Annotated in this window: 49 protein-coding genes and 1 riboswitch (2 of these 50 running past the window's edge); of the genes, 40 read left to right on the top strand and 9 right to left on the bottom strand. The window is 37.0% G+C overall.

Translation table 11 applies throughout. The annotated features are described in order from the left end of the window. Positions 1-490, bottom strand: partial view of an alpha-galactosidase gene (locus GXK58_RS01830; protein WP_160719302.1) — the start only. The gene continues 1508 nt to the left of window position 1, outside the view; the window shows 490 of its 1998 coding nt (coding positions 1-490); it begins with the start codon at positions 488-490; its stop codon lies beyond the left edge, outside the window. A 190-nt stretch (positions 491-680) separates the two neighbouring features. Between GXK58_RS01830 and GXK58_RS01825 the strand changes: the two genes are divergently transcribed. From GXK58_RS01825 to GXK58_RS01735, 19 genes are all read left to right on the top strand, one after another. Further along, positions 681-932 (top strand): hypothetical protein, encoded by a 252-nt coding sequence (locus GXK58_RS01825; protein ID WP_160719300.1) that lies wholly within the window; start codon positions 681-683, stop codon positions 930-932. Positions 933-1070: 138 nt separating this feature from the next. Continuing rightward, positions 1071-1217: a hypothetical protein gene (locus GXK58_RS01820; RefSeq protein ID WP_160719298.1), complete on the top strand. Its 147-nt coding sequence runs from the start codon at positions 1071-1073 to the stop codon at positions 1215-1217. Between the two features lie 5 nt (positions 1218-1222). Beyond that, positions 1223-1882: a molybdate ABC transporter permease subunit gene (modB, locus tag GXK58_RS01815; protein WP_160719296.1), complete on the top strand. Its 660-nt coding sequence runs from the start codon at positions 1223-1225 to the stop codon at positions 1880-1882. Between the two features lie 173 nt (positions 1883-2055). Further along, entirely contained in the window at positions 2056-4596 is a 2541-nt protein-coding gene (locus GXK58_RS01810; protein WP_160719294.1) for a GH39 family glycosyl hydrolase, read from the top strand. A 223-nt stretch (positions 4597-4819) separates the two neighbouring features. Then, positions 4820-5608 carry a sugar phosphate isomerase/epimerase family protein gene (locus GXK58_RS01805; protein ID WP_160719292.1) on the top strand — a complete coding sequence of 263 codons (789 nt, stop codon included), beginning with the start codon at positions 4820-4822 and terminating at the stop codon, positions 5606-5608. A 19-nt stretch (positions 5609-5627) separates the two neighbouring features. Beyond that, complete coding sequence (locus GXK58_RS01800; protein ID WP_160719290.1) at positions 5628-6722, top strand: Gfo/Idh/MocA family protein; 1095 nt, start codon at positions 5628-5630, stop codon at positions 6720-6722. A 55-nt stretch (positions 6723-6777) separates the two neighbouring features. Then, on the top strand, positions 6778-7758 hold the full coding sequence (locus GXK58_RS01795; RefSeq protein WP_160719288.1) for a substrate-binding domain-containing protein: 981 nt from the start codon (positions 6778-6780) through the stop codon (positions 7756-7758). A gap of 67 nt (positions 7759-7825) precedes the next feature. After that, entirely contained in the window at positions 7826-9334 is a 1509-nt protein-coding gene (locus tag GXK58_RS01790) for a sugar ABC transporter ATP-binding protein (protein WP_160719287.1), read from the top strand. Next, positions 9331-10278, top strand: a complete 948-nt coding sequence (locus GXK58_RS01785) for an ABC transporter permease (RefSeq protein ID WP_160719285.1) — start codon at positions 9331-9333, stop codon at positions 10276-10278. Before GXK58_RS01790 ends, GXK58_RS01785 begins: the two co-directional genes overlap by 4 nt. A 71-nt stretch (positions 10279-10349) precedes the next feature. Beyond that, on the top strand, positions 10350-10739 hold the full coding sequence (locus GXK58_RS01780) for a fibronectin type III-like domain-contianing protein (protein WP_202171263.1): 390 nt from the start codon (positions 10350-10352) through the stop codon (positions 10737-10739). A 366-nt stretch (positions 10740-11105) separates the two neighbouring features. Beyond that, positions 11106-12512 carry an MFS transporter gene (locus tag GXK58_RS01775; protein WP_160719284.1) on the top strand — a complete coding sequence of 469 codons (1407 nt, stop codon included), beginning with the start codon at positions 11106-11108 and terminating at the stop codon, positions 12510-12512. Positions 12513-12580: 68 nt separating this feature from the next. After that, a complete protein-coding gene (locus GXK58_RS01770) occupies positions 12581-15262 on the top strand; it encodes a glycosyl hydrolase (protein ID WP_160719282.1) in 2682 nt (893 codons plus the stop codon). A gap of 81 nt (positions 15263-15343) precedes the next feature. After that, the gene (locus GXK58_RS01765; RefSeq protein ID WP_160719281.1) at positions 15344-16285 is read left to right on the top strand and encodes an AraC family transcriptional regulator; all 942 of its coding nucleotides are present in this window, start codon (positions 15344-15346) and stop codon (positions 16283-16285) included. Between the two features lie 303 nt (positions 16286-16588). Continuing rightward, positions 16589-18085 carry an ABC transporter substrate-binding protein gene (locus GXK58_RS01760; RefSeq protein WP_160719279.1) on the top strand — a complete coding sequence of 499 codons (1497 nt, stop codon included), beginning with the start codon at positions 16589-16591 and terminating at the stop codon, positions 18083-18085. A gap of 255 nt (positions 18086-18340) precedes the next feature. Continuing rightward, positions 18341-19246 (top strand): sugar phosphate isomerase/epimerase family protein, encoded by a 906-nt coding sequence (locus GXK58_RS01755; protein ID WP_160719278.1) that lies wholly within the window; start codon positions 18341-18343, stop codon positions 19244-19246. Positions 19247-19305: 59 nt separating this feature from the next. Continuing rightward, the gene (locus GXK58_RS01750) at positions 19306-20433 is read left to right on the top strand and encodes a Gfo/Idh/MocA family protein (protein ID WP_160719276.1); all 1128 of its coding nucleotides are present in this window, start codon (positions 19306-19308) and stop codon (positions 20431-20433) included. A 13-nt stretch (positions 20434-20446) separates the two neighbouring features. Beyond that, positions 20447-20887: a C-glycoside deglycosidase beta subunit domain-containing protein gene (locus tag GXK58_RS01745; RefSeq protein ID WP_160719275.1), complete on the top strand. Its 441-nt coding sequence runs from the start codon at positions 20447-20449 to the stop codon at positions 20885-20887. Between the two features lie 20 nt (positions 20888-20907). Next, positions 20908-21879, top strand: a complete 972-nt coding sequence (locus tag GXK58_RS01740) for a sugar phosphate isomerase/epimerase family protein (RefSeq protein WP_160719273.1) — start codon at positions 20908-20910, stop codon at positions 21877-21879. Between the two features lie 56 nt (positions 21880-21935). Then, the gene (locus tag GXK58_RS01735; RefSeq protein WP_160719272.1) at positions 21936-22886 is read left to right on the top strand and encodes an ROK family glucokinase; all 951 of its coding nucleotides are present in this window, start codon (positions 21936-21938) and stop codon (positions 22884-22886) included. A gap of 69 nt (positions 22887-22955) precedes the next feature. Here the strand turns inward: GXK58_RS01735 and GXK58_RS01730 are convergent, their stop codons facing one another. After that, positions 22956-24497: a DUF5597 domain-containing protein gene (locus GXK58_RS01730; protein ID WP_160719268.1), complete on the bottom strand. Its 1542-nt coding sequence runs from the start codon at positions 24495-24497 to the stop codon at positions 22956-22958. A 123-nt stretch (positions 24498-24620) separates the two neighbouring features. Here GXK58_RS01730 and GXK58_RS01725 point away from each other — a divergent pair, with 123 nt between their 5' ends. From GXK58_RS01725 to GXK58_RS01675, 11 genes are all read left to right on the top strand, one after another. Next, a complete protein-coding gene (locus GXK58_RS01725; protein WP_160719266.1) occupies positions 24621-25442 on the top strand; it encodes an AraC family transcriptional regulator in 822 nt (273 codons plus the stop codon). Positions 25443-25622: 180 nt separating this feature from the next. Beyond that, positions 25623-28085, top strand: coding sequence for a GH39 family glycosyl hydrolase (locus GXK58_RS01720; RefSeq protein WP_237389547.1), 2463 nt, complete (start codon positions 25623-25625; stop codon positions 28083-28085). A gap of 104 nt (positions 28086-28189) precedes the next feature. Next, on the top strand, positions 28190-29296 hold the full coding sequence (locus GXK58_RS01715) for a glycosyl hydrolase family 18 protein (RefSeq protein ID WP_160719263.1): 1107 nt from the start codon (positions 28190-28192) through the stop codon (positions 29294-29296). Between the two features lie 345 nt (positions 29297-29641). Continuing rightward, positions 29642-30775, top strand: a complete 1134-nt coding sequence (locus GXK58_RS01710) for a Gfo/Idh/MocA family protein (protein ID WP_160719262.1) — start codon at positions 29642-29644, stop codon at positions 30773-30775. A gap of 91 nt (positions 30776-30866) precedes the next feature. Next, positions 30867-31319 carry a C-glycoside deglycosidase beta subunit domain-containing protein gene (locus GXK58_RS01705; RefSeq protein ID WP_160719261.1) on the top strand — a complete coding sequence of 151 codons (453 nt, stop codon included), beginning with the start codon at positions 30867-30869 and terminating at the stop codon, positions 31317-31319. Next, complete coding sequence (locus GXK58_RS01700; RefSeq protein ID WP_160719259.1) at positions 31319-32302, top strand: sugar phosphate isomerase/epimerase family protein; 984 nt, start codon at positions 31319-31321, stop codon at positions 32300-32302. Before GXK58_RS01705 ends, GXK58_RS01700 begins: the two co-directional genes overlap by 1 nt. A gap of 231 nt (positions 32303-32533) precedes the next feature. Continuing rightward, entirely contained in the window at positions 32534-33835 is a 1302-nt protein-coding gene (locus GXK58_RS01695) for an FAD-dependent oxidoreductase (protein WP_160719257.1), read from the top strand. A gap of 276 nt (positions 33836-34111) precedes the next feature. Next, entirely contained in the window at positions 34112-35005 is an 894-nt protein-coding gene (locus tag GXK58_RS01690) for a sugar phosphate isomerase/epimerase family protein (RefSeq protein WP_160719255.1), read from the top strand. 18 nt (positions 35006-35023) lie between these two features. After that, positions 35024-35425: a C-glycoside deglycosidase beta subunit domain-containing protein gene (locus GXK58_RS01685; protein ID WP_160719253.1), complete on the top strand. Its 402-nt coding sequence runs from the start codon at positions 35024-35026 to the stop codon at positions 35423-35425. Between the two features lie 39 nt (positions 35426-35464). Beyond that, positions 35465-37132: a glycoside hydrolase family 43 protein gene (locus tag GXK58_RS01680; protein WP_160719251.1), complete on the top strand. Its 1668-nt coding sequence runs from the start codon at positions 35465-35467 to the stop codon at positions 37130-37132. 205 nt (positions 37133-37337) lie between these two features. Further along, on the top strand, positions 37338-38579 hold the full coding sequence (locus GXK58_RS01675; RefSeq protein ID WP_237389528.1) for an MFS transporter: 1242 nt from the start codon (positions 37338-37340) through the stop codon (positions 38577-38579). 61 nt (positions 38580-38640) lie between these two features. Here GXK58_RS01675 and GXK58_RS01670 read toward each other — a convergent pair whose 3' ends face one another. Both GXK58_RS01670 and GXK58_RS01665 read right to left on the bottom strand, forming a co-directional pair. Further along, a complete protein-coding gene (locus GXK58_RS01670) occupies positions 38641-39033 on the bottom strand; it encodes a C-glycoside deglycosidase beta subunit domain-containing protein (protein ID WP_160719250.1) in 393 nt (130 codons plus the stop codon). A gap of 1 nt (position 39034) precedes the next feature. Then, positions 39035-40054: a sugar phosphate isomerase/epimerase family protein gene (locus GXK58_RS01665; RefSeq protein WP_160719248.1), complete on the bottom strand. Its 1020-nt coding sequence runs from the start codon at positions 40052-40054 to the stop codon at positions 39035-39037. Between the two features lie 333 nt (positions 40055-40387). Here GXK58_RS01665 and GXK58_RS01660 point away from each other — a divergent pair, with 333 nt between their 5' ends. The 5 genes from GXK58_RS01660 (at position 40388) to GXK58_RS01640 (ending at position 45051) form a co-directional block, all read left to right on the top strand. Continuing rightward, the gene (locus tag GXK58_RS01660) at positions 40388-41266 is read left to right on the top strand and encodes a carbon-nitrogen hydrolase family protein (RefSeq protein ID WP_160719247.1); all 879 of its coding nucleotides are present in this window, start codon (positions 40388-40390) and stop codon (positions 41264-41266) included. A 15-nt stretch (positions 41267-41281) separates the two neighbouring features. Then, positions 41282-41947: a GNAT family N-acetyltransferase gene (locus GXK58_RS01655; RefSeq protein ID WP_160719245.1), complete on the top strand. Its 666-nt coding sequence runs from the start codon at positions 41282-41284 to the stop codon at positions 41945-41947. Between the two features lie 19 nt (positions 41948-41966). Further along, positions 41967-42638 carry a GNAT family N-acetyltransferase gene (locus GXK58_RS01650; protein WP_160719244.1) on the top strand — a complete coding sequence of 224 codons (672 nt, stop codon included), beginning with the start codon at positions 41967-41969 and terminating at the stop codon, positions 42636-42638. Between the two features lie 173 nt (positions 42639-42811). Beyond that, positions 42812-43102: a hypothetical protein gene (locus tag GXK58_RS01645; protein ID WP_160719242.1), complete on the top strand. Its 291-nt coding sequence runs from the start codon at positions 42812-42814 to the stop codon at positions 43100-43102. Between the two features lie 248 nt (positions 43103-43350). Next, on the top strand, positions 43351-45051 hold the full coding sequence (locus tag GXK58_RS01640; protein WP_160719241.1) for an AAA family ATPase: 1701 nt from the start codon (positions 43351-43353) through the stop codon (positions 45049-45051). 69 nt (positions 45052-45120) lie between these two features. Here GXK58_RS01640 and GXK58_RS01635 read toward each other — a convergent pair whose 3' ends face one another. After that, positions 45121-46482: a metallophosphoesterase gene (locus GXK58_RS01635; RefSeq protein WP_160719239.1), complete on the bottom strand. Its 1362-nt coding sequence runs from the start codon at positions 46480-46482 to the stop codon at positions 45121-45123. A gap of 312 nt (positions 46483-46794) precedes the next feature. Then, positions 46795-46874, top strand: a riboswitch (glycine riboswitch). Positions 46875-47038: 164 nt separating this feature from the next. On the opposite strand from GXK58_RS01635, the gene GXK58_RS01630 reads away from it, so the two are divergent. Further along, positions 47039-48403 (top strand): amino acid permease, encoded by a 1365-nt coding sequence (locus tag GXK58_RS01630; RefSeq protein WP_160719238.1) that lies wholly within the window; start codon positions 47039-47041, stop codon positions 48401-48403. A gap of 53 nt (positions 48404-48456) precedes the next feature. On the opposite strand, the gene GXK58_RS01625 is transcribed toward GXK58_RS01630, so the two are convergent. Next, positions 48457-48753: a DUF3243 domain-containing protein gene (locus tag GXK58_RS01625; protein WP_160719236.1), complete on the bottom strand. Its 297-nt coding sequence runs from the start codon at positions 48751-48753 to the stop codon at positions 48457-48459. 306 nt (positions 48754-49059) lie between these two features. Here GXK58_RS01625 and GXK58_RS27460 point away from each other — a divergent pair, with 306 nt between their 5' ends. Beyond that, positions 49060-49821, top strand: a complete 762-nt coding sequence (locus GXK58_RS27460; protein ID WP_202171262.1) for a L,D-transpeptidase family protein — start codon at positions 49060-49062, stop codon at positions 49819-49821. A gap of 98 nt (positions 49822-49919) precedes the next feature. Here the strand turns inward: GXK58_RS27460 and GXK58_RS01615 are convergent, their stop codons facing one another. The 3 genes from GXK58_RS01615 to GXK58_RS01605 form a co-directional block, all read right to left on the bottom strand. Continuing rightward, entirely contained in the window at positions 49920-51401 is a 1482-nt protein-coding gene (locus tag GXK58_RS01615) for a DHA2 family efflux MFS transporter permease subunit (RefSeq protein ID WP_442862449.1), read from the bottom strand. Between the two features lie 344 nt (positions 51402-51745). Next, complete coding sequence (locus GXK58_RS01610; protein ID WP_160719233.1) at positions 51746-52399, bottom strand: HlyD family secretion protein; 654 nt, start codon at positions 52397-52399, stop codon at positions 51746-51748. Between the two features lie 13 nt (positions 52400-52412). Further along, a complete protein-coding gene (locus tag GXK58_RS01605; RefSeq protein ID WP_160719232.1) occupies positions 52413-52850 on the bottom strand; it encodes a MarR family winged helix-turn-helix transcriptional regulator in 438 nt (145 codons plus the stop codon). Positions 52851-53009: 159 nt separating this feature from the next. Here GXK58_RS01605 and GXK58_RS01600 point away from each other — a divergent pair, with 159 nt between their 5' ends. From GXK58_RS01600 to GXK58_RS01590, 3 genes are all read left to right on the top strand, one after another. Next, a complete protein-coding gene (locus tag GXK58_RS01600; RefSeq protein WP_160719231.1) occupies positions 53010-53372 on the top strand; it encodes a hypothetical protein in 363 nt (120 codons plus the stop codon). Between the two features lie 241 nt (positions 53373-53613). Continuing rightward, positions 53614-55995 (top strand): polyprenyl synthetase family protein, encoded by a 2382-nt coding sequence (locus GXK58_RS01595; RefSeq protein WP_202171261.1) that lies wholly within the window; start codon positions 53614-53616, stop codon positions 55993-55995. Positions 55996-56170: 175 nt separating this feature from the next. Beyond that, on the top strand, positions 56171-57671 hold the 5' portion of the coding sequence (locus GXK58_RS01590) for a sensor histidine kinase (protein ID WP_337248154.1). The gene runs 53 nt beyond the window's last position; only the first 1501 of its 1554 coding nucleotides appear in the window; its start codon is at positions 56171-56173; its stop codon lies beyond the right edge, outside the window.

Raw genomic sequence — 57671 nt, 5'->3', positions numbered from 1 at the left:
TTACTTTTTGCTTTTTGCTAAAATCGACGATATCTTTTGCATGGTAGGGTGTTCCTTCGATAGGTGTATTTTGGTCGATTGCTCCTTTAGGAATGCCGAGGGTGACATACAGTCCAAACTTAAAGCCTTTTTGATGGATGTAGTCCCCAAGTGCTTTCATCCCATGTGGGAATTTCTCAGGGTCGACCACCCATCTGCCAAATTTGTCCACGTTCGTAGTCCAATCAAGCTGATAATAATCATCGAGATTGACATATTCATAGCCATGCGACTGGAATTTCTCTGCCATAATGTCTGCTGCAGCCATAATGTTTTGTTCAGTTGGCTTTTTTCGTATCGAACTCCAGCTGCTCCAGCCCATAAAGGGACGTTGTGCCAAATTATTGTAAGAGGAAGCTTTTGTCTCTTCCGGGTCAATAAATGTAATGGAAAAAATTCCAGAGAGTACAATTGAAAAGGAGCACATAGTTGAGATTATTTTTTTAAGCATAAGGACCTCCTCTTATAGATTAGGTGAAATGTAGAATATAGAATAGCTAACTTTAATTCTATTTTAATATAGTAAGCCCTTTATTTTAATGAACAATATGTTCCAATAAATTTACAGCTCAGTTTATTTAAAGAACATTGTACTCCACTATTTCATAAAATAATGATATCAATAAGTGAGGGAATAAAAGATGAGACATCTAAGGGAAACACAAATTGAACCAATCATTGGTCAAGCTTGGACCGGTAAACATGTCGTTATGCTGCACTGTTCAAATGATAATCAGTTGCTGCATTTATATAAAAGTTTTCATGCACCTATTGAACCTCCTCGTCAAAATTGTGCAGAAACGCTATCACAGTTACTTAGTATCGGCTACCAAATCATCGCCATCACGCCGATAACTCCCGTCCATATTCAATATTTGCTGGTACTTAAATGAATATAGACTTTTAATGGAAGGCTGATCATTATCAGACCTTCTTTATTATGTGTTTAATGATATTCTTCTTTAGTTTTTGTACATAAATTATTACAATAAAGTATAACTATGATTAATCGACAGAATGGGAGTAAGGGAATGAAAAAGCGTAACATCTTATTTTTCTCGCTAATTATGTTACTAATATTTGTATCTGGTTTTTTAAATAATGGACAAACTAGTGGTTCTAATGAGAAGGTAGAATTGACAATCTCTGCTGCATCTGGATTCAAAGGACTAGAGTAAAAACGATGGCAGCGGACTTTTGGTCACCGGTTAAATTGTCTATTGAAGTAGCATTTGTTGCAGGAATTTGGGTATTAATCCTAGGTTTATTTTTTGGAAAGTTGATGGCTAATACTAAATTCAAAGGGAAACCACTCGTTGAGACTGTGTTCCTTTTACCGTTGGTGCTGCCGCCATCTGTAGTAGGTTTCTTGTTAATTGTTCTATTTGGCAGAAACAGTATCATTGGACAAACAATAGAATGGATCTTTAGACAACCTGTAATGTTTTCTTGGTGGGCTGCAGTCATTGCTTCAATAGTTGTTGCTTTTCCTTTGATGTATCAGTCAGTCAAGACAGGGTTTGAGGCAATAGATGAGGACATCGAGAATGCAGCTCGTGTAGATGGAGCAAATGAAATCCAATTATTTATGTCCATATCCGTCCCATTGGCACTTAGAGCGATAATTTCAGGTATCATTTTAAGTTTCGCCAGAGCATTAGGGGAGTTTGGAGCGACATTAATGTTTGCTGGTAATATTCCCGGGAAAACTCAAACCATCTCAACGGCTATATACGTAGCGTTTGATACAGGTAATATGGAGATGGCTTGGTTATGGGTATTAAGTTTAATCATCATCTCATTTTTTATGTTGATCTGTTTACAGTTTATGAAATCAAAGTAATCTAAGAGCTTAGTTCAAGCAGTGCGAAATCATTTTCGCACTGTTTTTATAAAAAAATGATTAAAAATATGCACTATTTTTTTAATCAAAAAATGTCGAATTGTCTACTTTCTGTGCTATATTTAGAAATAAAAGACTTTTTAAAAGTTTTTGCGGTTAAAGAGGTGATTGAAATGAGTGGTACACACATTTTCCAATCTTCAATAGATTCTAAATTGATAACGGTTTCGGTAATGAACCGTAAGAGTAATCTAGAGCATGCTCATCGAGACATTGAATTGATCTACATGATAAAGGGTCAGCTTCAAGTGAAAATCACGAATAATACTTATCACTTGAACAAATCCGATTTTATCTTGATCAATTCAAATGAATTTCACTCTTTTCAATCTGAAAAGGATAATTTATTCATTGTTTTTCATATTAATTATTTAGAATTAAGTTCATTAATCGGTCAAAAAAATTTATTATTTACTTGTAATTCAAACGAGCAAAGCCATTCTTCCGATCAGGAATTGAGAAATGTCATTGAAGAATTATTATCAGTATATATGCAGCAGAGAAATGATTCTGAAGTGGAAGCATTAGAAAAAACGTTTAAATTAATCTCATTATTAAAATTACATTATTTAAAGAGTACAAATCAGCTAGAATTACAAAACCACTCAACCAACAAAGGTCAAAATGAAAGATTATCTGAAATCATGGAGTATATCCAAAGTAATTATCGGGAGGCCTTAACGTTAGAGGAAGTTGCCGGTCTCCATTTCATCTCTGTTCCTTATTTGTCTAAATTTTTTAAAAAACAAACTGGGAAAACTTTTTCTCAATATATAAATGAAATTCGCCTCGCCCATGCTGTTAACGAATTAGTTAACACTGGTAAGCCAATTACCCGTATCGCATTAGACAATGGATTTCCAAATTTAGCAGCATTTAACAGGGTCTTTAATGAAAGTTATCAGTTAAAGCCTGTGGAATACCGTAAACAAATGTCAGATACAACTGAAAAGGAGGAAAGGATTACTGAAGAAATTAGTAATCCTGATAGTGATGAAGCCTTTACTGAGCTGCAGCAATATCTTAAAAGTTCAGTAGAGCAAAAGGTCCAAACACTTCCTGCGACGACAGAAATAATCGAAACAGAGACAATAAAAATAGGCAAATTGGATGCGTTTACGAAGTATTGGAATAAGCTCTTAAATATTGGATATGCAAAAGATATTTTAAATTCGGATATGCAAGAGCAAATCACTCTTCTACAAGATGAAATCGGCTTTACCTATGCCAGATTTTGGGGATTGTTTGGCGATGATATGCTTGTGGAAGACCGCTCGGGTGGAAAAATCACTTACAATTTTTCAAATACAAACAAATTATTGGATTTTCTAATCAAAAATAAATTAAAACCTTTTATTGAGATTGGTCCAAAGCCTAAAATTATCCAAAAAGCCATTGGAGAGACCATTGCGGTTCAAACCATTAGTGAAAGGTCACAAGAAGAATGGAAACATTTATTTAGGGCTTTTTTATTGCAATGCATTCAGCGTTATGGAATCGATGAAGTCGAGACATGGTATTTTGAATTGTGGAAACCGCACACAGATGTATTTAACGCCGGTTTACAAGATGAAAAAGATTTCTTAGACCAAGTCAAGAATAACAATCAGGATGTTGGTCTGAGCCAATTTAAAGAGTATTTTAAGATATTCAGTGAATTTAAAAAGCATACAAAAGAACTTATTCCTTCCGCAAAGGTTGGCGGATGTGGATTAAGTATGGATTTAGAAGGAGACAAATTGGATTTGCTGCTTGAACAATGGAAGCAGGAGGAATACCAGCCTGATTTTCTTTCCATATACCTTTATCCGATCGAAATCCATCGTGAGAAGTACCGGGTACCAATTAAAAACTTACATTCAAACAATCCTGATTATGTCATTAATAAACTAAATGAAGTTAGAAAGGCTTTAAAAAAGGCTGGGTTTGATAGTTTAGAATTAAATGTGACAGAATGGAATATATCTATTTCTAATCGTAACTTTCTAAATGATAGCAGTTTTAAAGCTTCCTATATGATTAAGAATATCATCGAAAATTTGAATCAGAATCATGTGAATATGATGGGCTATTGGTTGTTCTCAGATATTTTTAGTGACTTTTGGGATTCTAAAACACTTTTGCATGGCGGGGCAGGATTGGTAACGAAAACTGGAATAAAGAAACCGAGTTACCATGCATACATGCTGCTAAAACAATTGGGTGAAATTCTTGTGGCCAAGGGTGATCATTACATTGTGACAAAGCGGTCTGGTCATCGCTATCAGGTGATCTGTTTTAACTACAAACATTTTAACTACTCCTATTATTTACATCCTGAAGGAAGTATGGGAATCCACGAGCAATACGAAATTTTTGAGAACAATGAGAAGTTAAACCTATCATTAGAAATCCAAGGACTTGCCAATGGGAAGTATCGTATTAAAGAGCTTAAGTTGAACCGCGACCATGGGAGTGTTCTTGATGAATGGCTGAAATTTGGTGCCGTGGATGATATGAAACTTGATGAAGTAGATTATTTAAAGCAAATTTGTGTTCCAGATATGAAAGTAGAACATCATGTTGTCGAAAATGAATCGATGGTTTTAAAAGGAGAACTACAACCGCACGAGGTCAGATTATTTGAATTTAATTTGTTAATAAGTGATCTATAAGTATTTGAAAACTAAAGAGATTAAAAATCTAGTGTAGATTCTTAATCTCTTTTTTTATTCAAAAAAATTTCATTTAAAAAAAGAATGAAAATTAATATTTAATTGGTTAATTGCAAGAAAGATATAAACTTGTTTTTTGATTAAAATAAAAATGTAAGCGATACTCAAAAATATTTTAAGTTAAATAGATTATGTTCCAAAAATAAGGGAAGAAGGTTTTTTTATGATGAAGCTTGGAATCATTGCCGCGCCAACAGAAGAAAGTTTTCAAAAGGCGAAGCAAAAAGGATTAGATTTTATAGAAGTTTGTGTAAATGAGGGCCAAAACGTGGATGCGTTTTATCGTAACCGTGAGAACCTGCTAAATTGGAAAAATGAATATGGTATTAGCATTGGTTCAATTGGAAGATGGAAATCACTGCGTATCGATGAAAAAGGCAGTGTCATTGAGGAAGAATTAGAAAGATGCTGCAGATTGATTGATGTGGCCAGTGAATTAGGATGTACCAACTTTGTAAGTGGCTGTAACTATGTGGAAGAATTATCCTTCTATGAAAACTGTACAGCAGCCATTCAGTTTTTCTCACTATTGATTGATTATGCCAAACCAAAAGGAGTAAAGGTATCTACCTACAACTGCCGAAAGGTGAATTTTGTCAATACTCCAGACGTTTGGAAAATTGTTCATGGTCATTTGAAGGAATTAGGAATCAAATTCGATCCTTCGCACAGTCGATATTTTGGCGGCGATTACCTCCAGGAAACACTTGATTGGGGTGACCGCTTCAACCATGTCCATTTAAAAGGTTCAATGATCATAAATGGTGTTAGAGTAGATGACCCGCCGGCAGGCTTGGACCAAACAGATTGGAAAACATTCATTTCATTGTTAAGAGTAAAGGGTTATACAGGTGGATTAAGTATTGAACCGCATTCTCCTGTATGGACTGGAGAATTAGGGGAAAAGGGAATCGATTACACGATTGAGTATATGAGGAAACTAGCATTCTAAATAGGGGAGAAGTGGTCAAATGAATGACAAGAAACTATTGTATGGATTAATCGGAGCGGGAAGTAATGCGGAGAGAAAGCATCTAAATAATTATATGACACTAGCTAATGTCGAATTAGCTGCCATTTGTGATGTGAATATTGAAAATGCAGAAAGACTAGCCCGAAAATATAATATCCCAAACGTCTACAGTAATTATGAGGAGATGCTAAACAAGGAAGAGTTAGATTTAGTAAGTGTTTGTACCCCAAATTACCTGCACGCAGAGATATCTATATATGCACTTGAAAAAGGGGTCAATGTGCATTGTGAAAAACCTCTTGCCATAAATGCAAAAGAAGCGCAAAAAATAGTCGAAGCTAAGAATAAATCGGGTAAACAGGTAATGGTTGGCTTAAATAACCGGTTTACAAATGAGGCGGTTTATTTAAAAAAATATATTGATGCGGGATACTTAGGAGATATCTATCAAGTAAAAGCTGGCTGGATTAGACGAAGTGGTATACCAGGAAGAGGCACATGGTTTACAAATAAGGATTGTGCTGGCGGCGGAGTGATGATTGATTTAGGTGTTCATTATCTTGATTTAGCACTATATCTTATCGGGATGCCGGAACCATCGTACGTTACTGGAGCCATCCACCAAAATTTCAGTCATACCACCACACGTAACCGCAACGGTTATAAAGGTAATCCAAATGGCATCTTTAATGTTGAAGATACAGCTATAGGTTTCATCGGACTTCAAAATGGTGCAACCGTGAATTTTGAATTTAGCTGGGCTTCTAATATTGCACAAGACAAAACGTTTGTGGAAATATTAGGGACAAAAGGTGGAGTCAGCCTTATTAATGGGGAGTTAAAGTTACACTCTGAATTATTGGATACTTGCGTGGATATATCGCCAATTCTGAATCCTAATATTAAATTAAAGAATGAGTTTGAACATTTTACAAATTGTATTTTATCTGGTGAAGAATTGATCGCACCTGCTGAACATGGTGTTTACATGATGAATATTATCGACCATTTTTATAAAGCAGCCCATAATCAAAAACCAGTAATCTTTGAAAATAGTAAAGACAATATTCTTTTGTTCTCTTCTTCATTTTGAAAAATAAAATAGGTAGAAACTAGTCTTAATTTCTATTAAAAAGGGGTCTAAGAAAATGAAACCATTTAAGGTATTATCCTCCTTCGTAATTACGGGAATATTAACGATATCACTAGCAGCGTGTGGCAGCAGCAGTACGGATAAAGCTTCTACCACTACAAAAGATGACACTGATAAAATAACGATTGGCATGTCATTTCCGGCAGCAGACCATGGCTGGATGGGCGCTGTCATTCAAAATGCAAAGGATGAGGCCAAAAAGTTAGGTGTGGAGATGGTCGTTTCACAGGCAGACAATCCGAACAAACAAACGAATGATGTAGAGGACTTAATTACAAAAAAGGTAGATGCGATTGTTCTTTTGCCAATTGAAACAGACTCCATGACACCTGTTGCAAAAGAAGTGAAAGATGCGAATATTCCATTATTTGTTTTCGACCGTGAATTAAACGATAAGAATTATACAGGTTTAGTAAAAGGGGACAATTCTGGAATTGGTAAAAACGCCGCAGATTTTATCGGGGAAGAACTAAAGGGAAAAGGAAAAGTAGCCATTATTTCATCTGATCCAAGTTCTGTTAATTCGCTGCGTGTTGGCGGTTTTGAGGATGAAATAAAAGCAAAATATCCTGATCTTAAAGTGGTAGCGAATCAAAGCGGAAGCTTCCAAAAAGAAAAAGCTTATCAAGTAATGCAAAACGTCCTACAAGCTAATTCTCATATTGATGCCGTATATACGATTGATGACGAAATGGCGATCGGTGTATTGCAAGCGATTAAAGAAGCTAAACGGGACGATATAAAAATTGTTACAGGTGCCGGCGGATTTAAGGATTTCTATCAAGCTATTAAAGATTCAAGTGATCTCGAACTGGCAACCTTCACCTACTCACCGCTTATGATTAAAACAGCAGTTGATCAAGCCGTTGACATGGCGAAAGGAAAAGAACCTGAAAAACAGGATACAGTGCTGCCAGCTGAAAAAGTGACAAAGGACAATGTAGATAAGTATCTCGATCCGAATGCAAACTATTAAAATGTGAAGTACAGAAATGGCTGTCCTCATTATTTGGGGCAGCCTAGTCGTGCATGGAGGGATTTTAATGGAGATTGCGCTAAAAATGTCAGATATTAGAAAATCTTTTAATGGAGTACCAGTATTAAAAGGAATCGATTTAGAAATTGGGAAGGGCGAAATTCATGCACTATTAGGGGAAAATGGGGCAGGAAAAAGTACGCTTATGAATATTTTAGGGGGAATACATCAAGCCGATCAGGGAACGATCGAGCTATTTGGAAACAAAGTATCCATTCCTAATCCTCATACCTCTAAAAAATTAGGAATCGGTTTTATTCATCAAGAACTAAATCTGGTAAGTGATTTAACCATCTATGAAAATCTTTTTTTGGGAAAAGAATGGACCAATGCACTGGGGTTTCTGGAAAAAAGGAAAATGGTTAAAGAAACGAGCAGGGTCTTGGAACTTCTTGATGTTCATTTAAATCCAAGAACGCTTATTTCTGAACTTGATGTTTCGATGAAGCAAATTATAGAAATTGCCCGAGCCCTCCTTCAAGACAGCAAAATCATTATCATGGACGAGCCAACCACATCTTTAACAGATAAGGAAATCACAAAACTATTTACTATGATGAGGAGTTTAAAAGAGTCTGGCTATTCAATTATTTTTATCTCTCATAAATTAAAAGAAGTTTTATCCATTTGTGATCGTTATACGGTCCTCCGTGATGGTGAACTTGCGTCTTCTGGTGATATTAAGGATGTTTCGGAAGAGGTTTTAGCTAAATATATGATTGGGAAGGACGTTAGCAGTACGGAGCAATATGTATCTAGAGAAAAAGGTGACATATTGTTAGAAGTGAAAAATCTATCTGCTCAACCTTCATTTCATAACATTCACTTCTCCTTAAGAAAAGGAGAAATCCTTGGATTTACGGGTCTATCCGGCGATGGACGGACAGAACTGTTTGAAACGATTTTTGGGTTTAGGACTAGATATTCTGGAGACATCTTGGTAAAAGGTGAAAAAGTAAAGATAAATCACCCGAAAGAAGCTGTTTCAAAGGGAATTGGATTTGTTCCGAAAAATAGAAAAGAAAATGGAATTGTTAAAGATCTAAGTGTACTGCAAAATATGACACTATCTTCTCTAAAAAAATTTACTAACCCCCTTTTTGTCAATCAAAAAAAGGAGGAGCAAACCTATCGGGTCTATCAGAAGCAGCTTAATATTAAAGCTTCAGATATTCATTCATCCATTGCTAACCTGAGTGGTGGAAACCAGCAAAAGGTGATCTTAGCCAAATGGCTCGAAGCGGACACGGAAGCTATTATTTTAGACAATCCTACCCAAGGTGTCGATATTGGAGCGAGGAATGATATTTATCAATTAATTGTTGAATATGCGAAGAAAGGTAAATCATTTATTATCTTGACTAATGATTTCAGTGAAATTAGGAGAGTTTGTGACCGGGTATTCGTCATGTATCAAGGAGAAATCACGGCAGAATTAGCAAGAGAGGAAGCATCCGATGAAACACTTATGATTTATGCGACGGGAGCCAAAATGAAGGAGGTTATCACTAAATGAGATACGTTCAAAGGTTCTCTTCCATTTGGGGCAAATATAGTTATTTAATCGCTTTTTTAATTATTTTTATCATCTCAAGCATTGTGAATGAAAATTTTTTAGAGACTAATAACTTAATAAATATTCTAAGGCAATCGGCAATAATTGGGATTATTGCACTCGGTCAGACGATTGTCATCTTGTCCGGTGGATTTGACTTATCCGTCGGTGCCACCCTTGCATTGTCCGGATTTTGCGGTCTAACAGTTTTAAATTCCACCCATAGCCTTTTTATTGGTATTATTGCGACGATTCTTTGTGCGCTCCTGATTGGACTAGTAAACGGTTTATTGGTGACAAAGGGGAAAATTGCTCCGTTTATTGTCACACTTGGTGTCATGGCAATGGCCCGCTCCCTGACTCTTTATCTTGGAAATGGAGGGAGTATAAGCGGGACGATATCGAGTTTTACAAACATTGCGAATGGAACCATATTCGGAATTACCTATCCTATCTACCTGTTTATTTTGTTAACCATTTTTGTTTACGTTCTCTTAAATAACCTGAGATTTGGAAGGTATTTATATTCGATTGGAAGTAACGAAAAGGCGTCTATTTTGTCAGCCATTCGCGTGGATCGGATTAAATTAATGGCCTATATGCTTTGTTCTGGTTTGGTTGCTGTTGCCGCCATTATTGAATCTTCGCGTTTAAATTCTATATCATCTTCAAGCTCGGGATTAAACTATGAATTGGATTCCATTGCAGCGGTTGTCATTGGTGGGACGAGACTTTCAGGGGGAAAGGGAAGTATTGTAGGGACCTTCTTTGGTGTATTAATTTTAGGCGTGTTAAATAATGCGATTAACTTAATGAATGTTTCACCGTATCTGCAAGGCCTTGTTAAAGGAATGATTATTATTATTGCCGTATTGCTGCAGAAAAAGGAAAAAGTAAATGGATAAAGCAGAAAAGAGGAATCTATAAATGGTAAACGTAAGTAATCAGGAAAAATATTGATGGACCACATCAGCCCTTGTATCCTTTTGGCTTTGGTCTAATTTACACGAGTTTTAATTATGAAAACCTTGTTGTAAATTCTAAAGAGATTACCAAAGATAGTCTCGTAACGATTAGTATAGATATATCTAATACAGGGCAGCGTGCCGGTGACGAAGTTGTCCAGCTATATATTTCTGATGTAGTTGCCAGCAGGGTAAGACCGGTAAAGGAATTGAAAGGCTTTAAAAAGATCAATTTGCAGCCAAAAGAACGACAAACGGTTACTTTTGAAATAGATATCAATAGTCTTGGCTTTTATAATGAGGTGATGGAGTATATAGTTGAACCTGGCTTATTTAAAGTATTTATCGGATCAAACTCTCAAGAAGGACTAGAAGGTGAATTTAGAGTTTTAGAAAAATAAATTTGAATCGATCGACAACCTATGACTTGTTATAGGTTGTTTTTTTATCCTCTCATAAAAAAATGGGTAACCTGTCCTAGGAAATTATTAATAAAAGTATGATAAAATGGCTAGAAAAAACTCTAATTAATGACTTAAGATAAAATAAATGTCGGATTTTAATGAAAAAAGGTTAAGAATTATACCTACTTATTTAATCTTTTCTTAGGAACTTATAAAAGCTCACTATAAAGGATAAAAAATTGTACTTATGTGTTTAAATAATTGAAGGCGGTTACATATGCGTTGCGGTACGATAATTGTAACAGTAGCTACTGGATGTTTCACAATTTGTACTTGAGGTATTTTGAACTAGGAGGATATGAGATGGCAAATGGAGCAGTTCCACAAACAAAAGAAAGTTTGGTAGTGCCTCAAATTAATGGTAATCTTAGTTTTCTTACAAAGTTAAGTTATGGTTTTGGTGAGTTCTCTGCAAGTGTCGTTTGGAGTTTAGCGTCTTCCTATCTATTGTTTTTTTATACAGATGTTTTTGGCATCGCTGGCGGTGCAGCAGCTGTAATCTTGCTTGTAGCAAGGGTATGGGATTGCTTTGTCGACCCGATTCTCGGTTTAATCATGGAACGGACAAAGAGCAAACATGGGCGGTTTAGACCTTATATTCTATACGGTGCATTAGCACTTGCTGCGCTAAATATATTAACCTTTTACACCCCAGATCTTTCTGGAACCGGTAAGGTTATTTACGCTGGTGTAACCTATCTATTATTAGGTACGGTCCACTCGGTAGTAAACGTACCATATGGTGCTCTTGCAACAGTTATGACCCGGGATACTCACGAAAGAACCAATTTAAATGCTTATAGAGGAGTTTTTGGACAAGTTGCTGGGATTCTTACAGGTGCTGCGGTAATGCCTTTAATCACTCTATTAGGACATGGTAACCAGCAACATGGATTCTTCTATGCAGCCATTGTATTATCGGTCGTATCTGCTCCACTATTATTCTTAACCTATAAGAATTGTAAAGAAGTAATTGAGCCTGCAATAGATGAAAGGCCCTCAATAAAAGAATCTTTAGTTGCTGTAGGTGCAAATAAACCATTACTATTAATCATAGTAAGTCTATTTGTAGTATTATTAGGTGTGTTTGGAAGAATTGGTACTGTGACTTATTACTGCATTTATGTGTTAAATCGTCCGGATTTAATCGCGGTTTCTTTTACGATTCTTTCAGTATGTGGAGCCATCGGTTCTTTCATCCTGCCGTTTATTGCCAAGTTTTTTGAAAAGAAAACACTTTTAATCGTTGGATCTACGATTACGGGGATTGCATTTATTGCCATGTATTTTACACCTGTAACTAATATTAATATGATTATTGTATGGACGATCATAGCAAGTTTACCAACTGGTTTTGCCAGCCCAATGGTTTTCAGTATGGTGGCCGACAGTATCGACGATTATCAAGTAAAAACAGGTGTACGGGCTGACGGTGCGATTTATTCTTTTACAAGTCTTTCAACCAAAATTGCAAGCGCTTTAGTAGGAGCAGTCAGTGCAACCATCCTGGGGGCAATTGGTTATGTTGCTAATCAACAGCAGACTCCTGAAGTCATTCATGGTATCAACATGTTAGTAAATTTAGGACCAGGTGTTGTTTATATCTTAGCAACCATTCCATTGTATTTTTATAAAATCTCCAAAGCAAAAGCGATGGAGAATACAGATGAACTTTTAAGAAGACGTTCCGGAGCTGACTTTGTAAAATAGTATGTTATGAGCTTATAAGTTGCACTGGATGTGCAGCTTATAAGCTATTTTAATAGGAGGTTTTCATCATGGATAAGACTGTACAAGATCTAGTGAATCATCAAACCGAAAATTATATCCTGCCTTTTCTATGGATGAGAGGGGAAGAAGAACAAGTTATCCGAGAAGAAATTGCTAGAATTTATGAATGCGGAATAAGAGGGATCTGTGTTGAAGCGCGGCCGCATCCAGATTTTGCAGGTCCTGGCTGGTGGCATGACCTTGATATTGTTATGGAAGAAGCGAAGCAGCGGGGAATGCGTGTTTGGGTATTAGATGATGCCCACTTTCCAACGGGCTATGCCAATGGGTTGATCGAAAAGAAATATCCAAACCGGAAGAAAACATATATTAATTACAATACAGTCGATGTATTAGGTGCACAAAATGAAGTAACGATACATATTTCCCCTATGTTAAAACCGAAGACCTCTTGGTTAGATATTGGTAAACCAATAGATAAAAAGGAACAGAAGAATAATAAATTAATGAGTGTTGTAGCAGGCAAACTAGTAACAGATGGAATGATTAAGGAAGATATCATCGATTTAACTGACCGTGTGGAAGGTGGTTTTTTAACCTGCGCCTTACCAGAAGGGCCTTGGCGGATTTATGTGGTTTATGAGACGAAAACGGACGGCGGCAACCCGAAATATATAAATATGATTGATGAAGACTCTGTCAGCACGCAGCTTGAAGCTGTCTATCAACCACATTTTGAACGTTATAAAGACGAGTTTGGGAAGACATTTGCCGGGTTCTTCTCAGATGAACCAGCATTCGGTAATGTAAATGGGTTTGATTTTAACGAATCGATTGGTAGAAAAGATATGCCATTACCTTGGAGTGAAGAGGCAAAAGCTATGCTATCAGAAGCTCTAGGGGATCAGTGGAGAGTGTTTTTACCTTATTTATGGAACAGTTCTGAAGAAATGAATCAATGTGTCCTTACCCGCTATACCTACATGGACATTGTTACCCGCTTATATGAAAAGAACTTTAGTAATCAATTAGGGAAATGGTGTGAAGCACACAATGTTGAGTATATCGGACATGTGATTGAGGATAATGACCAGCATAGCAGATTAGGCAGCGGTGCAGGTCATTTCTTTAGAGCATTGTCAGGCCAGCATATGTCTGGAATTGATGTGATTGGCGGACAAGTGATTTTTGGAGGTGCGGGGTTAGAACGCCGCGGCATTTTTAAGGGGGATGGTGAATTCTATCACTATACTCTCGGAAAACTCGGCTCGTCCTATGGTCATCTTGATCCGAAGAAAAAAGGGCGAACTATGTGCGAATTATTTGGGGCTTATGGATGGAGGCTTGGAGTTCGCGATATGAAGTATATTTTAGACCATCTAGTTGTTCGCGGCATTAATCACCTGGTTCCACATGCATTTTCGATGCGTGAATATCCTGACTTCGATTGTCCACCGCACTTCTATGCTCGTGGACATAATCCACAATATAAACATTTTGCCCATCTCATGCACTATGCCAACCGCTTATGTCATATTTTTAATGGCGGCAGGCATATAGCCCCTGTAGCTGTTTTGTATCACGGTGAGAGTGAGTGGACGGGCGAATATTTGAAAATGCAAAAACCAGCTAGAGCCCTTACCGAAAATCAAATTGATTTTGACTTTGTTTCAATTGATATGCTGAATAATTTAGAATCCTATAATGGAAAGTTAGAGAATAATCGTTTATTTATTAATGGCGAAGAATTTAAATGTTTAGTCATTCCTTATAGTCAATATATAACGAAAGAGCTGGCTGCTTTTATTAAAAATGCAGATGGTTTGGAAATTATTTTTGTAGACGGTAAACCAGAAGGCATTTCTAATGTAGTAGATAAACAGGAAGTTTCATATCTATTAAAGTCTATTGAAACATGTAAAGTAGTGTCATTAAGTGAGTTGGCTTCTGACCTCCGGATTAACGGAATTTATGATATTAAGTTAACGAACACATTTAAGGATTTAACCTATTATCATTATGTAAAAGAAAATCATATTTACATGTTTCAGAATGAATCCGCACATGAGACCTTTAATGGGGATATTGAATTATCAGGTGGAGAATTTGCTATAGTCTATAATGGGCTAGAAAATAAATTCGAAAAGTTAGCAGTTAAGAAAGAAAACGGCAAAAGTATTATTAATCTGGAGTTAAAACCTTCTGAATCTTGTGTTCTATTTGTGGGTGACGAAACCCTAGGCGGCGAGTATGAAAACTATCGTCCTTACTCACTAAGGCTTAATGAATGCGAAGTAACAAGAGATATCTCTAAAGATTGGAATTATTCTTTGGTGAAAAACATTGAATATCCGAATTTTGGCGATGTACATCATCTGAAAGAGTTAGTAGCTATTTCCAAAGAACACCCAGCCTTTACAGGAATCATTAAATACGAAAAGGAAATTGAACTAGAAGAAGTACCGAACCAAGGAATATTATCTTTTGAGTATCTATATGAGGCAGTAGAACTATGGATTAATGGTGAATACGTGGGAATGAAGGTTTGTCCGCCATATGATTACGATTTGGCAGACTATTTACGGAAGGGCATCAATACGATCCGTGTAGAAGTAGCAACTACATTGGACAGGGATCGTTTCAATCATCCAGAACCTCCATTTATAGTCTGGCATGATCCTATCGATCCAACTGGTATGTTTGGGCATATTACGTTGTCCTATTCATGATTCTTCTAAAAAGGTGTGTTACCTATGAGAGGCCACACCTTTTTTAATCGTTTTATTTATTAATTGCCGGGGAGGAGTCTAATGAAATATCCATATGAAAGTGTAATCATCAACGAAGAGGTTCCTATGTTAATGTTAATGACAAGTGTGAGATATGTTGCCATGCATTGGCATGACCGGATTGAATTTTTATTTGTTCTTAGAGGCAAGATCCAAGTTTTTGTTGGAACTGAGGAGTATGCCTTGAAAGAGAATGACTTGCTCCTGATTAACAGCAATGAGGTCCATGGAGTGGAAGCAAGTGAAGATAATCGTGTGCTGCTGCTTCAAATTCCCTTATCATTTGTTGAAAAATGGTATCAAAATATTGAAGTGGAGTTATTTCACTGTCAGTCCTTTCTTGAAAAGGAACAAGGAAGGTATAACCATATTCGTTTCTTGATGGTCCTTTTAATGCTGACTTTAAGGAAAAAGGAATTAGGTTATGAGATTAAAATTCATTCACTGCTATTAGACATCGTTTACCATCTTATTAGCAAATTTAGAGTAACTAATCATAAACAGATCACCAGAAATAGCATTAAGGATATCGAACGTCTTACAAGAATCACAAACTTTATTCAAATGAATTATATGCATCCAATTACCCTCAATGAGATTGCGGAAAATGAGGGATTGACCGTTCCTTATTTATCACGATATTTTCAGCAGCACATAGGACAGCCCTTTGTAAAATATTTAAACGGCATTCGGCTAGAACAGGCGGTAAAGTATTTACTTGAGAACAATTGGCCAGTTATTCAGATTGCCATGGAATCTGGTTTTTCCAGTTTGAATACCTTTCACAAACTTTTTAAAGAAACCTTTCATACAACCCCCTACCAGTTTAGAAAAAATCAGCAGAAAACCTTTAGTCACTCTCTTAAAAATGAGGTGAAAGGAATTGAGAGTTATGAATATACCGAAGAAGATGATCTCAATGAGTTGGAAAAGTATATTCAGAGTTTAGAAATAATAAATTAGACCAAGAGTTAGTAATAGTTCAATGGAATAAGGCCGATTAACCGCAAAGTTGATGAAACTTCGCGGTTTTATTTTTGATAATTGTTTTTTTTTAGAAAATATTAAAAATTAATATGATTTTTCTTAATAAACTGAACGTTTTCTAGTACAATCTTCCTTATAATTAGCGGTAGATGAACCAATGGTTAAAAGAATAACCATTTGAACAGAGGGGGGAAATCTACAGAGTTTATATTGAAATTGGACGTGGATGCTATTTAAAAATGACAGCGGTTTCAAAAATAAAAACATGGGGGTTCTTGAATGAAGAAACATAAAAAATTAATGAGTATAATGCTTGCTTGTTTTTTACTAATTCTTTCAGCTTGCAGTTCGAATAAAGAGAGTACTACAACTGAAAGCTCAGGTTCGGGGGAAAAAATATCTGAGGTGAATATGGTCTTTTTTACAACTGAAGTACCCAAAGATCTCAAACTAGTACAGGATGAAATTAACAAGATATCAGAAGAACAGATCAAGGTTAGGGTAAAATTAACACCCATTAATATAGGTAATTACGTTCAACAAATGAATTTAATGTTATCTAGTAATGAAAAAGCAGATTTAATGCTTGTTACTTCCTTTTTTGGTTACACATCACAAGTAGCGAAAGGACAATTATTACCTTTAGATGATTTGGTAGACAAATATGGCCCAGATATTAAAAAGGTAATGGATCCGGATTATTTAAATGCTGCCAAGGTTTCAGGAAAAATGTATGCAGTTCCAACTCTTAGGGATATGGCAGGAGCACCTGGTATTAATATGCGCAAGGATTTGGTAGATAAATATAACATTGATATGAATAAAGTGAAAACACTGGATGATGTAGAGTCTGTTCTGAAAACAATCAAGGAAAATGAGAAAGGGATTACACCATTAGTTCCTTTTCAGCCTGGAGCACAGGCAACTGTCGTTTATAACTGGTTCGATCCACTTGGTGACACGATGGGAGTTCTGCCTAACTACGACAATAATATGAAAGTAGTAGACTTATATGAAACAGATGAATATGCGCAGTTTGTTAAGAAAATGAGAAGATGGAATCAGGAAGGACTTACATTAAAAAATGCAACAACGAATCCAGATCCTGGAACAACGTTAGTGAAGTCAAATGCAGGTTTTAGTTATTTCAGTCCTCAAAAACCGGGTATTGCTTTACAAGAATCACAAATTACTACAAAGCCAATGGTGACTACTTCACTTTTAAAACCAGTTACGACCACATCTGCGGTAACTACAATGATGTGGGGAATCCCACAGAGCTCCCAGGTTCCGGAAGCAGCAATGAAATTTCTTAATTTAATGTATGGAAACAAAGATATCGTGAATTTGCTAGACTGGGGGATTGAAGGAAAGCATTATGTAAAAGTATCGGATAATGTGATCAAATATCCTGACGGTGTAAATGCAGGAAACAATGGTTACAACTTAAATATGAGTTTTGCAATGGGGAATTCCTTTCTATCTTATGTATTCGAAGGGAATGATCCAGACCTATGGAGCAAAACGGAGGAGTTTAATAAAAGCGCGATTAAATCTAAAGCGCTTGGATTTAACTTTGATAGTTCATCCGTTAAAACGGAAGTTACAGCCGTTACCAATGTCGTTGCTAAATACGCGATTGGACTTGAATCAGGATCTTTAGATCCTAATAAGAGTCTGCCTGATTTTATTAAAGGTTTAAAGGCAGCTGGCATTGATAAGATCATTGCAGAAAAACAGAAACAATTAGATGAATGGGCAAAAAACCAAAAATAAGCCTGTCTTTCAAACCTAAAAGGCGCAGTTTAACATGCGCCTTTTAGGTTTTTTTTGATATTTAGATAAGGTTAAAAATTACATTATCATTTTTAATCTGTTATTCATAGAAAAATAAAGAATCTAGGAAAAAGGACGAAAATCTATACCGGAGATGGTTAATTAAAGTAAGGGAACCTTTCCAAAAAGAGGTTATGATATATATGTAAGCGGAATCAGTAAATATTTAATAGAAACATAGGAGGACCGGACACAATGAAACTTGGATTTAACAGCGCCATATTAAATGAATGCACCTTTGAAGAAGTAATTGACTATGCAGCTGAGAACGGTTTTTCATGTGTGGAGCTTTGTGCATGGCCGAAAGGGAAAGCGGCCCGTAAATATGCAGGTGTTACCCATCTTGATGTCGATCACTTAGATGTGGATTATGTCAAGAATTATACCGAAGCAAAGGGAATCAAGATTTCTGCTATTGCATATTATCCAAATGCTTTAGATGAAGATCCAGAGAAAAGCGAATACTACGTTGCCCACATTAAAAAATGTATTGAAGCAGCACGCAAATTGGATGTTAACATGGTTACTACATTTATTGGCCGAAACCAAAAGCAAACAGTGGAAGAAAATTTGGAAACGATGGCAACGGTTTGGAAGCCTGTCGTAGAGTTTGCAGAAGAGCTTGGAGTCAAGATTGCAATTGAAAACTGCCCGATGTTATTCACTACAGACGAGTGGCCAGGCGGAAAAAATCTTATGACAACACCAGCCATCTTCCGTCGTGTGTTTGGAATAATCCCAAATAATAATTTTGGATTGAATTTTGACCCATCACATTTTGTTTGGCAGCAAATGGATTATATCAAGCCTTTATATGAATTCCAAGAGCGGATCTTCCACATCCACTTCAAGGATATCAAAGTGTACAAAGATCGCTTAAATGATGTGGGAATCATGGCGACACCTCTTGGGTATATCTCTCCTAAATTGCCAGGTCTTGGGGATGTAAATTGGGGCCAATATGTATCCGCTTTAACGGATATTGGCTACCGTGGATATGCCGTGATTGAAGTAGAGGACAAGGCATTCGAAGATTCACTCAAATCAAAAAAAGATTCGATTAATATTAGTAAAAACTATTTGAGTCAGTTTTTTGCTTAAATAGATTAACTTATAAATCTAATAAAATAATTTTATAACAAAAAAGGAGAATGAAAATTATGGGTAAATTAAAGATTGGTATTATTGGCTGCGGTGGTATTGCAAATCAAAAGCATTTTCCAGCATTAGCACAATTTAAAGAGATTGCTGAAATGGTTGCATTCTGTGATATTCAAATTGACCGTGCTGAAAAAGCCGCTAAAGAATATGGAACTGAAGATGCAAAAATTTATGTTGATTATAAAGAACTATTAAAAGATGAATCCATTGATCTTGTGCATGTACTAACTCCTAACGTTAGCCATAGCCCAATTACAGTTGCTGCATTTGAAGCAGGCAAGCATGTTATGTGTGAAAAGCCAATGGCACACAATACAGAAGCGGCTCAAAAAATGATGGATGCTTGGAAAAAATCCGGCAAGAAATTCACAATTGGATATCAAAACCGCTTCCGTCCAGAGGTTCAATCTCTTTATAAAGCTTGTGAAAAAGACGAGCTTGGAGATGTTTATTTTGCAAAAGCACATGCACTTCGCCGCCGCGCAGTTCCAACATGGGGAGTATTTCCTGATAAATCACAACAAGGTGGCGGTCCGTTAATCGATATCGGTACACATGCACTTGATATCACTTTATGGATGATGGATAATTACAAACCAGTTTCAGTAACAGGTTCTGTTTTCAATAAATTAGGTAATCTGCCAGAAGCAGTTGAAGGAAATATGTTTGGCCCTTGGGATCCAGAAACATTTGAAGTGGAAGATTCAGCATTTGGTTACATTAAGATGGAAAATGGAGCAACGGTTTTCCTTGAATCTTCTTGGGCACTTAATGTACTAGAATCAAGAGAAGCGGCTACAACTCTATGTGGAACAAAGGCAGGAGCACAAATCAATTCCGGTATGAGCTTCCGCAACAATGAGTTAATTTATAACTCTGCACGCAATGGTATGTTAACAGAAGAGAAAAACTCTGCAGGTGGAGCGATTGCATTCTTTGAAGGTGGTTCCAATAAACCAGAAGTGCTTGAAGCAAAACAATGGTTAGAAGCGGTTAAATATGATAAAGAACCATTAGTAAAACCAGAACAGGCATTTGTTGTAACAAAAATTTTAGATGCTGTCTATCGTTCTGCCGAAACTGGAAAAGAAGTTGTTTTTGAACAGGAAACAGTGGCAAGCAAATAGGAGGTGGACCTAAGTGGCATTTAGTATGAAATTACCTTTCGTCGATGTTGTTTGCGATGAAAGTTTAAAAAATACCTATGTGAATGGGGAAAAGTTGGGGTATGAATTCCAAATTCGCTTAAGTAACTATCGCGGACATTACTTATCCTGTATTGAAGAATTTGTGGTTACCGTTGATGGAAATGAAGTGAATTCTGATGATATCACCTTTGGACTTAATGAGAAAGAGTTTACCTTAAGACAGCTGCCAAGTCTTATTTCAGAGTTTTGGAATTTGATAGATCCAGCTACGATCTATGTATTTGCTCCTGGAGGTTTAACAGAAGGCGAACATCATGTTGATGTGAAAATGATGTTACGTATTCCATATATGGCCGTTCCTGGAAGAAAGACCGAACGTGAATACGCGGTATTAGATTCTTGCGGAAGCAAAACATTACAGGTGAGAGATTAGCAGAAAGGAGGTAACAACAAGTGAGTAATATTAAATTAGGTGTGTCTCTTTATAGCTTTACTGATGAATATGTGAAAGGCATATTTACCTTAGAGGATTGTATTCGTACCGCAGCTGAATTTGGTGCGGAAGGATTTGAGTTGGTAGGTACGCAAATGCTGCCATCATACCCATATGTAAATGACAAAGTTTTAAATGAATTTAAGAGCATGACGAATCACTATGGGATCGAATTTGTTTCTTACGGAGCTAATGCAGACCGTGGGTTAAGATCTGATCGTGATTTAACAGAAGAAGAACTGCTTCAGTCATCTATTATTGATTTGAAAACAGCGAATAAATTGGGTTGTAAAATCATGCGTGCTCAATATCTTATTGGACCGTCAGTTTTTGCCAAATTAGCGCCATATGCAGAGGCTTATGGTATCAAGGTTGGAATTGAAATCCATAATCCTGAAACGCCAACATCACCAAATATCCAGAAATTCACCGAGGTAATTGAAAAAACAGGATCTCAATATCTTGGATTTGTCACTGATTTTGGTACTTTTGCGACTAAACCAAATAAACCGCATTGGGATGAAGCCTTAGCGAATGGAGCACCATTAGAATTATTAGAAATGGCAGCTCAATTACGCTATGACGGTGTACCGATGATGGAAGCGAGGCAACGACTGCTTGAGAGTGGCGCAAATGGTGCTGTCATGGGTGCCTTCCAAGGCATGTATGGGTTTGTAACCTTCTACAATGAACCGGATTATGAAGGGTTAAAACAAACTATGAAACATACTATTCACTTCCATGGTAAATTCCATTATATTGATGAGAATTTGGATGAAGCAAGCATTCCATATGATAAGATCTTGCCGATTATTCAAAACTCTGATTTTGATGGTTATATTGTATCAGAATATGAAGATCACATATCTGGAAGAGCCGTAGAAATGACCAAACGTCATTTACAAATGGAGCGGAAAATATTAAATAAATAGATTATAATAATACAGGTGGGTATTTCACCTGTATTATTTTATAAGGCGGGGAAAAGATGAAAAAACTAATTGGTATTGATTTAGGCGGAACAACTGTAAAATTTGCGATCTTGACTGAAGAAGGCGAGATTCAACAAAAGTGGAGTATTGAAACAGATATCCAAAATGAAGGAAAGAATATCGTTCCAAACATTATTGAATCGATTAAACATCGTCTTGATTTGTATGGGCTTTCAGCGGATGATATTTTAGGAATCGGAATGGGTTCTCCAGGGACAGTTGATCGTGAACAAGGGACAGTCATTGGAGCCTTTAATTTGAACTGGAGTACTTTGCAGCAAGTAAAACAACAGATTGAAGAAGGAACTGGCATTTCTTTTTGTATTGATAATGATGCCAATGTGGCAGCATTAGGTGAGCGCTGGAAGGGTGCCGGTGAAGATGGTGCTGATGTGGTCTTTGTTACACTTGGAACAGGTGTAGGAGGCGGTATTATCGCAGAAGGCAATCTTATTCACGGTAAGGTTGGTGCAGGTGGAGAAATTGGCCATATCATCGTAGAACCAGATGGATATCAGTGTACTTGCGGAAATCAAGGCTGTTTGGAAACAGTTGCTAGTGCAACAGGTGTTGTTCGATTAGCCAGAGATTTTTCAGAAAGATATGCTGGGGAATCTGAATTAAAGTGGTTAATTGATGATGGACAAGAAGTGACGGCAAAGACTATTTTTGATCAGGCTAAAAAAGGCGATCAATTGGCTTTAATCGTTGTTGATAAGTTTTATTATTATTTGGGACTAGCTTGCGGCAATATTGGAAATATCTTAAACCCTGAAACAATTGTTATTGGCGGAGGAGTGTCTGCTGCAGGTGACATGCTTTTAAATGGGGTAGAAGAATATTTCCAAAAGTTTGCTTTCCCGACAGTTAAAACTAGTACGAAACTAAAGCTTGCTCAGTTAGGGAATGATGCTGGGGTAATTGGGGCAGCATCGTTAGTGAAATAATTTAATTAAAAATAAAGCCAATACATACAAGTGATTATCTCTAGTATGTATTGGCTTTTATATTAAATATCAATATTCATATACTTGAATTCTATAAGCTGAAGGCATGTCTTTTAATTGGACCATCATTTTTTCATCACCGTTTAAAACCCGTCCTGCCTTCCATTCTCCATTCACAAATTCGCCTTCTTCGAATCGTAACAATTCCACATGTGTATTTTTTTCTGGTTTTGAAAAGAATTGAACCTTCATCATTATTCCAATAACGATGAACTCATTTTCCGAAAGCTCAAAAATCATACCTCCTGAAGTTGGCTTATAAGGTGCTTTAGGAGAATAAGATACAAGAATATCATAATTGTCAAAATGCAGCAGTTTACCAAAGTCATGTTCATTTCTCTTTACGAAACTTTGTAAATGACTGGTTCCTCTATATTTAAAATAAAGCGGTTTAATATTCTCTATAATAGAATAACTCTGTGCTAAATACGCTGCACTGCCTTCAATTTCAAATGCTGTGGGGTCAATATTTAATGCCATCATTATTTCCAGTGGTGGTTTTTCAATAGCTTCCGGATCCATCAAAAGCTCTTCAATGCCAAATGGTGCATAACAAATAGCGTTACAACCGCCAACAGCATATAGGGCATAGGTAGCTGAGACAGCATCTTTACGAACCTCTGGAATGAATAATGGATTGCCATCCTGACTATATTCATCCAGTACATCAGGTACATATGGAACATAAATATCAGGCGCCAGACAAAATAGTGATGGAGCCATTAAATTCCACATTTTATGCATCTTCATGACAGGACCGCCGCTTGGATAGGTTCCTGCACGCCATGGGAATTGTTCTAACCATGCATTGGCATAGCAAGGAAGAGGATATTCCTGTTGACCTGTGTTTGTAATTCGTTCTACTGCTGATGAAAAATAGTAAGCCATAAAGTATTCGCTAGCATCATAGCCAAATGCTTCTGCCCATGTTCCAGAAACTTGGAATTCTTCAGCAATGGATTGTGGAATTTCTCGAGAAAAAGCTTCATTTGCTGTAATAGAATAATCACGATCCGTGCCTAAAAGTCCGATTTCATTTTCAACCTGCATAACAATAACCGTATTTTCTTCTGAATCAATAGATTTAATAAATTTCATTAAGTGATAAAATGCATTAGCATCTTTTTCTATTGCTGCTTCACATAAAGGTGAAATGGTATTTATTGCTTCACCAGTTGGTTTACAAGCCCGGAAATAAGTTCTAGAATCTTTTTTCATCCAGTGGGGCACATAGAATGATTCTGCATTTTTCCATAAGCCAAACCAAAGGAAAATAAGATGCATGTTATTATCACGCGCCTGGTTGATCAATCCTTCAACGATGGTAAAGTCAAATTGATTCTCTTCGGGCTCAATTAATTCCCAGTAAACAGGAACAATTACAGAATTCATATTTAATGTTTTTAAATTAGGCCAAACCTGTTTTTCCATATACTCCAGGTTCGAGGCACTGGAATTATGGATTTCTCCCGCTAAGGCAATAAAGGGTTCGTCATGAACGAATAATGTTGGAATATCATTGTACTTTTTAATATGAGGCAATATTGACATGATAAAATCTTCCTTTCATAATAAGATTATATTAATATTTTAATAAATATTATGAGTAGATAAAATCTTAAAATATTATAGTTGATATGAATATATTAAGAATTGAATGGAGCTTTCTGAATTATGAAAAAGGTTTTTTTTACAAAATATACTGAACAAAACTTAAAACTACCTTTTGTTTTATATTCTTTAGGTTTAAATCATAGGCAGGAATACATAAATAGACCCTCAGGTATGCCATTTTTTCAGTGGATTCAAGCTGTCAAGGGAAGCGGAGTGCTAGAAATAGATAATAAACAGTATGTGGTAGAGGAAGGGAGCGGGATGTTATTCTTCCCAAATGTTGGTCATAAATATTATGGAGTGAGCAAAGAATGGATTGTTCATTTCATGTGTTTTACAGGTTATGGGACAAGAGATTTTTTGGAAAACATCGGGATTGAGCAATCGGGTATTTATAAACTAAACGATCTTGAAAAAGTAGAGAAATATATGGAAGAATTATTTTTCATTTATACTCGTGATAGCCGAATGGAAATGTATGATTTTTCAAGAGTGCTTTATGATATCTTACTGGAGTTCCCAAAATCAACCACGCTTCCAAATGAGAGGATTATTCAAAATCAGAATAATAAAGTACATTTTGTAATGGATTATATAAACCAACATTATAACGAGCCCATTGTGTTATCTGATTTAGCAGAAAAGGTTCAATTGTCAAAAGAGTACCTTTGCCAGTTATTTAAAAAGTTAAACGGATTTTCTATTTTTGACTATATTACAGATGTTCGACTAGCCAATGCGAAAACCTTACTCATTAAAGAGAGGAACGAGAAAATCAAGAATATTAGTAGATTGTGCGGATATGAAGATGTTAGTTATTTTGGGATGGTATTTAAGAAAAAAGAAGGGATGACGCCAGCGAAATTCCGAGAACTACATTAAAGCTATGTAATAAGAGAACAATAATAATTTTTCACTTTCGACATCAATAGACTATGTAACTAACAAACTGTTATTATAAAGGGAACGCGCTATAGGTTGTGTTTGAATGGAGGGTTGGAATTGGTTAGTACTTTTGATCTTCAGTCTTCAATAAGTTCAAAGTTAGTCACTATTTCTATTATGAATTATAAGAGTAACTTGGATCATGCGCATCGTGATATTGAATTCATTTATGTGATAAAGGGTAATTTGCAGGTAAAGGTAAATAATGAAATCCTGCCGATGAATAGCTCTGATTTTTTATTGGTGAATTCGAATGAACTTCATTCTTTACAATCTGAAAAGGATAATTTATTTGTTATTGTCCATTTGAATTATTCTGAACTAAGTTCATTGCTAGGTCAAAAGGATCTATTTTTTACTTGCGATTCAATTGGTCATTCTTCTCAATCTGATCATGAATTAAGAAATGTTATAGAAGAAATATTAACCATTTATATAAAACAAAACAATGATGTGTATGTTGAGTATTTAGAAAAAGCACTTAAATTCATTTCTATTCTAAAATTATATTATTTGAAAAAGAAAGAAATAGAAATAGGTAATCCTTCTGTCACAAGCCAAAATGAAAGATTAACTGAGATTATTGAGTATATTCACAGCAATTATCACGAGCACCTGACATTAGAGGAAGTGGCAAGATTACATTTTATTTCTGTTCCCTATTTGTCTAAAATCTTTAAAAAACAAACAGGAAAAACGGTCTCACAATACTTAAATGAAATTCGTCTCTTCTTTGCAGTAAATGAATTAGAAAACTCGAATAAGCCTATTACTAGGGTTGCATTAGATAATGGATTTCCTTACTTAGCAGCATTTAACAGGGTCTTCTATGAGTATTATCATTTAAAACCTGTTGAATATAGGAAAAAGTTAACAAAAATGGTGTTGGCTAAGGAAGAAGAAACGAAAGAATCCAGTTCCCAAGAAAAGAATGAAGCATTTATTGAATTGGACAAATATCTTAGTAGTAAGGCAACTGACCGAAACATAACTATGCTTGAATCTCCGGACATGTTGGAATCTCAAGTGATAGAAATAAAGGACGTTCAGGCGATCACAAAGTATTGGAGCAAGCTCATCAATATTGGATATGCAAAGGATATTTTAAACTCTGATTTGCAGGAGCAAATCAGCCTTCTTCAACAAGAAATAGGCTTTACCTATGCTCGTGTTTGGGGTCTTTTTGGTGACGATATGCATGTTGAAGATCGTACAAGCAATACCATATTTTATAATTTTTCTAATACAAATAAATTATTAGATTTCTTAATAAAAAATAATTTAAAACCCTTTATCGAACTTGGTCCCAAACCTAAGATTATTTCGAAAACTCTCGATGAAATTTTTATTATCGAGACCATCAGTGAAAGGTCATTGGAAGAATGGAAAAACTTATTAAAAACTTTTTTTTTACATTGTATGGAACGTTATGGAATTGATGAGGTTGAAACATGGTATTTCGAAATATGGAGTAAACATATCGATCCGTTTACAGATAAGAAACAAGATCATACTGTCTTTTTAACCGATATTATATATGAGGAACCCAGCCAATTTGAGGAATATTTTAAAATATTTAAAGAATTTAAGACAGTTATAAAAGATATTGTTCCTTTGGCAAAGGTTGGCGGCTGCGGGTTAAGTATGGAATTAGCAGGCAGTAAACTGAATTCCTTACTTAAACAGTGGAAATTAGAAGAAGTCCAGCCAGATTTCCTTTCAGTGTATCTTTACCCTATTGAAATTGATAAACAGAAAAATGCCATACCAATAAAAAATCAGCAATCAACTAATCCTAGTTATATTAAACAAAAGTTACATGAAATCAGAAAGTCTTTGGAAACAATAGGATACGAGGAACTTGAATTGAACGTTACTGAATGGAATGTAACGCCAGTAAACCGAGATTATCTTCATGACACTTCTTTTAAAGCTTCTTATATTGTAAAGAATATCATTGAGAATTTACATCAACATCCAGTTAACATGCTCGGATACTGGTTGGGTTCTGATATTTTTAGTGATTTCAGGGATTCTAAGAATCTTTTACATGGCGGTGCCGGTTTGTTGACGAAAAGTGGCATAAAAAAACCAAGCTACCACGCTTTTGCCCTTTTAAACCAGTTGGGTGAAATTTTAGTAGCGAAAGGTGAAAATTATATTGTTACGAAAAAAACTGGAGATCGATATCAAGTGTTATTTTTTAACTATAAGCATTTTAACTATTCCTACTATTTACAAACTGAAGGAAGTAATGGGATTAGCGGACAATATGATATATTTGAAAATAATGAGCCTTTAAACCTTTCACTTGAATTACAAGGAATTGCTAATGGGGAGTATCGTCTTAAGGAACATAAACTAAACAGAGATCATGGAAGTATTCTTGATGAATGGATGAAATTTGGTGCGGTTCATGACCTGAAAGCCGATGAAGTTGAATATTTAAGGCATATTTGTATTCCTTATATGAAAGTTGAAAATAAAATAATAGAGAATAATTCTATCATATTAAAAGGAATGCTGAATCCGCATGAGGTAAAATTGTTTGAAATAAATTTATTACTACGTGATATATAATTATTGAAGGTTAAAAATCTAATTGATTTTTAACCTTTTTTTGTGAATAAGTTACAACTTTTCTTATCAACTTAAGAAATAAACAATTAGAAAAAGGTGTTCTTATGGCAAAAAATAGTTCTTGGTCATTCACAATCATTTTTTTAAGCATGGTATTATTACTGCTATCATCATGTAGTCAGTCCTCAAAAAAAGGGGAACAAGATAAGAATAAAACCCCTCGAGAAGTTTTAGGTTTCTACACAGAACAGGAAGGAACGTATCCAGGTTCTCAACCTACAGTTAACTCACAAGTCACGAATTTAAGCATCATTGCACCTTTTTGGTACAAGCTTGATGATAAACGTCCAGGCAGTCTTATAGATACCGTTACAGCAGATCATAAAAAAAGGGTTATTCAGAGTGCCCATGAGAAACAGCTGAAGGTATATATGGTTGTACACAATCTTTTATATGAAAACGTGGAGAAGGGTAAAAAAGTTGCCAGTAGTGTACTAGATAACAATAAAAACCGAAATGTTTTCATTCAGAACTTACGCAATGAAATGAATCAGTTTAAATATGATGGTATTAATATTGACATGGAAAATTTATATTTGACGGACAGGGATTCCTTTAGTCAGCTGATAAAAATATTGTCTGATGTACTGCATCGTGATGGAAAAGTGGTTACAGTTTCAGTACCGGCAAACACAGGTGATTCCCGTGCTAATCCCTGGTCACCGTGGTTTGATTACGAAAAGCTTGGTTTATATTCGGATGGGTTAGTGATAATGACATATGATGAGCATAACCCAAGAACAAAACCAGGTGCATCAGCATCAGTCGATTGGACAGAAGCAACAATTCAATATGCTTTGAAACATGGAGTACCAGCATCAAAAATTTTACTCGGTATTGCTGGTTACGGATGGGACTGGGATACAACAGTAAACAAAGCCTTGTATAGCTCCTATGCACAATTAATGAGTAAGAAAACAAAATATAAAGCTAAAGTTAAATGGGACTCCCATTCGCAAACACCTCATTTCAGTTACGTAGATACAAACCATCATAGCCACCAGGTTTGGTTTGAGAATAGCTATAGTCTGAAGTATAAGCTAAAGCTTGTAGAAAAATATGACTTACGGGGAATCGGAATATGGCGGCTCGGCTTAGAAGATCCAAAGTACTGGACGACTATACCCGACAAAATAAAAGTGAAAAAGTGATGGAGTGGTTTGCCAGCTGTTATAAAAGTAAGGTATATGAGTATTAAAAATAAGGCTTAATATACAAGATTTTTGGCATAACTTGTTTATTAGCTTTATTTTTTATTCGAAAAATCATGCTGTAGGAAAAGACATTTTTTCATTACCTAATACAAATAGGATAAAATCTTGTGATAAATTATTAACCTTTTATAAAAAAGTGAAACAAAATCATCGAAAAAGTAGAGCGGAAATTAGGTCTTTAAGGATAACTAATTAAAGGGAATCCAGAGTTTAATCAAATAAAATATAAATGTAAGCGAAAACAATATACAAAATTGAGTAGCGATAATAGGAGGACAAAAAATGAGCAAATTAAAGATCGGTATTATTGGCTGTGGTGGAATTGCCCATGCAAAGCATCTTCCAGCACTATCAAAACTGAACAATAAGGTGGAACTGGCAGCCTTCTGTGACATTATCCCAGAAAGAGCGGAAGAAGCTGCAGCAAAATATGGAGCACCAGGGGTATTGGTAACAGAAGATTATAGAGAAGTTCTTGAAGATAAGTCGATTGATGTGATTCATGTATTAACTCCAAATGTTTCCCATTCAGAAATTACAGTGGCAGCTCTTGATTCAGGGAAACATGTTATGTGTGAAAAACCAATGGCTATTAATACTGAAGAAGCTCAATTGATGATTGATGCTGCAAAACGAAGCGGCAAGAAACTGACAATCGGGTACCAAAATAGATTTCGTGCAGATTCCCAAGAATTATATAACGCAGTCCAGAACAATGAACTAGGTGAAGTCTATTTTGCAAAAGCTCATGCAGTTAGGCGCCGTGGAGTACCAACCTGGGGTGTATTTCAAGATAAGGAAAAGCAAGGCGGGGGTCCGCTAATTGATATTGGGACACATGCTCTTGACCTTACCTTATGGTATTTAAACAATTATCAACCTATAAGTGTATTAGGTTCAACCTACCAAAAACTGAAGGACAAGCCAGAAGGAAATATGTTTGGACCATGGGATCCAGAAACATTTGAAACCGAAGATTCTGCTTTCGGATTAATCAAAATGGAAAACGGGGCAACCATCTATCTTGAAGCCTCATGGGCATTGAATATTCTAAATGGTAAAGACGCCCAAGTAACGTTATGTGGTACTGAAGCAGGTGCTGAAATGTTTGGTGAGACTTGGAAGGATGAGGGCTATGTTGTCTATAATCAGGTAGCACATAATCAATTGGTAGAGACAAAGCCTTCTGGTGCAGGTGGGGTTTACGGCTTTAGTGGAGCAAATATTGCCATGCATGATGCGGAAGCCATTCAATGGATTGATGCCATTCTAAATGATAGAGAACCACTTGTAAAACCAGAAGAAGCGATTGTGGTTACGCAAATACTAGAAGCCATTTATAAATCAGCAGAAACAGGGAAAGTAATCGAATTTAACAATTCCGGTGAATCCTCACGATTGGTGGAAAGTAAATAAAAACATATAAGCACTCGTGTTACAGGCAATTTAGATTCACGAGTGCTTTCTATAATCATTAATTGAACTTAAAAGAGGAGGTATAAATTTTATGCCAACAGTATTCATAAAACTTGCATTTAATGACAAAGTCCTTTGTGAAAAAAGTTTTCACAATATTTATCTAAATGGTGTTCCAGTAGGGTTCAATTTAGGGATTAATTTAAATTATTATCGTGGTTTACATGTTTCCTGCATTGAGAAAATCGAAGTAAAGGTGGACGGAGAAATCCTCCCAGAACAATTATATTTATTCTTTATTAATGGGAAAAAGTTTTCTATTAATCAGTTAAAAGATCTTTACGCAGAATTTTGGGGAATTAAACAGACCGCAAATCTTGAAATCTATAATAATGGATTACCAGAAGGAGAGCATGAGATCGAGTTGACGTTACATTTCCGATCTCCATATATGAAGTTCGCTCCTAGAATTTATGGAACTATCGACAGTTCCTCCTGGAAAAAGATGACTTTGATCTCAAATAAAGAGGAGGTCCAGATCTAATGATTAAGAATATAGACTTCGGTGTATCTCTATATGGATTCACGGAAAAATGGTGTACGGACAATAACTATCATTTTGAAGATATGTTTAAAGAGTTAAATAGACAAGGGATTAAAAAATTTGAAATTGTAGGATCGCAAATGTTTAATCATTACCCCATTCCATCTGATGAAGAAATTAAACATTTGCTTTCATTATGTAAAAAGTATAATGTGGAGCCATTTAGTTATGGCGGTTATGTGGACATTGGTAAATTTTCTGATCATGATATGAGCGATCAAGAAATTATTTCAGAAGTTATTTTTGATCTTATGACTGCTAATAAATTAGGGTGTAAGTATATCCGCGGATTTGGTATTCCTTCTCATTTGGTAAAGGATGTGGCACGATTTGCTGAATTTTATAATGTGAAAATTGCATTTGAGGTACATGCCCCATCACGTCCGAGTGATCCTGATATTCAAGCGTTTTTAACACAGATTAAAGAATCAGGATCCTCCTATGTTGGATTTGTACCTGATTTTGGATGCTATATTGTAAGGCCAAATCCTTTAGTAATTGAGAGGTACATTGGATTAGGAGCAAGTAAAGAGCTCTTAGATTTTATTGTGGAAAATCGCCATAAGGGTTATACAGATGAAAGCATGTGGGAAAAAGTACAGGAAATGGGTGGAACTGAAGCAGAAAGACTTGCCATTAGCGAATTATTTGGTTATTTAAGTTTTGCATCGGCAGCAGACCTAGAGGGCTTTAAAACGCTGTTACCATATAGCTTATACTTTCACGGAAAATTCTATCATATTGGGGAAGATTGTGTAGAAACGACTATCCCGTATGAGGCGTTACTAAAATTGATTGTAGATTCTGGATTCAAAGGGGTCATCATGACGGAATATGAAGGACATTGTTTTTACTTAAACGATGCGGAAGAACAAATAGGCCGCCATTTACAAATGGAACGGAATATACTGAACGCTCTTTAAGATACAGCATGATGTAAGACTTTATTAATCTATTTATCATTGGTGAAATGAAGGACATTAGGCAGGGTTGGGAAGAGGAGTATGTCCTTCATAAGGTGGATGAAGGACATTATGCAGAGTTGGTAAGAGGAATATGTTCTTCATAGGATGGATGAAGGATACTATGCGGGGTGGTTAAGAGAAATATGTCCTTCATAAAATGTGGTCTTTTATTAGGAGGGTTTGGGGGAAATGGATAATCTAATATTTGAAAAAAAATCGAAAGAGCTAAATAAAGGAAAACGGGTTGCCATTATAGGCGCAGGTCCTGGAGGTTTATCTGCTGGGATTGCCCTTCATCAAGCAGGTTTTGACGTGAAAATATTTGAAAGACATAAGCAAACAAAGGCACTTGGCGGAGCCATTATTCTGAACGCAATTGGTATCAATATCTTGCGTAGTTATGGTATTAAGACCGATGACATGGCAACAACAGCCATTCAAAGATTTAGACGTTTTGACGGACATCAAAGGGTTCTGCAGCAGTTTGATTCGAGCCTATTAAATAAAGCCAATGTATCAGGCTGGATGGCAGGCTTGATGCGTTCCGAACTTTATGAACGACTCCTCAATAAAATACCAGACGAAATGATTGTAAATGACTATGATTTTAGTTCCTACGAAGAGGGACCTGATGGAGTAAACTTACTTTTCGAAGGTGGAAAGTCTTACACAGCAGATTTACTTATTGGAGCTGACGGTGTGAATTCTCTCGTACGCCAACAGCTTTGGGGCAAATCAGAACTACAGCACTTAGGTATAGCTGTTTGGCTGGGATGGTCTGAAGTAGAGGGACCAAACAGGAATGAAATTGTCCTAAATCATAGTGACCTCTACCAATTTGGCTATGCACCGCTTAGTTTTAAGGGGAAAAATTGTTTTGAATGGTGGTTTGTTGAACCTTGTGGGGAAAATCAGCCAGAGCCAAGTGATCCATTAAGTTATATTCGTAATCGTTTGAAAAACTTTGTTGAACCTGTGCCTGAAATTCTTAAAGCAACGAACTCTCAAAACCTATTCCGCTGGCTGATAAAGTATAGGGAACCATTAAATGCTTGGTCAAAAGGCAGAGTAACAATCCTCGGGGATGCTGCACATCCGACTTCTCCCTATGCTGCATACGGGGCAGGAATGGCATTGGAAGATGGATATTTTCTAGGGAAGTATTTACAAGGTGTTGATTTATCTGATGCTACGGCACTTCAGACTGGACTAGGTAAGTATGATAATCAGCGTGTTAAATATACCAATCATGTGGTAGGCTTTGCTAGAACTTTAGGGAAAATCTTTCATAATGCTCCAAAACCAGTTCGAATTTTTCGAGATTTTCTACTAGATTATACGAAAATTCCAGAACGAAATATTGTGAAAAATAGTATTGAAGAAGCAGAGACTCTTTTAAGAATAGTTCTTGATTTGGAAAAAGCAAATAACACCTTGCCATTTACAGATTATGATATGGAAGAAGGTAAACCTTTAAATAAAATATTCTAGTAAGGTTAAAAAATTCACTATAATTTTTAATCTTATCCATATATCTTTATATAAAGCTGCAAAATGAAATAAAATCTATATCTATTAAGATAAATAAGTAAAGGTATTTAGTAGAAATAAACTTTATAGTTAAATTGTAAGCGGTAACAGTGTTGCTTGATAATTTGGAGAATACGAGAAAAATGCTGGTTCGGCCAGAGTTCAAGAAAGTGTTTACTTGGTAACTTGGTAAATTTGAAAATGGATACAGTATATTGAAAAGGAGAGTAACCTAGAATGAATAAAGAAGGAGCAAATATTAGGAAACCAAAACGAGGAGTTTCTCTTTATAGTTATGCAGGTGAATATGGTGTAACTATGACCTTAGAAGACATGCTTGCTGAAATGAACGATATTGGTGCAAGAGGGATAGAAATATTAGCCAACTCACATATTGAAGGCTACCCAAATCCTAGCTCGGAATGGCTGGAAAATTGGGACCGATTAATCGCAAAATACAATATTGTACCGGCAGAATACGGTCATTGGGTTGATTCACGCTTGTATGCGGGAAGACATCTTACACCAGAAGAATCGTTAGAGATGTTGGAACGTGACTTCAAGCTTGCTAACAGACTTGGATTTACTGTTCTTCGGACTAAATTAGGGGTAATTGATAATGAACTTACTCCTGTTGAAAACTGGCGGGAATTTATTAAAATGGCCCTCCCGTTGGCAGAAAAATATAACGTAATCATGTGCCCGGAGATCCATGCACCAACACTCTTAAAATCCAAGATGGTAGACGATTATATCGAATTTATTGAACAGATGGGGACCAAGCACTTTGGATTAAACATCGACTTCGGTGTATTTGAGACTCAAGCCTTACCTGCAAGTGAATGGGGTCCCGATGATTTTATTATGCCTCCATCAGAACATAGTCCAGTAGAGGATATTATTCCATTGTTACCTTATGTCTATTGCTGCCATGCTAAATTTGTAAAAATGTCAGATGATTTTCAAGAGATGACGATTCCTTATGAAAAAATCATAACTACATTAAGGGAGCATAACTGGGATGGTTATATGGTAAGTGAGTATGAAGGTCCAAACAAAGATGTGACCGGCTATGCATCTGAGCAAATTCGTAAACAACATGTGATGATGAAAAGAATTTTGGGAGAATAAGAGAAAAGGAGAATAGTTATGTTAGAAAAACCTTGCATTCAATCGAGAGGCTTTAAAAATATAGAAAAAGATGGTAAAATCATCGGCTTTCAGGTTAATATTAGATCTTTGTATTATCGAGGCCTCTGGCTTTCACAATTGCGGCCAGCAACGGTTACAGTAGATGGGGAAACTTTTACAGGCGATCAGATTACCTGGACAATCAATGATGTTACCTACACACAAGCTGAAATGGAAACACTTGGAGATGTTCACTGGGGACTATTAGAACCGGCAGCAATTACAGTGGCAAAAGAAGGCGGGCTAGAATCCGGGAGCCATGATATTGAAGTTAGTTATACGTATAGCTGTTCCTATTTTCCTCCCGTTGCAGATACCGTCATGGGTGGTACGCACAAAAGAAAGCTAATTTTGGTTTAAATTTATTAATACTTTTTTATAGTTGGAGTGATTTTAAAAATGACAAAACAATTGATAAATCCAATCTTACCAGGATTCTATCCAGATCCCTCCATTTGCCGGGTGGATGATGATTTTTATATGATTACATCTAGTTTTTCACTCTTTCCAGGAGTACCAATCTTTCACTCTACTGACTTAGTAAATTGGGAGCAGATTGGTCATATACTTGATCGAAAATCCCAACTTCATGTGACGGCAGATCACATGACAGCAGGAATCATGGCACCGACATTAAGATATAACAACGGTACCTACTACATGATAACGACAAATGTAAGCGATAAGTGGAATTTTATTGTGACGGCTAAAGACCCCCGTGGTCCGTGGTCAGACCCTTACTGGCTCGAGGGTTGCCCTGGGATTGATTCATCATTATTTTTTGATGATGATGGGAAAGCATATCTTACAGGTACTAGAGAGGATACGAATACAGATGGTACAAGGTCTCAGGGAATCTGGGTTAGTGAAATTGATTTAGACCGGATGTGTCTTGTTGGAGATGCAAGGACAATTTGGGGAGGAGCCTTAAAAAATTGCGCTTCACCAGAAGCTCCGCATCTTTACAAAAAAGATGGCTATTATTATTTAGTGATTGCTGAGGGAGGCACAGAGCACTTCCATGCTGTAACGGTAGCCCGTAGTAAAACTATTTTTAATGATTTTGAAGGTTATGCAGGTAACCCAATTTTAACCCATCGTCATTTAGGGAAACATTATCCTATTTGCAATATAGGCCATGCGGATTTGGTGGAACTGAAAAATGGTGAGTGGTATACTGTCATACTTGGCTCTCGCCTAATTGAAGGCTATCATAAGAACCTTGGACGAGAAACTTTTATAGCACCAGTCATATGGGAAGAAGGCTGGCCTGTGATTAGTCCCGGTACCGGTAAAGTTGAATTGAGTTATCCAGCACCAGATCTGCCAGCGTCTACAGAGCGAGTAGTTCCAACAAGAGATGAATTCGAAGGTGACAAACTTGGAATGGATTGGGTATTTTACGGGACTCCTTATGAGAATTTTTACTCGCTCTCAAACAGTAAACTGACAATGAAACTTCTACCTCGTTCAATCAGCCAAGAGATCCGTAAAATCGACATACATGCAACGGAAGTGGATAAAAACGTCCCAACCCTCGGGTTTATTGGCCGTAGACAGTTGCATGCGAATTTTAGTATGGCAACAAAGATGAACTTCCTAGCTTCCGAGGAGAATGAGACTGCTGGACTAGCAATCATGCAGGCATGTAATCATCAATTCCGGTTGGAGCGTTCGATGGAGAAAGGAAAGCAAATATTAAGATTGATTCAGTGTACAAGCGAGGTAAATGGATATCCTCACCAGCCAAACTTTCAATGTTTGACCACTGAAACAGAGCTTGCTAAAACTGAAGTAGATGGTGATAATATTATTCTCGATATAACTGCAGAGGGTCAATCGCATAGCTTCTATTATGGTTCAGATGAAGAAAATCTACAATTACTTTACGCGAATGCCGATGGAGGGAAGTTAAATCCTGAAGCTGTAGGCGGTATGGTCGGGACTATGCTTTGCATGTTTGCCAGTTCTAATGGGAAAGAAAGTAAGAACAGTGCGGAGTTCGAGTGGTTTGAGTATACCGAAACCGAGTCAAGTCGTGATGGCCGTGTTATAGTTCATGCGTGAATTAATGGAAAATAAATAATAATTTATTGAAGAGGTTAAAAATCATAATAAGATTTTTAACCTCTTTAATTCTTTCCGAAATTAATTTACAAGTTTGGTTAAAAATTGCTTCGCAAAATGATTAAAAAAGTGAAATTAAATAAGTGCCTAGGAGGTGTAAGATTAAATTAAACACGGTTTTAATTTTAAGAATAGGAGAAAATTGATGCAAAGGTTTACGTTTTTTAGAAAGATGAATATGCCATTATTTATTCTAATGGTGAATATGTTTCTCGCATTGCTTGGGGTAGGGTTAGCGATCCCTATACTTCCTAAATTTATCTTGGAACTCGGAGCCAGTGGTAAAGACCAAGGATACCTCGTAGCTGCAACAGGGCTGACACAGTTTCTTTTTTCTCCGCTTGGTGGGAAGTTATCAGATAAGTATGGAAGGAAAATCATTACTATCGCTGGCTTAGGAATTATCATGCTGTCACAGCTTATGTTTAGTATGGCCTCTGATTTATGGCTCCTCTATTTATCTCGCTTAATTGGGGGGATCGGTATTGGAATACTAGTACCTGCAAATATGGCATACGTGGCCGATGTGACAACAATCGAAAATCGAGGAAAAGGGATGGGATTACTAGGCGCTGCCATTTCACTTGGATTCGTTATTGGGCCAGGGATTGGTGGATTCCTAGCAGAATATGGGCTGCGAGTACCGTTTTATGCATCTGCTATTGCAGCAGGTATTGCGATGATCGTTTCTTACTTATTCTTACCGGAGTCGTTATCAAAAGAACAACAACAAGCCTTTAGAAATTCAACTTCGGAAAAAGATGGAATGACTCATGAAATCAAACGATCATTTAAAGTTCCTTACTTTGTCCTGTTATTACTAATTTTCACGATGACATTTGGATTAGCCAATTTTGAAGCAATCTATGGGTTATATGTAAGTGAAAAATATGAATATACCCCTAAAGATATCTCTATAATTTTGACTGTTGGTGCACTTGTTGGGGTAATCATTCAGGCTGTTTTGGTAGATTGGCTGCTTCGCCGCTTCGATGAGATTAAAGTGATTAATGCGTGTTTCTTACTATCGGCCGTTTCAATGATTCTCGTCTTGTTTTCTGGAAACTTTATTTATATGTTAATGATGAATATATTATTTTTCTTGTTTACTTCAATTCTACGTCCAGCAATTAATACCATGTTATCGAAAATGGCAGGAAATGAACAAGGTTTTGCGGCAGGCATGAATAATGCCTATAGCAGTTTAGGGAATATTATTGGGCCTTCATTAGCAGGAATATTTTATGATGTTTCCTACAATATACCTTTTATATTTGGAGCATTCATATTATTCGGTAGTATTATCATGTGTGCAGCTTGGAACCAAAGGGCTAGAAGGAATAATGATTTCATGGCCGTTATGAGCGGGCCAAAACAATCTTCCTAGTATAAAAATCGATAAAGCTAAAAAAATCAGCCCCAGGGCTGATTTTTTAGTGAATCTATTTTTATGCTATCTCTACAGTTCTAACCTTTCTTCCCGCCAATGGCACAGGAATATAGGCAGTCCTTACAACGACATCTAATGCAACTTCATGTGTTCCTTTGGATAAACCGCCATCCTTACGAACCCGTACCGTTAACGGCTCGCCATATTCCCATTTATAGGTTGTTACGGTTTCCATTTCATCTAAAGTAAACCAATCAACTTCATCTATGGAACATAAAATATTCTCACGTTGAACCCTTTTGCCATCTACTTCCACACCAATATCATTTACCATGGACAGTGGAATTCCTCGATAGTAAGTAATGTTGGTTTTTAATTCAAATCCTGTAATTTTACTTTCTTCTTCAGTATTTTTACATGTATTTTCAAGAAACACATTATTATCAAACATATTAATATACCTCCTGTCCTTCTAAGTCTTTAATAACATTTCGAATCAATGCCTGATGGGCTAAAACTTGTTCTTTTTCCACCATTGGATGTCCAGGAAGTACCCAGCGGTTTCCTTCATATTCAGTAGAAACATAACCGTCATATCCTTTTTCGTGGAGATATTGGAGAACTCCTTTATAATCCATAGAGTATTCTTCGCCAGTTTCGGTCATTTCAAATAGCTTAAAATGGAAATGTTTAATATATGGCATGTATTCATCTAAAACACTATATGGCTCATTTTCATAGCCATCTGCCATATGCGCGAAGAAGTGATCGGCTTCCGATTTTAATAATTTTTTTAGGTCATCTGGAAAACCGCCATTTTCCAAATATACTTTTCGAGGATCTTTTCCTTGAGCGAAGATATCATTAATATAGTCAATCACTTCTTGGTTTGTCCCTAACTGTCTGCAATAATCTGCCATCACTCTTGGAAGCCTGCGGCAGAAAATTCCTGTGTCAATGACTAGGCCAATATAAGGAGAATTTAACCGCTTCATTTCTTTAATAAATTCTTGTGTTTTCGGAACATCAAAGCTTAAACCTGCATGGATTTCCAGCGCCAAGGTAACATTGTATTTTTCCGCATATGGTAATAATGGCTCGATAACAAAAGCTGGTACCATCGATACTAATCGAATTAATTTAATCCCTAAACGGTTTGCAAGCTTAATCTCCTTAATTAGTAAATCAACGCATTCCTTTTTCGTTAATTCTCTATTCTTGTACAAATTTGTATTTAAGAACACGTCTGCAATGACAGGCTTCATTTTATAAGTACTTAGTAACCTGTCCCATTCTGCCAAAGTTTTCTCTGTTGGATGGGGGGCATTATGCAGCATCTGGTCAGGAATAATTTCAATTCCTTCTACTTCATTTTCAGCCAAAAATTTAAAAATATCTTCTAAACTCATACGTTTATTTAAATATTCATCTTGTAAACTATATAAGCTTACGCATGTTTTGATATTGCTCATGGTTAAATCTCCCTTCATTTTTTATTAAGTAATATTGATGTCGCTTACATATTTATCATAATCTTTAATGGTCCCTATTCCTTTTTTTTATTTATCTTAAGAGTGATAGATTTTCACCTTATTTTTTTAAGTCCTTTCTTTAAAATAAAAAAGGTTAAAAATGATAGTGTCATTCTTAACCTCAATAAATTTTTGAAAGCAGTGGTTGACATAGAGTCTGCCATATTTTAAAGTATAATTTTTCACACTATGTAATTAAAAAGTTAGTACTTGTTCGCTATATATTTTTTGATAATAATAGGATTAAAGACTTAATTAGGAAGAGGGAATTTTATGCAATTTAGAGTTTCAGCGGTTCAATATCATCTTCATACGATTCGTTCTTTTCAAGAATTCGCAGATCAAGTGGAGCATTATATTAAAACAGCAGAGGAATTTGGATCAGACTTTATTTTATTTCCTGAATTTTTCACTACTCAGCTCATGTCAATTGGTGATGCAAATGGGGATGCGTTGACCATTCAAGATTTACCGGACTTTACTGAACAATATCATTTTTTATTTACTAATCTAGCTCAACATTACGGAATGCATATAATTGGCGGGACCCATGTGATCCGTAAAGGAGATCGCCTCTATAATGTGGCGCATTTGTTCTATCCAGATGGAAGGGTAGCTGAACAGGCGAAACTTCATATTACTCCTACAGAGGTAAATGAATGGAATATGAGCGCTGGAGACAGCCTAGAAGTGTTTGAGACAGAAAAAGGAAAAATCGCCATGCTAACTTGTTATGACATTGAGTTTCCAGAAATAGTTCGAATGGCTAAGGCGAAGGGGGCAGACGTTATTTTCTGTCCATCATGCACAGACGATCGTCACGGCTTCCATCGGGTCCGCTATACAAGCCATGCGAGAGCGATTGAAAATCAAGTATATGTCGTAACGACTGGCACCGTTGGTTCGCTGCCAACCGTTGATTTTATGCGGGCAAATTTCGGGCAGGCAGCAGTAATCACACCGAATGACATACCTTTTCCTCCTCAAGGTATCATGGTTGAAGGGGAAATGAATCAGGATATGATTGTTACAGCAGATCTTAATTTAGAGCTGCTTTACAAGGTGCGTGAAAAAGGATCTGTCACGACCTGGCGTGACCGCCGGACCGATCTTTACCCGGATTGGGAAACAGATAAACTTGTCCGCAGTTAAATTGGAGGTTCATTCATGTATCGAAAAGAATTTTTTGTTTTCGACGGAGAAAAACCTGTTCCAGTGGTTATTAGAAATTATCAAGAGAAGGACTTTCAAGATTTGATCCGTATCCAACAGGAAAGCTTTCCTCCCCCTTTTCCAGCCGAATTATGGTGGAATGAAGATCAGCTAAAAAACCATGTGACACTGTTTCCAGAAGGGGCATTGTGTATTGAAGTAAATGGTGATATTGCAGGTTCTATGACTGGATTACTGGTTGACTATGATCCTGATCACCCAGAACACACTTGGGAGGAGATAACCGATAATGGTTATATCCGAAATCACGAAGCCAATGGAGACACCCTATACGTTGTCGACATTGGTGTCCGGCCATCCTACCGGAAATTAGGCTTAGGGAAATGGCTGATGTTCTCTATGTATGATGTGGTTGTAAATCTGCGCTTGAAAAGATTGCTTGGTGGAGGAAGGATGCCGGGGTATCATAGACACGCGGATAGTATGTCTCCAGAACAGTACATCGATACGGTTATCAAAGGAGAGCTAAGGGATCCTGTCATCACTTTTCTTCTCCATTGCGGCCGAACACCAGTAAGAGTAGTGGCTGATTATTTAGAGGATGAAGAATCGTGTAATTATGGGACTCTGATGGAGTGGAAGAATCCATTTTCAAATTGAGATATAAGGAGAACAAAAAATGGAATATAGTAGAATTACTAATATCAATGACCCGTTATTTAAGCAAATGCACCAATTAATGCAAGATGTATTCCCTCCTGAAGAAGTATTAGAATTTGATCTTTGGAAAGAGCCATTGGAAGATCCGGGTATACGTGTGTTTGTTGCTGTTAATGAAGGGAAGGTAGCAGGCGCAACCGAATACCGCTATTATGATGATTTTAATGTTGCTATGACTGACTTTACCATTATTGGCCAAGCCGGCTTAGGAATCGGTCCATATTTAGCAGAAAGAAGGTTAGCGGATTTACAGGCATTAGCAGCATCTAATGGAAAAAAATTAGCGGGGATGTTTGCTGAAATCTATGATCCCTATCGTGTAGAGCATTATGAATTTGGTGGAGTCAAACCAATGGATCCATATGTTCGCCGAGAGGTGCTGGCTCACCTTGGTTACAAACGTTTGGATTTTCCGTATGTACATCCGTCCTGGAACAATGACGGGGAAGCTGTAACCGGTCTAGACCTTTGTTTTCTTCCAATGAACGGGGAAAAACATGAGCTGGAAACAGACTTGATAGTAAAATTTCTGAAACGTTATTATACTGTTTTACCGAATAAACCAGAGTCTTGGTATAGCATGATTGAAAATCTAGAAGCAAATGATACAGTAGGATTATTATATTTTTAAAACAAATTATCGACGAGGATACCTGCATTAAGGGTATTCTTTTTTTTACATGCACCTAAATAAGAGGTGCATTTTTTTACTTGAAATATGATGAATATACTGCCAACAAAACTTTTCAATCCTTCTCACCACCCATTATTCCAAGCATATCATGTATCAAGGTGGTGATAAAAATGATGTTTTCTCTTTCGGAGTGGATGCTTTATACAATGTGGGCCGTTTTTGGACTAATGATTCTTGATCTATTATTAGGATTTTTAAAGTCATTCTGGAAAGGCACTCTTACTTCTGATTTAATATTAGGATATTTGAAGGACGTCCTCTATTACGTTGTCCCATTAAACTTTATCATTTCCATGTTTCCAATCGACCCTACTGGATGGATATTGATAGTATTCTTTTTCGTAGGCGGACTTGGTGTGATTATTAAGTACGTATTAGAGATCATTAAGAAATTCAAATAAATACTGTCATGAATCCTCCTATTCTTAGTGGAGGGTTTTTTTATCCAATCCTAGATTTGTACCCATTTCTAATAGACATACTTCCGAATTCCTTTATTAAATTTAACTCCCAGAGATGGTATGACTAGCAAGAAATAAGAATAAATATCAGTAATCTTTATTAAAAGGGAGCCTAAACAATATTTTAGGTATCATTAGTAAAAGTTTTATAATAAATATTCTAAATATTCAGAAAGGAAAGTGGAGCCATGAGGAAATATCGATGGGTAAAATGGCGTAAAACCATCCTCTGGGCGGCTGTTTTGGTCATTTTAGGTATATATTTGCTTAATAGCGGGCCAACAGTTTGGGGAGTTGTTATAAGCATTGTCAGTTTGTTGCTGCAACTGCTTTTTGCCATGCTGTTTATGATTATCCAGTTTGTTGCACTCTTCTGGTTCCTTGCTCGAGGCCGGACCTATTGGATCCTGCCGGGGGAAACCGGCTCCACCTGGGCGGATTACCGTGGAAACCCTGAAATTGTCGAAAACGCAAAGCGGATTGTTACCCTTTTAAAAGGGGTAAAAGAATTTAAGGAAATGGGCGGTGAAGCCATTAGAGGGCTGCTGCTGTGCGGACCGCCTGGCACAGGGAAATCATATCTTGCACAGGTCATTGCAAATGAGGCACAGGTGCCGTTTGCTTACGCTTCTGCACCAAGTTTTCAAAATATGTTCTTTGGTGTTGGAAACCTGAAGGTAATGGGAATTTATAAGAAGGCCCGTAAGCTCGCGAAAGTATATGGGGCTTGTATCATATTTATAGATGAAATTGATGCCATTGGGATGAGCCGGCAAGCTGGCGGTGGAGCAGGAGGCATGATGGGCGGAATGATGGGGATGGGTGGATCGGGTCTCTTGAATGAACTGCTTTTACAAATGGACCCTCCAAACATTGACAATGGCTGGTTCGCCAAGTTACTCCGGTCGCTTGGGCTCCGTCGTAAAAAGGCAGAGCGCCCAGCTGTTCTTACAGTTGCTGCCACAAACCTTCCTGATGTTCTAGATCAAGCATTGCTGCGTCCAGGGCGTTTCGACCGTAAGCTCTGGGTTGATTCTCCAGACTACGACGGACGGATTGATGTTTTCCAATACTACCTCGAAAAGGTAAAAAAGGATTCTACGATCACACCTGAACGGGCTGCATTAGATACCATCGGTTATTCTCCGGCACAGATCAAACACATTGTAAATGAAGCGGTCGTTATTGCCCATCAACGGGGAGCTCAGGTAGCTAGTTATGAGGATTTCCGTGCAGCGATGGAGACATACGAGTGGGGACTAAAACAGCCGCTAAGGTCAATGAGTGACGATGAAAAAAGAAATGTTGCCTATCATGAGGCAGGTCATGCGGTCGCGCAATTTCTCTTAAAACCGCATGAACGTGTATGGAAAGTTACGATTATCCGCAGGGGTGGAGCGCTCGGGCTCGCTGCTACTAAACCAACGCATGAACGTTATAACCGTACTGACAAAGAAATATTGGCAGAGATACAAGTTTGTTTGGCCGCTCGGGCAGTCGAGGAAGAGTTTCTCAAAAAGAAGTTAAATGGTGTTACGTCAGATCTGAGACAGGCAACAGAGCTTGCGGGTGCTTATCTGGGGATAGTCGGTATGGGAGAAGAATTATTCAGCTGGCTTGCCGTCGGTTCTCGTTCAGACGGACTTAGAGCTCTCCGATCTAAAATTAATGAATTGTTACAGTCTGAGATGACAAAGGTAAAGAAACTTGTTAATGATCATGCTGAATTTGTTCACAAAATTGCTGAGGAACTTTTAAAGCGCGGGGATCTAACAGGTGAGGAGATTGAACAAATACATCTCCAGCTTTATGGGCAGAGTCGTGCTGAAGTTCTAGAATCAAAGAGTTTAGAAATGCTGGATGCTCCTATTGATGATGAGCAAAGCTAGGTCTAGTTTCAGTAGGTAAGGAAAAAAGAATGGTGCCAGTCACCATTCTTTTTTTTGCTTAGAGTCACCTTATATTTTTTTTATATAACCTGTCCATGTATTAAACGCGGGCGTGTTACATACTTGTCCATCCATGATTTCGCCAGGCTTATAAATGGTCGTGTAGGTAAGGTGGTTCCAGGTCGAAAAGCCTGTTCCTGATAAGGATTGAATATTCCTAGGGCGCCATGTACCAGTATTCAAATAAACTTGTTCTGTCGATTTTGCACTTGCCTTATCCATCACTACATTAATAGGGTATTGCACCGGGGTATGGGTATGCCCGTAAAGAACATAAGAATAGTGACTTGGTAGTTTTTCAAAGTCTTTTTTTGCACCTAATAGATATTCATCTAGAGACCATAGTTCTTTAACTTGGTTGAATTTTTCAAATATCTTAAGCTTCCATTCCGAATTACTAACATCGAAACTTCTCAAAACCGTTCCTAATAACTGAATTACATCCCCATGATCAAGCGGGTTCCAGATCTTATCATTTCTTTTAATCCAGTCCTTAACAAATTCAATCTCCATAAATTCCTCTCCGACCTTGCGGAATGCTGAATTAAGTTCCTGTTGGATCTTTTCCCCGTACTTCTCGTACCGCTGGACCTGAAAAGATAGCCAAGGAATGATCGCTGATAACGGCCTAACATCGAAAAGGTTTCGGAAATTATTACAGATTTGAATGATATCCTTTTCTGGTAAATGGGTATCCCTTAGTCGCTTGCCAACTTCAATGGGAAGCTTGGAGGCAATCTCTGAGGCTATAACATCCCCAATAGGTGTCTGATAGTAATTATTAAGAGTCTGATAGTCACCTTCAAAATTATACGGGTCCCATTCGTGGCCATGTCTTGCAAAGACACTATATTCTTCTGCTTTAAAGCAGGTTGGGAACGGTTCGATTGGCATTTGCTGCTTAAGGTCTAATACATCAATCACTTGTTTTCTTAAAGAAGGATAAACATTACACAAACGATCGTGATTTCCTTGAATGTAAATGATTTCTGGTTTCTTAGGAAATCCTAGCGATTCCCACTCATTACCTGATAGGATAGAAAAGATTTCTTCATTCTCTTTGATGATATTGTTTAATATATCGGCGGCAATTTCCTCCGTTTTCTTTGATGGGTTTCCCCAAGGGCGATTCTTTAGATCGATCTCTTCTCCCGTATTCTTGTTGATAAACCAGGATTCAGTTCGGATAAGATCAAAGATATCTCCTAATAAAATGATTTTAATCTCTTGATTTTGAGGGGGAAATGGACTGACAGCTTCCTGTGCTTGTCTGGCAAGTTCTCTAAAAATATCTCTAAATGTGGACGTTTCCAACTGGTGCCTGCCTGCTGTGTGGTCCATAAGGTGTAGATCACTTATGAAAATTAGCAATATACTAATCTCCTTTCATTACATTTTAATGAGAGAACATTGTTGAAAGGTTCAAAATGTGTCTTATTATTTTATTTATGTATATACCATCCATCCGGTTTGGACAAGCGTATTGTCCTGTGAAATTTATTTTTAAAAGGGAACTAAGGGGAAGATAGAATAGGATAAATATTTTTGTTGACAAAACCGAATAATACTACTAAAATTAAAAATTATTCAAGGATAGTTTGTATCCTGGAGTTGAATGCTTCATTTCAACTAAAATAACTGAATATGTAGCAAGCTATGATTGCTATGGGTCACACTATAGCAGGAGCAGCTTCTGGAGAGACCGCAGTTACATGCGGCGCCGAAGGGTTCACAATCTCAGGCAAAAGGACAGAAGAGTACGAAGACTATTTATTATTCTTTCACGAATAGAGTAATAGATATTATTTGTTATTCTTACGCCCTTAAGAGATTGGAGATGCCTCCAATCTTTTTTTATTGGTTTACTTCATGTTCAATATTTCACATGGATATGAAGGAATATTACTACCATTAGGGGGAATTAAAAGTGGCACAACATGAATTGAAAAGGGATTTAAAAAATCGCCATGTACAGCTGATTGCGATAGGCGGAACAATTGGAACTGGATTATTTTTAGGGTCTGGTAAAGCGATCCAGCTCGCAGGACCATCGATTATGTTTGCATATGTCATTGTTGGAATCGCCTGTTTTTTTGTGATGAGAGCGTTAGGGGAACTTTTATTATCGAAATCAGGCTATAAGTCTTTTACAGACATTGCCGAGGATTATATCGGCCCTTGGGCTGGATATGTTACAGGCTGGACCTATTGGTTTTGTTGGATCATGACAGCTATGGCTGACATTATTGCTGTTGGTGTGTATGTTCAATATTGGTTTGATATTCCGCAATGGGTTCCGGCGATTGTCTGCTTAGTGATCTTATTGGGTCTCAATTTACTTACTGTAAAATTATTTGGGGAGTTAGAGTTTTGGTTTGCTTTAATTAAAGTCATCACTATTCTTGCACTCATTGGAATTGGCATTATTCTGCTAATAATTGGTTTCAATACGGATGCAGGTACAGTTTCAGTAACAAATATCTGGGAACATGGCGGTCTTTTCCCGCATGGTGTATCAGGCTTTTTACTTTCTTTCCAGATGGTCGTATTTGCCTATGTCGGTGTTGAATTGGTGGGAGTATCAGCTGCAGAAACATCTGATCCACGAAAGAATATCCCATCAGCAATTAATAAAATTCCGGTTAGGATTCTCTTCTTCTATGTAGGGGCCTTATTCATTCTATTATGTATCAATCCGTGGACACAGTTAAATGCTGAAAATAGTCCTTTTGTAAAAACATTTAGTTTAGTAGGAATTCCGATTGCAGCAGGAATTATTAATTTTGTCGTGCTGACATCTGCTGCTTCAGCCTGCAACAGTGGTTTGTTTTCAACAAGCCGAATTCTTTTTAATTTAAGCAGTAATCAGCAAGGACCATCATTTTTTGCGAAGTTAAATAAGAACTATGTACCAAGCAGTGCGTTATTGGTCTCAAGCTTTGTGTTATCAGTTGGAGCGCTGTTAAGCAAATTGATTCCAGAACAAGCTTTTGGAATCGTAACTACAATTAGTGCGATTTGTTTTATCTGGGTTTGGGGGATTATTTTAGTTTGTCATTTGCGTTATCGGAAACTTCGTCCTGACCTTAGAAAAAAATCAACTTTTAAAGCGCCATTTACACCATTTATCAACTATGCGGTATTAGCCTTATTTGCTTTTATTCTAGTTGTAATGCTGTTCGCAGAAGCTACACGTACTGCTTTATTAATGACGCCGATTTGGTTTATTCTTTTAATTATTTTGTATTCTATAAGAAGGAAAAAGGACAAGAATATAAGGATTTCAGCCTAATGGCAAAAAAAGAACTAACCCTTAAAAGGCAGGGTTAGTTCTTTTAATGTTTTCTATTCCTGTACTAGCCTTACCAGCATATGGGCCAGTTTGTGCTGTTCTTCCTCTGTACCAACGTTCCAAAGCTCCTGCAATAAACGTTCCTCAGAATTTTTTGGAGGCTGCTTTTCGGCTAGGTAATTAGCTACTTTTTGAGCAGAATTGGCTAATTGCTCTTCATCCAGACCCAATTTTTCTCCTAATCTGACTTTTCCACTCAGGAATTCCCTAAAATCATCAAAACTTGATAGGGCGTCTCCATTTTTACTAATCTGATTTTCAATATTCTCTTCATTCAAATATTTATCCATCACTTTTCACTCCTTCATTAAGATATACAGCTGTACATTCCCTCAAACCAGTTAAATCAAACAACTTACTTTATGAAACGGGGATGAGCCTGCCGGTTTAGTCTTTAGATGCAGATTATTCTGAATAATTTTTCCCGCTGAAAAGGAAATAGGAAGAATATGTAGAAATAGTTATATAGTGGCAGGGCGGGTGTCCCACAGACTAAATAAACATGAAATAGGACTCATTAAAATAGTAATGTGGATTTGCCCGCCTACATACAATACACGGATTGAATATTTAAATGGGGTGTTGGGGGGATCAATTTGCAGAGAAAATGGTTGGTTTTTATTAGTACAGCTTTTCTATTGTTGTTTAGTTTATGTTTTTGGGTGCCCTCGAGTTCGGCGGCGACTGTCAACAAGTTTATTATCATTAACAAAGCAAACAATCGTCTCGCCTATTTTGAAAACGGCAGCTTGAAAAGAGAATTTAAAGTAGGAACGGGACGGAGTCAATCTTTAACACCAGAGGGCAAGTTTAAAATTGTCACTAAGATTGTTAACCGTCCATACTACAAGGGGGGAATTCCAGGAGGAGATCCACGCAATCCATTAGGCAATCGCTGGCTTGGGTTAAATGCCCGCGGAACATGGGGGACTACCTATGCGATTCATGGTAACAACAACCCAAGCTCGATTGGCAAATATGTGAGCAGCGGCTGTATCCGCATGTATGATAATGAGGTCGAGTGGCTGTTTAACCAGGTGCCTATTAATACCCCTGTGGTTATTACGACTTCGAAAAGTTCCTTTGATGCAATCGCAGTGGCAAACGGCTTAAAAGGCGGCAAAGGTTCACCTTCTGTCCCTGTTACTCCAATTACGGAAATCTTGAAAAAGGGCAGCAGAGGGCCAGCTGTAGTGACCCTTCAGAAAAAACTAACATCACTTGGATACAGCACCAAAGGAACTGATGGTATCTTTGGAGCAAATACCGATAGTGCAGTCCGTAAATTCCAAAAAGCTAAACATTTACAAGTAGATGGCATTGTGGGGCCAGCAACGAGAAAAGCGCTGGGACTATAGTAGACATTCATTTTGAAGCTGCTAAAAGCTTTTCCGAGCGAATTTTGTGATAAAATAAAAATAGAGGTCTTCCCATTATTGGGAAGGCCTCTATCCTTTTATTGTTCTTTTATTTGTGCCCGTTTTACAAAGAAGACTAAAACCAGCGCGATAAAAGCAATAATGGTCGAAACAATAAATGCATCATTGATTCCATCTATTGTTGTTTGCTTCATGACCTGCCCATAAAGGACATAGGTAGTCAGTTGTTTTCCAGCCGCAGCCGGCACATGGGCTAAAGCGGATAAACCTTGAGTGAGTTGCGAAAATTGACCAGCGATGAAAGGGTTCGCACTAGTCATTGTGCTTAAATATTGTCCATAATGGAGATCTGATCTTGAACTCATCACCGTCACAAGGAATGCTGTTCCAATACTTCCGGCTACTTGCCTTGCCGTATTGGATGCAGCCGTACCGTGTGCCCCTAAGTGTCGAGGCAATTGGTTCAGACCTTCTGTCATGATTGTCATCATAATGAAAGACATTCCGAACATCCTAAGCACATAAAGCACCATGAGATGGGTATAGCTTGTTGACATACTTAATTTAGTAAATTGCCATGTGGTAATAACGGTTATCGTTAAACCAATTACTCCAAGCCATCTCGCCCCAATTTTATCAAAAAGTGCACCTGAGATCGGTGACATAATTCCCATAACAATGGCACCAGGGAGCATTAATAAACCTGATTCTAATGCGGTAAAACCACGGATATTCTGCAAATAAATAGGGAGTAAGATCATCGCACCAAACATGGCCATATTGACGATCATACTAATAATCGTGGTTAATGCAAAGATATCATATTTAAACACCCTTAAATCCAACATAGGTTTATCGGTTGTTAACTCACGCCAGATAAAGGCTAAAATAAATAAAACTCCGATAGTTAATGAAACTACAACAGTACCGCTGCTCCAGCCATCATTTCCGGCTTCACTAAACCCATATAACAAAAATCCAAAACCTAAGGTTGAAAATAATAACCCTGGGAAATCGAATTTTGGATTTGTTGTTTTAGTAACGTCTTTCATCCATAGGAAACTAAGGATTAAGTCAATCACACCGATTGGAATAACAATGTCAAACAATAATCTCCATGAATAATGACCAATGAGCCATCCAGATAGTGTCGGACCAATTGCAGGAGCGAAGATCATAACCACTCCCATGAGGCCCATCGCTTTCCCACGTTTTTCAGGAGGGAATAGGGCAAAAAAGACGGTCATTAACAATGGCATAATAATTCCAGCACCACTAGCTTGGATGACCCGTCCGACCATCAGCATGGTAAAATTAAATGATAGGGAACAAACTAACGAACCTATGGTAAATAGGGAAATCGCGGAAATAAAAAGTTTCCTTGTTCCGAATTTCTCAATTAAATAAGCTGTAACTGGAATCAGAATTCCATTTACGAGCATATAACCCGTTGAGAGCCATTGTACAGTATTGGCTGAAACACCTAAATCATTCATGATATGTGGAATCGCTACATTGAGTAACGTTTGGTTAAGAATAGCAACAAATGCACCAAGCATTAATGCCGAAAGGATTTTTCCGGTTCCTGAAGATTTTTCGGTTTCCTTTTCAGTCTGTCGGGACTGTCTGGATATTTCTTCTTTCGGCTGTACCTCGGCTTGAACATACTCCAAAGCTGGCTCAGCAATTGCGTTAGCTTCAAGCATTTCTTCCACTTCATTGGATAAATCTTGTTGATTCATATTTTTATTTATCCGTGATGGAGGACTTTTAACCTCTTGATTTTCTGCTTCAGTTTGATTCAACTTCGGTTTTTTTTGTTTGAAAAAACCAAAATTGATTAATAGCAGCACCAGAATACACAAAATGGCATAAACCGTGATATATATTGACATTTTATCACCTACTTATGAATTCGCACGGTCACGTTCATACCAGGAACAATTCCTACACCTTTATTGTCATCAATAGAAACTTTTACAGGAACAACTTGTGTAACTTTTGTATAGTTAGCCGTGTTATTTGAGCTAGGCAACAAAGAAAAGGTTCCTGCAGTCGCTAAACCAATTTGCTGTACTTTACCTTTTAAGGTTGAATTAGGGTAAGCATCCACATAAATATCAACATCTTGCCCAACAGCAATTTCGTCAATTTTTGTTTCATCAATATTGGCAGTTACCCATAATTTGGTTAAATCATACACTTGTGCAAGCGGCGTTCCCGCAGCTACGAATGAATTTTGAACCGCACTACTTTGGACGACAGTCCCGTTCGTGGGAACAGTTACTTTCATTTCAGTTGGCTGACCGTCTGTTCCGGTCGTTAAGATGGTTCCAATTGTTTGGTCTTTTGTGAAGCTATCCCCAACTTGGCCTTCCCATCCAGTTAATTTCCCGCTAGCAGGGGCAGCAACGGTAACTTGTTGTCCAGCGATTTGGGCATTATCCGTTGATAAATAATTAACGGCTTTATTGTAGTAGGCATAACCGGCAAAGCCTCCACCTACCAAGATAATTAAAATAATAATGTTGACTAACAGCAAACGTTTTGTACTCATTCAATTATTCCTCCTAAATTGTTAGCTTATCTAAAACCAGTTGATGAAGACGCAGCAAGTGCGAGATTTCCTCTTCTGGTAAATCAAGTACTTCTTTGATCTTCTTCATTAATATCGAATCAGAAGAATTAAACTGATCTAATCTTTTTCTGCCTTCCTCAGTTAACCGAATGGAAACGCTCCTTCTATCCCCTGGAGCTGCCACTCTTTCGACTAAACCACTATGAACAAGGCGGTCAATAACTCCACTAACGGTGCTGTTGGTCAGTTTTAATTTTTCAGCCAGTTCTCCTAAACTGATATTCGGGTTAAAGTTAATTCTGTATAGTGCCTTTAATTGGACAGGAGTAATTCCTAATCTTTCTGCATCAGATTTAACAAGCCTATTGTAGGCTTTGTTAATTTGGAAAAAGCTCATTAAAATCTCATTATTAAGCAGGTCTATTGTCAAGCCCTCCTTTCTTTCTAAGTACTAATATTACCTATAAGAATATTTCGTATGCGAAATAAATTATATATGCGTACATTTAATTCTGTCAACAATTAATATTGGGTGTCAGATTTTTGAGTGAATCATAAACTTTGGTTAAGGAGAGGAGGAAGTGCGGAAATGAAGTTAGAAATGCAAAAAGCTACCATGCTGGCTGAAAATATTAATGACTTTATTAAGTATGTTCAAAAAAATCACAAATATAAAAATAGCTTAAGGTTTAATCCTGACAAATTGTACCAAGTTAACTTGTTTGTCGAGGAGTTTAGATTTCAAATTATTGCCGATGAACTATTAAGGATCAATAAATATTCTTGGGATGCCAAGTACACTTTTTACTTAGTGGATAGTTTTATAAAAGGTTTAGACACGATTGAAGAATATGTCAGGAATAACTACGAAGACTTATATTTATTAACTGCTAGGTTGTATATTTTAAGTGATCTTAGTCGGTTATTTACCAGAACGGAAATTCAGGCATAGATTTTAGATAAATATGGGGTTGTTCATGACTATCGAACAGCCTCCAGGCAATTATTGTAAGCAATCGAATTTAGAATAGTTCTTGTTAAGTTAAAAGTAGAATAAAATAAATTACTAGTACCATTAAGAAATAGGTAAGTATTTTCAGGTATAATTAAAAATAATTGATGGTCCAACTAAACACATGGGTTGTATCGTTTTTAGTTAAATATAATATATTAAGAGATTAAAAGTAGAGGTAATGAAATATATGAATAAGAAATATTTAAATAATGCCGATACATGTTATCAACTGGCGGAGGAAAGAGCTGCTATATATTTTCAAGCACTGTATCAACAGGTCATAGATAAAACATATGTTCATTCCTTAACAAAAGATATACAAACCTGGAAACGAAAACATATCCATCATCATTCATTATTGTCTTTTATCACCAGCATGAAGAAAAAAACTCAATCGCAAGGATATCAAAATTATATACGTTGGCTTGATTACACCGGAAAATTGGATAACTATCTCGACCGCAGTATTTCCTATCTTTATATGCGCGACCTGGGCAAAGCACTTGATTCAGCTGATACCCGCGCAAAGATTCGCCGTGCGGTTGATAATTTAACTAAAACCCTGACTGAAAATGAAAAAGAGGAAAAAACCTCATTTTCCGCAGCCGGTTTATATCGTTGGGCCCAGAGGGAAGGCATTGAATCGACAATGATTTGGGTATTGGATAAACTAAAGTCTGTTTCCACTAATCTTCCGGAGGGAATGGATGCCGATCATGCGCAGCGAAAACTAATTAAAATCATAGCTGGCGTTATTATGCACGTAGTTGACGACATGGATGAGAAAGTATCTCGTGAAGAACGGAAACAGAGACTGGACAAAGCAATCAGGCTTGGCTATTCCTATGGTTTGACCTATCCTTTTATTGACGATCTTCTCGATTCCAACGTCTTATCGGTAGAAGAAAAGGTGCGATATTCCAGCTTAATACGTACTACCTTAATAACCGGAGCAGTCGGAGAGCTTGGGGATTGGAAGGGGAAAAATGAGAAATTGCTTCAATTTATTCACTCTGAGTTGAAGGATGCCTATGAATATATTAAAAGTGAACAGCAGCCACAGACGCTGGAATCTTTTTTTGAACAATCCTATATATTTTTTAACTCTCAAGAAGTGGATCGAGACAAGGATATAAATAAATCTGATTACACCAATGAGGAGCTTTTCATCCCTGTAATCTTGAAATCTTCCTCTTCAAGATTAATCGTTCGTTCAGTCATTAGTGCCCCGGAAGACGAAGGTTTTGATAACCGAACCTTCTATTACGGTATTTATAATCAGCTTGCAGATGATTTTGCTGACATGTTTGACGATTTGCAGGAAGGAGCAGTGACTCCTTATACTTATTATTTAACCTATCATAAACAGCGTCCGGATCTAATCAATCCGTTTGAATTATATTGGGCAGTGATCAATCATTTGATTCATCATGTCTATCATTCCGATCCTATGACACGAGAAATCATCCTTGATCGTGCCATAAACGGTCTAAAACGATTCAAAGAACGAGTGGGGCCTGAAAAGTACAAAGAAGTGATGGACCTGTTTGCTTCAGGAAACCCAGTTTTTAATAAAGTTATTCAAAAAATGGTCCAAAAAGCAGACGATGTAGATTTCTTTGATAAGCTGCTCCGCGACCATATTATTAGTACGTTGAAGAAGGAAAGGCAGGAGCAGGAAGACTTTCAAGAAACAATTCAATTTGTTCGTAATCAGATTAATGACAGTTTACGTATCACTGCACTCGAAGATGTTTCTTTGATGAAGAATACCATTATCAGCGCTGCAAATTACAGCCTTGAAGGGGACGGTAAGAGGTTGCGACCCATTATTACTTGGGTTATGGGCGTTAATGAATACGGATTAAATCCGTCAGCAATCATGCCTCTTTTGAAATCATTAGAATATATGCATACGGCATCGTTAATCTTCGATGACTTGCCATCCCAAGATAATTCAGCCACGCGCAGGGGACGACTAACACTGCATAAAGAAAAAACACATGCTGTTGCAGAATTAACCGGACTTTTTTTGACTCAACGGGCAATCGAGGAGCAGACTTGTCTTAAAGAATTTGATCCAAAAATAGTACTTGAGTTAATACAATATTCCGCTAAAACAACGGAAGCAATGTGTATCGGCCAGGAGATGGACTTGGATTCAAAAGGTAAACAATTAACACTCGAACAGTTGAATCGCATGTGTTTTTATAAGACAGGACTTGCATTCGAAGCCTGCTTACTCATGCCTGCTATGCTCGCTAATGCCAGCCAAAATGAAATGGAAGCCTTAAAGAAATATGCTTTTCATGCTGGGATTGCCTTTCAAATTAAGGATGATTTACTTGATGTGGAAGGAAACCAATTGATCATGGGAAAGCCAGTTCATAAGGATTCTGAAAACAACAATTCAACTTTCGTATCTATTCTAGGTCAAGACGGTGCTAGAAAAGAGATGTGGAATCATTACTGTCTAGCCGTTGAAGCGCTGCAGGAAGTCCCGCTGAAAACCTCTTTCCTAAAACATCTAATGACTTATATGGTAAATCGTGAACAATAAATATATAACATTTAAACTATCTATATGATAGTTTTTTTGTTTATGTAAAAGCAATATCTATCAAGTAAGGATATAATAAAATTATGTTTCTATAATCTTACATCACAAGGAGGGATGTGGCCTGAAAACTAAAAATGTATCACTTCAAACAAAAATCTTTGGGCTGGCCCTATTATTGGGATTATTATTAATCCTATTGATGACCTCTTTTTATAGCTATATGGAAAGTAAACAAATAGAGGAAAATAAGGGGAAGCTAGCCCTTGAAATTTCAAAAACAGTTTCGTTTATGCCAACAATTATTAATGGGTTTGGGTCGAGTAATCCATCAAAAATCATACAGCCGCTAGCAGAAAAGATTAGGAAAGAAACCGGTGCTGAATTTGTTGTAGTCGGAAACATCGATGGCACTAGATACTCCCATCCATTATCTTCAATGATAGGGAAGAAGATGACTGGTGGAGATAATGAAAAGGCGATTTTAAAAGGGGAATATTATATCTCCGAAGCCAATGGATCGCTGGGACCTTCCATTAGAGGGAAATCACCGATCCTTGACAAAAATGGAGAAGTGATAGGGGTCGTTTCGGTTGGATTCCTGTTAGAAGACGTTCATCAGCAAATCACTAAAAATATCATAAAAGTGCTTTTAGTTTCTATTTTTGCCCTATTCATTTCATTTGTTGGCAGTATGCTTCTTGGCCGCAATATTCGTAAAGATACCATGGGCCTCGAACCCTATGAAATTGCTGCACTGTATAAAGAAAAAAATGCCGTGCTTCATGGAGTAAAAGAGGGAATTTTATCTATTAATAGAGATGGTTTCATCACTAGTATGAATCAGCCAGCAAAGAATCTCTTACAAATAAACGGTTCTGTCCGCCATTTTAAAGTGGATGGCTTGTTTCCTTCCGACTTTTTATATGAAGTCTTATATACCGGAAGTCCAATAGTCGATCAAGAGGTGGTTTGGAAGGAAAAAACGGTGATCGTCAATTGTACTCCGCTTTTTGACGGTCCAGTCATCAGTGGGGTAGTTGCATCTTTTCGTGATAAAACGGAAATTGAACAAATGGTAAACACCATTTCTGAAGTGAAGAGTTATTCGGAAGACCTTCGTGCCCATACACACGAATACACAAATAAGTTATATGTGTTATCTGGCCTCCTTCAGCTAGGTGAATTTGAGGAGGCAATTGCGATGATTCAATCGGAAACACAGGTATTGGAGGTTCAGAATACCATTTTATTTAACCAGATTAAAGACTCGAAAGTTCAAGCCATTCTCTTAGGGAAATTGGGTAAAGCATCCGAAAAGAAGATTAAGTTCGAGATTCTTGCTGAAAGTTTTTTAGATACTTTGCCTAACCATTTAAAATTCTCTAACCTTATTGTCATACTAGGGAATTTAATAGATAATGCCTTTGAAGCTGTATCTAAAAGCGATAATCCTACAGTTAAATTTTTTGCCACAGATATTGGCAGTGATATCATATTTGAAGTTTCGGACAATGGAGAGGGAATCAGTGAAGTGGATATTCCGCTTTTATTCGCAAGAGGTTTTACTTCAAAGAGCGGGGACAGGCCAAGGGGATTTGGTTTATCAAATACAGAAGATGCTGTCGTCGAATTGAAAGGTATGATTGAGGTTCAAAGTGACCTCGAACATGGTACTG

It is taken from the genome of Bacillus sp. USDA818B3_A (assembly GCF_009928415.1).
Lineage (GTDB): Bacteria > Bacillota > Bacilli > Bacillales > Cytobacillaceae > Neobacillus.
The sequence above is the reverse complement of the archived record's forward strand: the minus strand, read 5'-3'. Positions and strand labels throughout refer to the sequence as shown.

Bases quoted from the DNA above. Each gene is read 5' to 3' on its own strand.
- GXK58_RS01825 (WP_160719300.1), top strand. From the start codon at position 681: ATGAGACATCTAAGGGAAACACAAATTGAACCAATCATTGGTCAAGCT.
- GXK58_RS01820 (WP_160719298.1), top strand. From the start codon at position 1,071: ATGAAAAAGCGTAACATCTTATTTTTCTCGCTAATTATGTTACTAATA.
- modB (WP_160719296.1), top strand. From the start codon at position 1,223: ATGGCAGCGGACTTTTGGTCACCGGTTAAATTGTCTATTGAAGTAGCA.
- GXK58_RS01810 (WP_160719294.1), top strand. From the start codon at position 2,056: ATGAGTGGTACACACATTTTCCAATCTTCAATAGATTCTAAATTGATA.
- GXK58_RS01805 (WP_160719292.1), top strand. From the start codon at position 4,820: ATGATGAAGCTTGGAATCATTGCCGCGCCAACAGAAGAAAGTTTTCAA.
- GXK58_RS01800 (WP_160719290.1), top strand. From the start codon at position 5,628: ATGAATGACAAGAAACTATTGTATGGATTAATCGGAGCGGGAAGTAAT.
- GXK58_RS01795 (WP_160719288.1), top strand. From the start codon at position 6,778: ATGAAACCATTTAAGGTATTATCCTCCTTCGTAATTACGGGAATATTA.
- GXK58_RS01790 (WP_160719287.1), top strand. From the start codon at position 7,826: ATGGAGATTGCGCTAAAAATGTCAGATATTAGAAAATCTTTTAATGGA.
- GXK58_RS01785 (WP_160719285.1), top strand. From the start codon at position 9,331: ATGAGATACGTTCAAAGGTTCTCTTCCATTTGGGGCAAATATAGTTAT.
- GXK58_RS01775 (WP_160719284.1), top strand. From the start codon at position 11,106: ATGGCAAATGGAGCAGTTCCACAAACAAAAGAAAGTTTGGTAGTGCCT.
- GXK58_RS01770 (WP_160719282.1), top strand. From the start codon at position 12,581: ATGGATAAGACTGTACAAGATCTAGTGAATCATCAAACCGAAAATTAT.
- GXK58_RS01765 (WP_160719281.1), top strand. From the start codon at position 15,344: ATGAAATATCCATATGAAAGTGTAATCATCAACGAAGAGGTTCCTATG.
- GXK58_RS01760 (WP_160719279.1), top strand. From the start codon at position 16,589: ATGAAGAAACATAAAAAATTAATGAGTATAATGCTTGCTTGTTTTTTA.
- GXK58_RS01755 (WP_160719278.1), top strand. From the start codon at position 18,341: ATGAAACTTGGATTTAACAGCGCCATATTAAATGAATGCACCTTTGAA.
- GXK58_RS01750 (WP_160719276.1), top strand. From the start codon at position 19,306: ATGGGTAAATTAAAGATTGGTATTATTGGCTGCGGTGGTATTGCAAAT.
- GXK58_RS01735 (WP_160719272.1), top strand. From the start codon at position 21,936: ATGAAAAAACTAATTGGTATTGATTTAGGCGGAACAACTGTAAAATTT.
- GXK58_RS01730 (WP_160719268.1), bottom strand. From the start codon at position 24,497: ATGTCAATATTGCCTCATATTAAAAAGTACAATGATATTCCAACATTA.
- GXK58_RS01725 (WP_160719266.1), top strand. From the start codon at position 24,621: ATGAAAAAGGTTTTTTTTACAAAATATACTGAACAAAACTTAAAACTA.
- GXK58_RS01720 (WP_237389547.1), top strand. From the start codon at position 25,623: ATGAATTATAAGAGTAACTTGGATCATGCGCATCGTGATATTGAATTC.
- GXK58_RS01715 (WP_160719263.1), top strand. From the start codon at position 28,190: ATGGCAAAAAATAGTTCTTGGTCATTCACAATCATTTTTTTAAGCATG.
- GXK58_RS01710 (WP_160719262.1), top strand. From the start codon at position 29,642: ATGAGCAAATTAAAGATCGGTATTATTGGCTGTGGTGGAATTGCCCAT.
- GXK58_RS01705 (WP_160719261.1), top strand. From the start codon at position 30,867: ATGCCAACAGTATTCATAAAACTTGCATTTAATGACAAAGTCCTTTGT.
- GXK58_RS01700 (WP_160719259.1), top strand. From the start codon at position 31,319: ATGATTAAGAATATAGACTTCGGTGTATCTCTATATGGATTCACGGAA.
- GXK58_RS01695 (WP_160719257.1), top strand. From the start codon at position 32,534: ATGGATAATCTAATATTTGAAAAAAAATCGAAAGAGCTAAATAAAGGA.
- GXK58_RS01690 (WP_160719255.1), top strand. From the start codon at position 34,112: ATGAATAAAGAAGGAGCAAATATTAGGAAACCAAAACGAGGAGTTTCT.
- GXK58_RS01685 (WP_160719253.1), top strand. From the start codon at position 35,024: ATGTTAGAAAAACCTTGCATTCAATCGAGAGGCTTTAAAAATATAGAA.
- GXK58_RS01680 (WP_160719251.1), top strand. From the start codon at position 35,465: ATGACAAAACAATTGATAAATCCAATCTTACCAGGATTCTATCCAGAT.
- GXK58_RS01675 (WP_237389528.1), top strand. From the start codon at position 37,338: ATGCAAAGGTTTACGTTTTTTAGAAAGATGAATATGCCATTATTTATT.
- GXK58_RS01670 (WP_160719250.1), bottom strand. From the start codon at position 39,033: ATGTTTGATAATAATGTGTTTCTTGAAAATACATGTAAAAATACTGAA.
- GXK58_RS01665 (WP_160719248.1), bottom strand. From the start codon at position 40,054: ATGAGCAATATCAAAACATGCGTAAGCTTATATAGTTTACAAGATGAA.
- GXK58_RS01660 (WP_160719247.1), top strand. From the start codon at position 40,388: ATGCAATTTAGAGTTTCAGCGGTTCAATATCATCTTCATACGATTCGT.
- GXK58_RS01655 (WP_160719245.1), top strand. From the start codon at position 41,282: ATGTATCGAAAAGAATTTTTTGTTTTCGACGGAGAAAAACCTGTTCCA.
- GXK58_RS01650 (WP_160719244.1), top strand. From the start codon at position 41,967: ATGGAATATAGTAGAATTACTAATATCAATGACCCGTTATTTAAGCAA.
- GXK58_RS01645 (WP_160719242.1), top strand. From the start codon at position 42,812: ATGATGTTTTCTCTTTCGGAGTGGATGCTTTATACAATGTGGGCCGTT.
- GXK58_RS01640 (WP_160719241.1), top strand. From the start codon at position 43,351: ATGAGGAAATATCGATGGGTAAAATGGCGTAAAACCATCCTCTGGGCG.
- GXK58_RS01625 (WP_160719236.1), bottom strand. From the start codon at position 48,753: ATGGATAAATATTTGAATGAAGAGAATATTGAAAATCAGATTAGTAAA.
- GXK58_RS01615 (WP_442862449.1), bottom strand. From the start codon at position 51,401: ATGCTTGGTGCATTTGTTGCTATTCTTAACCAAACGTTACTCAATGTA.
- GXK58_RS01610 (WP_160719233.1), bottom strand. From the start codon at position 52,399: ATGAGTACAAAACGTTTGCTGTTAGTCAACATTATTATTTTAATTATC.
- GXK58_RS01600 (WP_160719231.1), top strand. From the start codon at position 53,010: ATGAAGTTAGAAATGCAAAAAGCTACCATGCTGGCTGAAAATATTAAT.
- GXK58_RS01595 (WP_202171261.1), top strand. From the start codon at position 53,614: ATGAAATATATGAATAAGAAATATTTAAATAATGCCGATACATGTTAT.